Origin of the sequence: Streptomyces sp. NPDC049887 (assembly GCF_040656535.1) — a bacterium.
Lineage (GTDB): Bacteria > Actinomycetota > Actinomycetes > Streptomycetales > Streptomycetaceae > Streptomyces.
In genome coordinates this window covers 57,054-112,766 of sequence record NZ_JBFAMM010000010.1, presented here as the reverse complement: position 1 = coordinate 112,766, position 55,713 = coordinate 57,054, and the positions used below count along the sequence as shown (strand labels likewise).

General features: G+C 72.0%; 52 protein-coding genes (1 of these 52 cut by a window edge). 29 read left to right on the top strand and 23 right to left on the bottom strand.

Annotation, left to right across the window (positions count from 1 at the left end):
• Positions 1-111: 111 nt before the first annotated feature.
• Complete coding sequence (locus tag AB0J10_RS15005; RefSeq protein ID WP_363061565.1) at positions 112-435, bottom strand: hypothetical protein; 324 nt, start codon at positions 433-435, stop codon at positions 112-114.
• A gap of 218 nt (positions 436-653) precedes the next feature.
• Between AB0J10_RS15005 and AB0J10_RS15000 the strand changes: the two genes are divergently transcribed.
• Positions 654-1,649 carry a helix-turn-helix transcriptional regulator gene (locus AB0J10_RS15000; RefSeq protein ID WP_363061563.1) on the top strand — a complete coding sequence of 332 codons (996 nt, stop codon included), beginning with the start codon at positions 654-656 and terminating at the stop codon, positions 1,647-1,649.
• An 87-nt stretch (positions 1,650-1,736) separates the two neighbouring features.
• On the opposite strand, the gene AB0J10_RS14995 is transcribed toward AB0J10_RS15000, so the two are convergent.
• Positions 1,737-2,717 (bottom strand): UDP-glucuronic acid decarboxylase family protein, encoded by a 981-nt coding sequence (locus AB0J10_RS14995; protein ID WP_363061561.1) that lies wholly within the window; start codon positions 2,715-2,717, stop codon positions 1,737-1,739.
• 347 nt (positions 2,718-3,064) lie between these two features.
• Between AB0J10_RS14995 and AB0J10_RS14990 the strand changes: the two genes are divergently transcribed.
• From AB0J10_RS14990 to AB0J10_RS14960, 7 genes are all read left to right on the top strand, one after another.
• Positions 3,065-3,820, top strand: a complete 756-nt coding sequence (locus AB0J10_RS14990; RefSeq protein WP_363061559.1) for an ArpA protein — start codon at positions 3,065-3,067, stop codon at positions 3,818-3,820.
• Between the two features lie 44 nt (positions 3,821-3,864).
• Positions 3,865-4,854 carry a glycosyltransferase family 2 protein gene (locus AB0J10_RS14985; RefSeq protein ID WP_363061557.1) on the top strand — a complete coding sequence of 330 codons (990 nt, stop codon included), beginning with the start codon at positions 3,865-3,867 and terminating at the stop codon, positions 4,852-4,854.
• On the top strand, positions 4,851-6,122 hold the full coding sequence (locus AB0J10_RS14980) for an ATP-grasp domain-containing protein (RefSeq protein ID WP_363061555.1): 1,272 nt from the start codon (positions 4,851-4,853) through the stop codon (positions 6,120-6,122). Before AB0J10_RS14985 ends, AB0J10_RS14980 begins: the two co-directional genes overlap by 4 nt.
• Complete coding sequence (locus AB0J10_RS14975) at positions 6,119-6,787, top strand: hypothetical protein (RefSeq protein WP_363061553.1); 669 nt, start codon at positions 6,119-6,121, stop codon at positions 6,785-6,787. Before AB0J10_RS14980 ends, AB0J10_RS14975 begins: the two co-directional genes overlap by 4 nt.
• A gap of 30 nt (positions 6,788-6,817) precedes the next feature.
• Complete coding sequence (locus AB0J10_RS14970; protein ID WP_363061551.1) at positions 6,818-8,125, top strand: phenylacetate--CoA ligase family protein; 1,308 nt, start codon at positions 6,818-6,820, stop codon at positions 8,123-8,125.
• Positions 8,122-9,507 carry a hypothetical protein gene (locus AB0J10_RS14965; protein WP_363061549.1) on the top strand — a complete coding sequence of 462 codons (1,386 nt, stop codon included), beginning with the start codon at positions 8,122-8,124 and terminating at the stop codon, positions 9,505-9,507. Before AB0J10_RS14970 ends, AB0J10_RS14965 begins: the two co-directional genes overlap by 4 nt.
• 84 nt (positions 9,508-9,591) lie before the next feature.
• The gene (locus AB0J10_RS14960; RefSeq protein ID WP_363061547.1) at positions 9,592-10,632 is read left to right on the top strand and encodes an NAD-dependent epimerase/dehydratase family protein; all 1,041 of its coding nucleotides are present in this window, start codon (positions 9,592-9,594) and stop codon (positions 10,630-10,632) included.
• Positions 10,633-10,851: 219 nt separating this feature from the next.
• On the opposite strand, the gene AB0J10_RS14955 is transcribed toward AB0J10_RS14960, so the two are convergent.
• The 6 genes from AB0J10_RS14955 to AB0J10_RS14930 form a co-directional block, all read right to left on the bottom strand.
• Entirely contained in the window at positions 10,852-12,159 is a 1,308-nt protein-coding gene (locus AB0J10_RS14955) for a phenylacetate--CoA ligase family protein (RefSeq protein WP_363061545.1), read from the bottom strand.
• Entirely contained in the window at positions 12,156-12,893 is a 738-nt protein-coding gene (locus AB0J10_RS14950) for a hypothetical protein (protein ID WP_363061543.1), read from the bottom strand. Before AB0J10_RS14950 ends, AB0J10_RS14955 begins: the two co-directional genes overlap by 4 nt.
• Position 12,894: 1 nt before the next feature.
• A complete protein-coding gene (locus tag AB0J10_RS14945; protein WP_363061541.1) occupies positions 12,895-13,257 on the bottom strand; it encodes an SgcJ/EcaC family oxidoreductase in 363 nt (120 codons plus the stop codon).
• 103 nt (positions 13,258-13,360) lie between these two features.
• Positions 13,361-14,353 (bottom strand): hypothetical protein, encoded by a 993-nt coding sequence (locus AB0J10_RS14940; RefSeq protein ID WP_363061539.1) that lies wholly within the window; start codon positions 14,351-14,353, stop codon positions 13,361-13,363.
• The gene (locus AB0J10_RS14935) at positions 14,343-15,980 is read right to left on the bottom strand and encodes a lysine--tRNA ligase (RefSeq protein WP_363061537.1); all 1,638 of its coding nucleotides are present in this window, start codon (positions 15,978-15,980) and stop codon (positions 14,343-14,345) included. Before AB0J10_RS14935 ends, AB0J10_RS14940 begins: the two co-directional genes overlap by 11 nt.
• 114 nt (positions 15,981-16,094) lie before the next feature.
• Positions 16,095-16,703, bottom strand: a complete 609-nt coding sequence (locus AB0J10_RS14930) for a response regulator transcription factor (RefSeq protein ID WP_363061535.1) — start codon at positions 16,701-16,703, stop codon at positions 16,095-16,097.
• A 190-nt stretch (positions 16,704-16,893) separates the two neighbouring features.
• On the opposite strand from AB0J10_RS14930, the gene AB0J10_RS14925 reads away from it, so the two are divergent.
• Together AB0J10_RS14925 and AB0J10_RS14920 are read left to right on the top strand one after the other, a co-directional pair.
• Positions 16,894-17,652 (top strand): histidine kinase, encoded by a 759-nt coding sequence (locus tag AB0J10_RS14925; RefSeq protein WP_363061533.1) that lies wholly within the window; start codon positions 16,894-16,896, stop codon positions 17,650-17,652.
• Positions 17,653-17,838: 186 nt separating this feature from the next.
• Positions 17,839-21,048 carry a BTAD domain-containing putative transcriptional regulator gene (locus tag AB0J10_RS14920; RefSeq protein WP_363061531.1) on the top strand — a complete coding sequence of 1,070 codons (3,210 nt, stop codon included), beginning with the start codon at positions 17,839-17,841 and terminating at the stop codon, positions 21,046-21,048.
• 210 nt (positions 21,049-21,258) lie between these two features.
• On the opposite strand, the gene AB0J10_RS14915 is transcribed toward AB0J10_RS14920, so the two are convergent.
• Together AB0J10_RS14915 and AB0J10_RS14910 are read right to left on the bottom strand one after the other, a co-directional pair.
• Positions 21,259-22,944, bottom strand: coding sequence for a bifunctional 3'-5' exonuclease/DNA polymerase (locus AB0J10_RS14915; protein ID WP_363061529.1), 1,686 nt, complete (start codon positions 22,942-22,944; stop codon positions 21,259-21,261).
• Between the two features lie 273 nt (positions 22,945-23,217).
• Entirely contained in the window at positions 23,218-23,775 is a 558-nt protein-coding gene (locus AB0J10_RS14910; protein ID WP_363061527.1) for a sugar O-acetyltransferase, read from the bottom strand.
• Between the two features lie 238 nt (positions 23,776-24,013).
• Here AB0J10_RS14910 and AB0J10_RS14905 point away from each other — a divergent pair, with 238 nt between their 5' ends.
• Entirely contained in the window at positions 24,014-25,156 is a 1,143-nt protein-coding gene (locus AB0J10_RS14905) for a DUF2786 domain-containing protein (protein ID WP_363061767.1), read from the top strand.
• Between the two features lie 569 nt (positions 25,157-25,725).
• Entirely contained in the window at positions 25,726-25,965 is a 240-nt protein-coding gene (locus AB0J10_RS14900) for a DUF397 domain-containing protein (protein ID WP_363061525.1), read from the top strand.
• Between the two features lie 161 nt (positions 25,966-26,126).
• On the opposite strand, the gene AB0J10_RS14895 is transcribed toward AB0J10_RS14900, so the two are convergent.
• Positions 26,127-26,612: an ATP-binding protein gene (locus tag AB0J10_RS14895; RefSeq protein WP_363061523.1), complete on the bottom strand. Its 486-nt coding sequence runs from the start codon at positions 26,610-26,612 to the stop codon at positions 26,127-26,129.
• A gap of 372 nt (positions 26,613-26,984) precedes the next feature.
• Between AB0J10_RS14895 and AB0J10_RS14890 the strand changes: the two genes are divergently transcribed.
• From AB0J10_RS14890 to AB0J10_RS14870, 5 genes are all read left to right on the top strand, one after another.
• Entirely contained in the window at positions 26,985-27,818 is an 834-nt protein-coding gene (locus tag AB0J10_RS14890) for a helix-turn-helix transcriptional regulator (RefSeq protein ID WP_363061765.1), read from the top strand.
• Positions 27,819-27,896: 78 nt separating this feature from the next.
• Positions 27,897-29,357: an aldehyde dehydrogenase family protein gene (locus tag AB0J10_RS14885; RefSeq protein ID WP_363061521.1), complete on the top strand. Its 1,461-nt coding sequence runs from the start codon at positions 27,897-27,899 to the stop codon at positions 29,355-29,357.
• A gap of 216 nt (positions 29,358-29,573) precedes the next feature.
• On the top strand, positions 29,574-30,137 hold the full coding sequence (locus AB0J10_RS14880; RefSeq protein WP_363061520.1) for a DinB family protein: 564 nt from the start codon (positions 29,574-29,576) through the stop codon (positions 30,135-30,137).
• A gap of 56 nt (positions 30,138-30,193) precedes the next feature.
• Positions 30,194-30,415 carry a hypothetical protein gene (locus AB0J10_RS14875; protein WP_269729080.1) on the top strand — a complete coding sequence of 74 codons (222 nt, stop codon included), beginning with the start codon at positions 30,194-30,196 and terminating at the stop codon, positions 30,413-30,415.
• Positions 30,416-30,544: 129 nt separating this feature from the next.
• Positions 30,545-31,186, top strand: a complete 642-nt coding sequence (locus AB0J10_RS14870) for a PadR family transcriptional regulator (RefSeq protein ID WP_363061517.1) — start codon at positions 30,545-30,547, stop codon at positions 31,184-31,186.
• Positions 31,187-31,230: 44 nt separating this feature from the next.
• On the opposite strand, the gene AB0J10_RS14865 is transcribed toward AB0J10_RS14870, so the two are convergent.
• From AB0J10_RS14865 to AB0J10_RS14855, 3 genes are all read right to left on the bottom strand, one after another.
• Positions 31,231-32,655 carry a glutamate decarboxylase gene (locus AB0J10_RS14865; RefSeq protein WP_363061516.1) on the bottom strand — a complete coding sequence of 475 codons (1,425 nt, stop codon included), beginning with the start codon at positions 32,653-32,655 and terminating at the stop codon, positions 31,231-31,233.
• A 14-nt stretch (positions 32,656-32,669) separates the two neighbouring features.
• On the bottom strand, positions 32,670-33,899 hold the full coding sequence (locus AB0J10_RS14860) for an ion channel protein (RefSeq protein WP_363061763.1): 1,230 nt from the start codon (positions 33,897-33,899) through the stop codon (positions 32,670-32,672).
• A 110-nt stretch (positions 33,900-34,009) separates the two neighbouring features.
• Positions 34,010-34,375 (bottom strand): YbjQ family protein, encoded by a 366-nt coding sequence (locus AB0J10_RS14855; RefSeq protein WP_363061515.1) that lies wholly within the window; start codon positions 34,373-34,375, stop codon positions 34,010-34,012.
• Between the two features lie 126 nt (positions 34,376-34,501).
• On the opposite strand from AB0J10_RS14855, the gene AB0J10_RS14850 reads away from it, so the two are divergent.
• On the top strand, positions 34,502-35,191 hold the full coding sequence (locus AB0J10_RS14850) for a VTT domain-containing protein (protein WP_363061513.1): 690 nt from the start codon (positions 34,502-34,504) through the stop codon (positions 35,189-35,191).
• A gap of 115 nt (positions 35,192-35,306) precedes the next feature.
• Here AB0J10_RS14850 and AB0J10_RS14845 read toward each other — a convergent pair whose 3' ends face one another.
• Both AB0J10_RS14845 and AB0J10_RS14840 read right to left on the bottom strand, forming a co-directional pair.
• Positions 35,307-36,956 (bottom strand): threonine/serine exporter family protein, encoded by a 1,650-nt coding sequence (locus AB0J10_RS14845; RefSeq protein ID WP_363061511.1) that lies wholly within the window; start codon positions 36,954-36,956, stop codon positions 35,307-35,309.
• 107 nt (positions 36,957-37,063) lie between these two features.
• A complete protein-coding gene (locus tag AB0J10_RS14840) occupies positions 37,064-37,558 on the bottom strand; it encodes an inorganic diphosphatase (protein WP_017949744.1) in 495 nt (164 codons plus the stop codon).
• 102 nt (positions 37,559-37,660) lie between these two features.
• On the opposite strand from AB0J10_RS14840, the gene dacB reads away from it, so the two are divergent.
• From dacB to folE, 6 genes are all read left to right on the top strand, one after another.
• Positions 37,661-39,064 (top strand): D-alanyl-D-alanine carboxypeptidase/D-alanyl-D-alanine-endopeptidase, encoded by a 1,404-nt coding sequence (gene dacB / locus AB0J10_RS14835; RefSeq protein WP_363061508.1) that lies wholly within the window; start codon positions 37,661-37,663, stop codon positions 39,062-39,064.
• Between the two features lie 120 nt (positions 39,065-39,184).
• Positions 39,185-40,312, top strand: coding sequence for a zinc-dependent metalloprotease (locus AB0J10_RS14830; protein ID WP_363061506.1), 1,128 nt, complete (start codon positions 39,185-39,187; stop codon positions 40,310-40,312).
• A 189-nt stretch (positions 40,313-40,501) separates the two neighbouring features.
• A complete protein-coding gene (tilS, locus tag AB0J10_RS14825; protein ID WP_363061504.1) occupies positions 40,502-41,554 on the top strand; it encodes a tRNA lysidine(34) synthetase TilS in 1,053 nt (350 codons plus the stop codon).
• A gap of 63 nt (positions 41,555-41,617) precedes the next feature.
• The gene (gene hpt / locus AB0J10_RS14820) at positions 41,618-42,157 is read left to right on the top strand and encodes a hypoxanthine phosphoribosyltransferase (protein ID WP_283298352.1); all 540 of its coding nucleotides are present in this window, start codon (positions 41,618-41,620) and stop codon (positions 42,155-42,157) included.
• Between the two features lie 181 nt (positions 42,158-42,338).
• The gene (gene ftsH / locus AB0J10_RS14815) at positions 42,339-44,363 is read left to right on the top strand and encodes an ATP-dependent zinc metalloprotease FtsH (RefSeq protein WP_363061502.1); all 2,025 of its coding nucleotides are present in this window, start codon (positions 42,339-42,341) and stop codon (positions 44,361-44,363) included.
• 117 nt (positions 44,364-44,480) lie between these two features.
• Positions 44,481-45,086 carry a GTP cyclohydrolase I FolE gene (gene folE / locus AB0J10_RS14810; protein WP_363061500.1) on the top strand — a complete coding sequence of 202 codons (606 nt, stop codon included), beginning with the start codon at positions 44,481-44,483 and terminating at the stop codon, positions 45,084-45,086.
• Positions 45,087-45,215: 129 nt separating this feature from the next.
• On the opposite strand, the gene AB0J10_RS14805 is transcribed toward folE, so the two are convergent.
• The 6 genes from AB0J10_RS14805 to AB0J10_RS14780 all read right to left on the bottom strand — a co-directional run bounded on the left by AB0J10_RS14805 (position 45,216) and on the right by AB0J10_RS14780 (position 50,305).
• Complete coding sequence (locus AB0J10_RS14805; RefSeq protein ID WP_269729070.1) at positions 45,216-45,701, bottom strand: DUF3180 domain-containing protein; 486 nt, start codon at positions 45,699-45,701, stop codon at positions 45,216-45,218.
• 54 nt (positions 45,702-45,755) lie between these two features.
• A complete protein-coding gene (gene folK, locus AB0J10_RS14800) occupies positions 45,756-46,343 on the bottom strand; it encodes a 2-amino-4-hydroxy-6-hydroxymethyldihydropteridine diphosphokinase (protein WP_363061497.1) in 588 nt (195 codons plus the stop codon).
• Positions 46,340-46,699 carry a dihydroneopterin aldolase gene (folB, locus tag AB0J10_RS14795; protein WP_283298302.1) on the bottom strand — a complete coding sequence of 120 codons (360 nt, stop codon included), beginning with the start codon at positions 46,697-46,699 and terminating at the stop codon, positions 46,340-46,342. The genes folK and folB overlap by 4 nt, the downstream gene beginning before the upstream one ends.
• A gap of 192 nt (positions 46,700-46,891) precedes the next feature.
• Complete coding sequence (locus AB0J10_RS14790) at positions 46,892-47,353, bottom strand: nuclear transport factor 2 family protein (RefSeq protein WP_363061495.1); 462 nt, start codon at positions 47,351-47,353, stop codon at positions 46,892-46,894.
• Positions 47,350-48,210, bottom strand: a complete 861-nt coding sequence (gene folP, locus AB0J10_RS14785; protein ID WP_363061493.1) for a dihydropteroate synthase — start codon at positions 48,208-48,210, stop codon at positions 47,350-47,352. The genes AB0J10_RS14790 and folP overlap by 4 nt, the downstream gene beginning before the upstream one ends.
• Positions 48,211-48,466: 256 nt before the next feature.
• Positions 48,467-50,305 carry a phosphatidylglycerol lysyltransferase domain-containing protein gene (locus tag AB0J10_RS14780; protein ID WP_363061490.1) on the bottom strand — a complete coding sequence of 613 codons (1,839 nt, stop codon included), beginning with the start codon at positions 50,303-50,305 and terminating at the stop codon, positions 48,467-48,469.
• Between the two features lie 146 nt (positions 50,306-50,451).
• Between AB0J10_RS14780 and AB0J10_RS14775 the strand changes: the two genes are divergently transcribed.
• Complete coding sequence (locus tag AB0J10_RS14775) at positions 50,452-51,564, top strand: alpha/beta hydrolase-fold protein (protein WP_363061488.1); 1,113 nt, start codon at positions 50,452-50,454, stop codon at positions 51,562-51,564.
• A gap of 37 nt (positions 51,565-51,601) precedes the next feature.
• Here the strand turns inward: AB0J10_RS14775 and AB0J10_RS14770 are convergent, their stop codons facing one another.
• Entirely contained in the window at positions 51,602-52,747 is a 1,146-nt protein-coding gene (locus AB0J10_RS14770) for a betaine/proline/choline family ABC transporter ATP-binding protein (protein WP_363061486.1), read from the bottom strand.
• Positions 52,748-52,899: 152 nt separating this feature from the next.
• Here AB0J10_RS14770 and AB0J10_RS14765 point away from each other — a divergent pair, with 152 nt between their 5' ends.
• The 4 genes from AB0J10_RS14765 to AB0J10_RS14750 all read left to right on the top strand — a co-directional run.
• Positions 52,900-53,592 (top strand): ABC transporter permease, encoded by a 693-nt coding sequence (locus AB0J10_RS14765; protein ID WP_363061484.1) that lies wholly within the window; start codon positions 52,900-52,902, stop codon positions 53,590-53,592.
• Entirely contained in the window at positions 53,592-54,260 is a 669-nt protein-coding gene (locus AB0J10_RS14760; protein ID WP_363061482.1) for an ABC transporter permease, read from the top strand. The genes AB0J10_RS14765 and AB0J10_RS14760 overlap by 1 nt, the downstream gene beginning before the upstream one ends.
• 28 nt (positions 54,261-54,288) lie before the next feature.
• Positions 54,289-55,263, top strand: coding sequence for an ABC transporter substrate-binding protein (locus AB0J10_RS14755; RefSeq protein ID WP_363061480.1), 975 nt, complete (start codon positions 54,289-54,291; stop codon positions 55,261-55,263).
• A 320-nt stretch (positions 55,264-55,583) separates the two neighbouring features.
• Positions 55,584-55,713: the beginning of a hypothetical protein gene (locus tag AB0J10_RS14750; RefSeq protein WP_363061478.1), read on the top strand. 944 nt of this gene lie beyond the right edge of the window; the window shows 130 of its 1,074 coding nt (coding positions 1-130); the start codon lies at positions 55,584-55,586; the stop codon falls past the right edge of the window.

The following is a 55,713-nucleotide window of genomic DNA, read 5'->3' as shown; positions in this document are numbered from 1 at the left end:
GCCCGGACGCGCCTTCGGAGCGGGGCTTCGGCCGACCACGGCGCCCGCCCGGGAGAGGGCACCGGACCGGGGCCGAGGCTCCCGCCCCGCACCACGGCCGGCCGGCCGTGGTCAGCCCTCCAGACCGAGCAGTTCCACCAGCAGGGTCAGCGGCATCGCCGAGAGCCTTCTGAACCGCAGGCCGCCGGTATTGCAGCGTCTCAGCACCGTGTCGGCGGCCCGTTCCGACTCGGTCAGAGTGAGATGGGAGAGGAAGAGCACGACATCGAGGGGCGGAGCCGTGTCCCGGGGCGGTGCCGCGGCGGACGGCGGCGCCGGCTGTACGTAGATGTGCTCCACCCCGTCGCCCGGACGAGCCGCCTGCGACAGCAGGGCCCGCACGTCGGCCGGGGAGAGGTGGGCGGGGGATTCCAGCCGGGCGTCTACGAGGTACACGGCCACCCCGCCGCACCGGCCCGGGCATTCTCCCCGGACGCGGCGGCGCCCGCGTGCCCGGGACCCGCACCGGGAGTAACAACCGTGTCCCCGGGGCCGCAAACGCTGCCGTCCTGTTTCGGCCATCGCGTAGAGTGTGCGGCCGCATCCACGTCCGTGACCACGGGCGCGGAAGTGATGCGCGGTGCGACCCACCGCCGCCCTGGGGGAGGGGAACCATGCTCGGTCGATTGGGGATCGGCCCGGACGAGGAAGCGGTCTACCGCGTCATGCTCAAGGGCGGTCCGGGGGCTGTTTCCGGCCTCGCGGAGACACTGGGATGGCCCGAGGAGCGTGCGCGATCGGCCTTGGACCGGCTGGCCGCCCTGTCGCTCGTGCGGCCTTCGCCGGACGGCGGCACGGGCCGTCCCGTCGACCCGGAGCTGGGTCTGACGTCGCTGCTCGCCAGTCAGGAGACCGAACTCCTGGAGCGGGAGCGCCAGATCAGGGCGAGCCGGATCGCGGTGGCCGGGATGCTCGCCGACATCCGTGCCAGCGGGGGGCAGGACGTCACGGAGGTGCAGAAGCTGCGGACCATGGAACAGATCCAGTCCAAGATCGAGCATCTGGCCCGTACCTGTACCGGCGAGATAGCGGCGTTCGTCCCGGGCGGGGGCCAGAGCGAGGAGCATCTGGAGGCCGCCCGGCCGCTGGACACCTCGACCAGCGACCGGGGGGTCCGCCTTCGGTACATCTTCCTCAACAGCTGTCGCAACTCCCCTGCGACCAGGGAGTACGTGGCCTGGCTCGGGGAGCGTGGGGGCCTGGTGCGCACGGTGCCCCGGCTGCCGCTGCGCATGCTCATCTACGACCGCACCAGGGCGATCGTGCCGATGGACCCGGCCGCGGCGGACATGGGGGCGCTGGTGCTGGAGGGCACCGGGGCGCTGACCGCGCTGCTGGCGCTCTTCGAGCAGACCTGGCAGCAGGCGAAGCCGCTCGGGGAGAGCGCGGCCGACGCCGCGGCCGCTACCGGCGACTCCCTGACCGCGCCGGAGCGGGCCGTGCTCGATCTGCTCACGGAGGGGCTGACGGACGAGGCCGTCGCCCGGCAACTGGGCGTGTCCGTGCGGACGATACGGCGCGTCACGGCCGATCTGATGCAGCGACTCGGGGCGCGCAGCCGCTTCGAGGCGGGCGTCCTCGCCACCAGCAAGGGCTGGGTGAGTGTATGACCGCCGGCTCCTCACGGCCGCCGACACCCGACGCACCATGCCCGCCCCCGATCCGGTCGCTCCTGGGCCGAACGGTGCCAGGAGGTTCTACATTTCCTCTGCACCGGCGAGTTGCAGGTTCTCCAGAGGGGCCGCCGACCGGGTGCGGAACCAGTCGATCGTCGCGGTCAGTCCGCGTTCCGTCGTGAACCGAGCCGTCCAGCCGAGCTCTTCGCGCGCCTTGGCGGTGTCGGGCCTGCGGACCGACGGGTCGTCCGTGGGGCGCGGCACGTGCACGATGCCGGAGGTGGACCCGGTCAGTTCCCGGATCCACTCGGCGAGCCGGAGGACCGTGATCTCCTCCTGGTTGCCGAGGTTGACGGGGCCCGCCAGGTCCGACTCCGTCATCCGCACGATGCCGTCGACGAGGTCGGGCACGTAGCACAGAGAGCGCGTCTGCGAGCCGTCGCCGGCCACGGTGATCGGCTGCCCGGCGAGTGCCTGCCGGATGAAGGTCGGCACCGCCCGCCCGTCGTGGGCGCGCATCCTCGGCCCGTACGTGTTGAAGATCCGGACGATGCCCGTGTCGACGCCGTGGGTGCGGCGGTACGCCATCGTGATCGCCTCGGCGTACCGCTTGGCCTCGTCGTACACCGAGCGCGGCCCGACCGGGTTGACGTTGCCCCAGTAGGTCTCCGGCTGGGGATGCACCAGCGGATCCCCGTACGTCTCCGAGGTCGAGGCCAGGACGAACCGGGCGCCCTTCTCGCGGGCCAGGTCCAGCAGGTGCCGGGTGCCCTCGGAGCCCACCCGCAGGGTCTCCAGGGGAAGTTCGAGGTAGTCGACCGGCGAGGCAGGGGAGGCCAGGTTCAGTACGGCGTCGACCGGGCCCTCGATCGCCGGCGGTCCCGCCGTGACGTCGGCCTCGACCAGCCGGAACGCGTCGCCGACGAGATGAGCCACGTTCTCGGGGGATCCGGTGACGAAATTGTCGACGCAGAAGACCTGCCAGCCGTCCGCGAGCAGCCGTTCGCACAGATGCGAGCCAAGAAACCCCGCACCGCCGGCCACCACCGCTGTTCTCGTCATCGTTGTTTTCCTCCCCGGAATCGCACGGCACATCCGTGGCGGAGTCCAATGAGTCCCCCGCTTCTTTTGGGATTTGACCGCAACGGGTCGGCTCCTGCAAGCGTGTGTATTTCACGGCGGTGTGACCCCGTGAGTTCCTCATGGGGCATGTGAGATCTTCATGTCCGGCCGGGGGGTGGCTTCTTCACCCGCAACCGATGAGGCCGGCACTACCGGACCGCGGAGCAGGGTCGGAGAATCGAGGAGTCGACAGCGGAGAACTGGGCCGGCGCATCGCCGCGCGATTCCGGGAATTCCGCAGCTTCCAGCCGACTCCTATCCGACTCCTATTCGAGGGGAAGTCCACCGTGTCGCAGAACACCATCACCGCCGCGAATGTGGAAGAGCTGATCGCGAAGAACATCGCGGACCGGTTCGCCGACGACCACGAGGTGCGCGGCCTCTCCCAGCACTTCCGCCGCGAGGGCTACGTCAAGCTGCCCGGCCTGGTCTCCCCGGAGGTCTTCGCCGCGGTGGCCCAGGAGACCCACGAGCTGATCGACACCCACCAGAAGCGCATCGACATCCGCCTCAAGGAGACCGGTGACTCCCCGCGCTACATGTCCACCGTCGGCCAGAAGGCCATCGCGACGGACGGCTCCCTGATCCCGGCCGTCTACGAGTCGTCCGCGCTCAAGGACTTCCTGTCCCGCCTGGCCAAGGAGGAGGTCATGGGCTGCCCGTGGGACGAGGAGAAGTACATCATCACCCGCCAGCACCAGAAGGGGGACACCCACGGCTGGCACTGGGGCGACTTCAGCTTCACCGTCATCTGGCTGATCGAGGCCCCGTCGCTGGAGTACGGCGGCATGCTGCAGTGCGTCCCGCACACCGACTGGAACAAGGACGACCCGCGCGTCGAGGAGTACCTGCAGAAGCACCCGATCCGCAGCTACGGCCACGCCAAGGGCGACCTGTACTTCCTGCGTTCGGACACCACGCTGCACCGCACGGTCCCGCTGAACGCCGACAAGACCCGCATCATCCTCAACACCTGCTGGGCCAGCCGCGCGGACCAGGGGAAGGCGACCACGCACGAGACCATGAACGCGATGTTCGACTGACCCGGACCGGGCGCGAACAGAAAAGGCGACGGACGATGATCAGGATGCCTGCCACGCTTTCGATCACCGCGATGGTGCCCTGTTTCAACGAGGAGGAATGTATAGAGCAGGCATACCTGAGCATCAAGGAGGAGGTGTACCGGTACGGGGATGCCGAAATCCTCTTCGTCGACGACGGAAGCACCGACGGAACCCTCGGCATCATCAAGCGGATCGCCCGCGACGATCCGCGCGTCAGATACATATCGTTCGCCCGCAACTTCGGACTCGAATCCGCATTCACCGCCGGCTTCTCGTACGCGTCGAAGGAATGGACCGTACAACTCGACGCCGATCTGCAGTCCCCGCCCGCCGAACTCCACAAGCTGGCGCGGCGGGCCGTGGAAGGGGACTACGACGCGGTGTTCGCGGTCCGGACCGGCCGGCAGGACCCCTGGTACCGCCGGCTGGGCACGGTCGGCCACCAGGCCATCGCCACCCGGATCCTCGGCATCGAACTGCCGGTCCACGCCTCGGTGTTCCGGGTGGTGCGCACCTCGGTGGCCCGGAAGGTCGCCGAATGCAGGGTCAGCACCCCCTACTTCATCGCGACGCTGCCGCTGATCGGCGCACGGTACACCACGGTGGAGACGGCGCACTCGCCGCGCGCGGCGGGACGCGCCAAGTGGTCGCTGGGGAAGCTGTTCCGGCACGCCGCCGACCTCTTCGTCGGCTTCTCCTACCGGCCGCTCGCCCTGATCTACCTCGCGGCGCTGGGCGCCGCGGCGGCGGCCGTGGCGCTGACCGCCGCCGGCAGCGGTGTCCAGGCGCTGGCGCTGGCGTCGGTCCTGCTCCACGCGGCGGGGCTGGGCGCCCTCGCCCTGCTCGCCCGCTACATGGTGCGGATCATGCGGGGCGGCGCCGGACTGCCCCGCTACCAGATCCGTGAGGCCAACGTGCCCGTCCGGCCGCAGGACGACCTCTACGCCCACCGAAGCGAGTCCACCGGCCGGGCGGCGCCCGCGCCGCTGCTCCAGACAGGGAACCTGCCATGAAGAAGCCTCACATCCTCGTGCTGGGCGGAGGCGAGGACCAACTGCCCGCCTACCACGAGGCGCGCCGCCTCGGCTACGGAGTCGTCGGTGTCGACCAGCGCCCGGACGCCCTGGGCGCCTCCGCCGCCGATCTGTTCCTGTGCATGACGACCCGCGACCCGGAGCGGATCGCCGCCATGGTCGGCCACCTCGACATCGCGGCGGTGATCTCGCCGGCGAGCGACGCCGCCCAGGAGTCGGTGGCCGAGCTGAGCAGGCTGCTGAGGACCCCGCACCAGCCCGCACCGGACGCGGTCCGGGCCTCGGTCGACAAGGGGTACTTCCACGAGGTGCTGGAGCGGCTCGGGCTGCCCACGTACGCCTACATCCAGTCCGCGGACCCGGAGGAGCTGCGGCTCGCCGCAGCGGCGCTGCCGCTGCCCCTGATCGTGAAACCGAGCGACTCCTCCGGCAGCAAGGGCGTCCAGGTCGTCGCCGACCAGGCAGCCCTGCCGGAGGCCGTCGCCGAGGCCCGGAAGTTCTCCTTCTCGGGCGAGGTGATCGTCGAGGAGTTGTTGCCGGGCCGGCACCTCTCCGCAGAGGCGTTCCTCCGCGGCGCCAAGCTGGCGACGATCGCGGTCACCGAGCGAAGCACCACCGGCGCACCCCACATGATCACGACCGGTCACACGGTCCCGGCCGAACTGGCGCCGGCCACCGAGATCGCCCTGCGCTCCATGGTCATGGACATCTGCGGGGCGCTCGGGCACACGGACGGACCGGTCAACTTCGACTTCGTGGTGGACCGCACCGAGGAGATCCGCTTCATCGAGATGGGTGCCCGGCTCGGCGGCAACGGAATGCCGCTGCTCGTCCGGCACGCGCACGGAATCGACACCTATGAGGCCGCGCTCCGACTCGCCCTGGGCCTGCCCTTCGAACTGCAGGCCCGCCACGACAAGAAGACGGCGCTGCAGATCCTGACCACCGACACCGACGGCGTCCTGCGCACCGTGGAGGGGGCCGACGAGGTCCGCGCCCTGCCGCAGACCGCCGAGCTGCGGCTCTTCGCGGGCCCCGGCAGCCGGGTACGGCGCTACACCCAGGCCGGCCACAAGCTCGGCTACCTGCTGCTGGTCGCCGACAGCTACGGCGAGCTCAGGGAGGCACAGGCCAGGGCGAAGTCCCTGCTCCACTTCCGTGTGGAGCCGGACGCGCCCCGCAATCCCGCAGCCGCAGCGGCGGACGCGGCCCCCATCCGCACCGAACTGCTTACGGAGAAGCGTTGACCACGCTCCGGCGCCACGCGCCCTTCCTGATACTGACCGCGCTCAGCCTCGTCCTCGCCGGCGTCGTGTGGTTCGCGATGCCGCACGACCGCGAGGTCAAGAGCCTGGCCATCATGCTCTTCAAGCTGCTGCCCTTCGTCTTCGCCGCCGAGGCGATCGCCCAGCTCGACCCGGAGTGGGCCAAGAAGATCCGACTGCACCTCCTGGTGCCGCTGTGCTTCCTGCTCTACTTCGTCTACTTCGTGCCGAAGATCTTCTTCTATGCGGAGAACCACCCCGAGCTGTACTACTACGTCCTGACGCTGACGCCGTTCCTGATCCTGACCTTCGCCTTCTGCTTCCGGATCGGCGGTGGTGCGGCCCACCTGGTGCGCCGGCTCGCCTACGCGATGCTCCTGCTGATGCTCTCGGGCCTGGAGGACCTCGCCTACCTCACTGTCAACGACCACACCGACCCGCAGTGGCAGACCATCCCCGAGGTGTGGACCTGGGCCTCCCACATGACGGTCCGGCTGGGTCACCCGGCGAGCAAGTACGAGGCGTTCGCGCTGATCATCACGCACGTCGTGCTCGCCCTGTTCGTGCTGCTCGCGCCGACCCGCTGGTTCAGCGCCCTCGGCCGGTTCCTGCCGGGCCGCTCCGACGTGTCCCGCACCGCCGCCTGACGGCCGCGTCGCCGAAGGGGAGAAGACGAGATGTTCCTCCGAGAGGCCTGGTACGTGCCCGTCACGTTCGCCCGGCAGTACGGTTCCCGGCGCTCGCTGCGCCGGCGCCAGCTCGCGCAGCTGAACCGGATGCTGGCGCACGCCCGGGCACGGGTCCCGTACTACCGGGACAGCCCCGACTACCCGACCGGCCCGCTGCGCTCCCTCGCCGAGGTGGCGGAGCTGCCGGTCGTCGACAAGGAGGTCCTGCGGGGCCGGCCTCTGGAGGAACTCCTCGCGGACGGGGTGGCGCCGGGCCGCGTGCCCACCTTCCGCACCAGCGGGTCCACCGGACGGCGGGTCACCGTCGTCCACGACCAGCACAGCCACGACTACCACATGGCCTCGTGCGTACGCCGGTTCCTGGCGACCGGGCGCTATCTGCCGACCGACCGGCTCTCGCACATCAGACCGTTCGCCCCGCCTTCGCGCGGCTTCCAGAAGGCCGGGCTGTTCCGCCGCCATGTGCTGCTCACCGACCGGCCGATGGACGAGATCAAGGCCGAACTGCTGGGAGCGAGACCGCAGGTGATCATCGGGTACCCGGTGCATCTGCGGGCCCTGCTGCGAGCGCTGGACCCGGCCGAACTCGCCGCGCTGCGGGCCACGCTGAAGCTGGTGATGACCGAGTCCGAACTGCTCGTGCCGGAGCACCGCGCGCTGCTGGAGCGCGGGTTCCGCGCACCCGTGCACGACGAGTACTCGGCCTTCGAAGTGCTCAACATCGCGTACGAGTGCGCGCACCAGCGCGCCCATCTCGCCGAGGACCGGCTGCTCGTGGAGATCCTCGGACCGGACGGAAGGCCCCTGCCAGACGGCTCCGAGGGGCGGGTGGTGGTGACCGCGTTCATGGAGCGCGCGATGCCGCTGATCCGCTACGACCTCGGCGACGTCGGCCGGATCGACACCGGCCCCTGCCCGTGCGGCCGCCGCTTCAGGACCCTGCGGCTGACCGCGGGCCGCGTCAACGACGCGGTGCTGCTGCCCACCGGCCGCCAGCTCTACCCGGACACCTTCCTGCATCTGGCCGCGACCTTCCCCTGCATCGCGGAGTGCAGCGTCGTACAGGACCGCCGGGGTTCGGTCCGGCTGAACGTGGTCCCGTCCGGGCCGCTGTCCGCCGCCGAATGGGACGAACTGACCGCAGGGGTAAGGGACCGGCTGCGCACCGTGGCCGGCTGCGACTTCCCCCTGGAGGTCGTCCGGACCGACAGCGTCGAGATCACGGCGGGCGGCAAGGGCCGCTTCGTCACCTCCGAGGCGGTGCTCCCCCGGCCGGCCCGCACCGCACCGGCATGACGGCGCAGTCCGGCGGGCCGGGCCGGCGCCCCACCGCCCGGTCACTGACCTCCCTGCTCGCCGGACGCACCGCCTTCCGGCTGGCGCTGCTCGGGGCCAACGCGGCGCTGCTGGCGAGCTGGGGGGAGAGGGCGTACGAGCCCTACGCCGCGGCCATGGGCACGGCGCAGGTCCTCACGACCCTCACGACGCTCGGTATCGAGAAGTCCGCCCTGAAACTCGTGCCCAGGGCCCGGCGCACCGGGCCCCAGCTCATCACCGTCCTGCTGGTGTCCGCCCTGCTGCTCGCCGGGGCGGCCGTGCTCTGGCTCGGCTGCGCGGCGCTGTTCGTACCGGCCGGGGACACGGGCATGCTGAGACTGCTCGCGGGTCTCTACGCAGCGCTCCTCGGGCTCAACACCGTGCTGGTCGGGCTCTGCCGGGCCCTTGACCGGAACCGTGCGGACGTCCTGAACTTCGCGGCTCTCTCGCTGGTCATCACGACCGGGGCCGGGGGAGCGAGCTTCCTCGGCTGGGGGCCCACGGCCTTCACCGGCTGGATCCTCGGCGGCACCGCCCTGCTCAACCTGGCCCAGCTTCCTGCCCTTCACCGGGCCGCCGGCCGACCGGTGCGCGGCGGGATCACCCGGCCCGTGGTGTCCACCTCCGTACTGATGGCCTGCGGCGACATCGCGGCCGCCGGAACGGTCAGCCTGCTCTTCGCGATGCTCGGCGCCTCCCGGCACCACGAGCAGACCGGCCATCTGTACCTGATGGTCCTCGCCTCGTCCGTGCTGCTGAACGGCTTCGGCTATCTGATGAGGCTCTTCCAGCCGCATGTGTCCCTGACCCTCCGGTCGGTGGCCCCTGCCTCCCTGGACCGCCGGGTCGTACGGCGTCTGCTGCCCGTCGCGGCCGTGGGAGCGGTGTGGACCGCCGGGGCACTGTGCCTGGCGCGGTCGGCCGAGCAGGCGGCGCTCGTCCCTCCGCCGGTCGCGGTCCTGCTGCTGTACGTGCTGTGCGTACCGCTGTTCTTCACCGTCGGCAGCCTCAACTACCTGCTGGAGAACGCGACCTCGCGCACGCTGCGGGCCACCGCGGTCAGCGCGCTGGGCGGACTGCTCTGCGCCGTTCTGCTCGGCCTGGTCCTCGTGCCGGCGCTGGGCGCGCTCGGCGCGGTGGCCGCGCTCTCCTCCGGCGAGGTGGCGCACGCCGTGCTCGCCCGCCTGCTGCTCAACAGCCCTCACCACGGCCGCACACCGGCCGCGGGCGCACCACCGGAGCGCACCACCGGGCCCACCGCGCCGGCCCCGCCGCCGGCCGACCTCGGGGCCCGCGATGAACGAACGTCCGCCCCGCCCCCGGGGGAACGCCCCCTGGCGCGACATCGCCCCCGCCGCTGATCTCCGCCCACGCCGGGACGCCGGCTCACCCACGTCCGCGGCCCAAGCCGCCGCGGCCAACCACGCCAAGGAAATGGAACCGGCATGAATCTCGCCTCTCCCGCCCCCGTCTCCCTCGTCACCGGAGGCGCCGGCTTCATCGGCTCCCACGTCGCACGCGAGCTGCTCGCCGCCGGCCACCGGGTGGTCGTCCTCGACGACCTCAGCGGCGGTGTGCGCGGCAACGTCCCCGAGGGGGTGGAGTTCCGGCACGGCAGCGTCTGCGACCCCGAGGTCGTCGACGCCGTCTTCGCCGCCCACCGCGTCGACTACGTCTTCCACCTCGCCGCGTACGCCGCCGAGGGACTGAGCCACTTCATCAAGCGCTTCAACTACATGAACAACGTGGTCGGCAGCGTCAACCTGATCAACGCTGCCGTCAACGCGGGCACGGTCAAGTGCTTTGTGTTCACCTCGTCCATCGCGGTCTACGGCGCCAACCAGCTGCCGATGAGCGAGGACCTGGTGCCCGCCCCCGAGGACCCCTACGGCATCGCGAAGTTCTCCGTCGAGCAGGAACTCCGGGTCACCCACGAGATGTTCGGCATGCCGTACATCGTCTTCCGGCCGCACAACGTCTACGGCGAGTACCAGAACATCGGCGACCGCTACCGCAACGTCATCGGCATCTTCATGAACCAGGCACTGCGCGGCGAGCCCTTCACGGTCTTCGGCGACGGCGAGCAGACCCGCGCCTTCAGCTACATCAAGGACGTGGCGCCCTCCATCGCCCGCTCGGTGGAGGTGCCCGAGGCGTACAACGAGGTCTTCAACGTCGGCGGGGACCACGTCTACAGCGTCAACCGCATCGCGGCCGCCGTCTGCGACGCCATGGGCGTGGAGCTGCGCGTCAGCCACCTGCCGGAGCGCAACGAGGTGCGCGACGCCTATGCCACCCACGAGAAGGCCCGCAAGGTCCTGGGCACCGGCGGGCAGCCCGTCGGCCTCGAGGAGGGCATCGGCCGCATGGCGGCGTGGGTCAGGGAGGTCGGCCCGCAGGAGCCCTCGGTGTTCTCCGGCATCGAGGTGGTGCGCAACCTGCCGCCGTCCTGGCGGGCAGCGCTGGAGGAGCGGCGCGCCATCTGAGGCGGGCGGCGCCGCCCTCCCGTCCCTGCGCCGAACCCGCGGTACGGCGCGACCTGCGGGACGGCCCGGAAGGGGAGGACGACGGGGGAGGAGGGACGGCTCGTGGCGCCGGTCGCGGGCCCGGAGCCGCCCTTGCCCGCGCACCGCAGCCGCTACGGCCCGAACGGACCGCTCGACGGGGACGCGGGCGCGCTGGTGCGTGGCCGGTTCCTCGTCCGCTCAGCGCCCGGCCGCCGCCGGCAGGACCTTCACGATCCTGATCTTTCCATTGGGCTCCGGTGCGATGGAGGGCACCCGCTCGACCGTCACGTCGAAGCCGGGAACCGCCTCCCGAACCGCCGCCCCGATCCGATCCGTGACCGAGCCGCCGGCCCCCGGGGCGAGGACCACCCGTACGGTCACCTGCGCCGGCCGTTCCTGGACGAGCTGCATCCGGGAGACCTCGGCGAAGTCCTGCACCCGGTACGTGAGGAAGTCGGCGTAGAACTCCCGCCCGTCGTGGGTGCGGAAGCGGTCCTGGCTGCGACCCTGCACCCGTAGCACCACGGGAGTCCGCCGTCCGCAGCCGCAGTCGGCGGGCCCGACGGTCACCCGGTCGCCGAGCCGGTAGCGGATCAGCGGCATGGCCTCGCTGCGCAGCCGGGTCACGAGGATCTCGCCCTCCGCCTCCCGAGTTCCGTCGGCCGGTACGACGGAACCGTCCTCCTGCTCCAGTTCGACCACGACGTCCGCGGCCCTCAGGTGCAGCGAGCCGCGCCGGCAGCTACGGGCGATCGTGAACACCTCGACGGACGCGTACACCTCGTGGCAGCGCGCCCCCAGATGACCGAGGACCCGCGCCCGCGCGGTCGGCGTCAGGCGCTCCCCGCCGAACAGCACCCGCCGGGCGCCCCGGTAGCGCACCCCGCGCCGCTCCAGCTCCTCCACCACGGAGGCGATCACATGGGGGAAGCCGACCAGGAAGGTCGGCCGGGCCGCCAGGAACGCCTCGACCTGTTCGTCCAGAGTCCTGCTGGTGTCGATGTGGAAGGTGCGGAGCAGACCGAACCGCTCCAGCGGGTGCCGCAGGAACGGATTGACGCGGAAGTAGGCCATCCGGTCCCACGGGCGCAGCCCGGTGGCCAGCATGTCGTACAGGTATGACGCCCGCAGATAGCCCAGGTCGCGCTCGGAGTTGCGGATGGTGACCGGGATTCCGGAGGAGCCGCTGGTGGTGCCCGCCTTGGTGTTCGCGGTGGTGAAACCGGCCGCGAGCAGCTCCTCGGGCGCCCGGCCGTGGAACTCGGCGCGATCCAGCGTCGGCAGCGAGGGAAGGTCCTCCGGACCCCGGAAGGCGGCCGCGGTCTCGGGCGCGATCAGCTCCCGGTAACGCGGCACGTTCGTCCGTGCGTGCCGCACCAGCTCCACCAGCAGTCGCCGCCGTTCGGCGTCGAGACGGGCCGGGTCGGCCCGCTCCAGCCGGTGGGCCCGTACCAGGTTGCGCAGCACGGGCACGAGCCGCATGACGGGTGAGACGGCCGGGTTCACGGTGTTCTCCCCAGGACGGGTGCGCCGTGCAGGCCGCAGTGCCCGGGTACGAAGGACTCTGCGCCCTCCGGCCGGACGTGGACGAGCGTGGGCCGACGCCTGCGCAGCAGCGTCAGCACCGTCGTCCCCTCGAGCAGCCGCGCGTGGACCCGGGACGGGTTGAGGTGCAGCTCCCCGCAGCCGCCGGGGACGCCCCCGAGATGGCCGAGCCACGGCTCGTACCAGATCGAACCGGCCGCCGGGCGGGTGCGGGCGGCCGCCGCGAGGGTGACGCGCTCCACGGTCACCGCACCCTGCGCGGTGCCGGCGAGCTGCCCGGCGTCGCCGATCACGAGCGCGTCCCCGTCCGGCACCGGGTCTGCTGCGCCGTACCGTCCGGCGGAGTACCGGTCGGCGTCCGCGGTGTCCGCGAGCAGGACCCGCCAGTCGGCGCCGTACGCCCGCACGGGGTCGCGCAGAGCGGGGGAGATCTCGTACACCGCCCTGCCGCCGGTCCGGTGTCCCGCGAGCCGCAGCGCCTCGTGCAGTTCGGCGATGTGCTCGCCGGCCGGCCGGCCGGGGTCGCGCCGCGCGAGCAGCGCCGAGCCGAGCGGCATCAGCAGGTGGCGCCGCAGCTCGGCCTCGTCGCGGGTGAGCGGCGGCAGGGTCCCGGTCGCCGCGTACCGCTCCCGGTAGTGCGGAACGGTGGTGACGGCACGGCGCACGGTGCGCGCATAGCGCTGTCGGCCGCGCATCTCAGCAGAGGGTGTTCTGGTCGTGGACGAGCAGCCAGTTCCCGTCGGTGCGGGCGAAGACCAGGCTGAGCAGATAGCGCAGCGCGTAGGGCCTGCCGTCCTGGTCCAGGTCCCGGTAGTCGACGGTGAGCACCGCGACCGCCGTGTCCTGGTGCACCACGGTACGGGTCGTCTCGGTCTCCATCGTCCAGTCGGGGTCCCCGAACCAGCCCTTGTGGAAGGCGCGGACGGCGTCGGAGCCCTCCACCGTACTCCCGTTCGGCAGGATGACCGTCGCCTCGTCGTGGACGGTGGCCATGTAGGCGTCCAGGTCGCGGGAGCGGATGGCCGCGAGGTGCTGGTCGAGCGCGGTGCTGAAGTCCATGGGGTCTGCTTTCGGTGGTCGGTGGTCGGTGGTCGGTGGTGGATCTTCGGTGGTGCCGGGTCCGTGGTGAGAGGTCGCGCCGGAAGGCCGGCACGCAGGGGCGTCAGAAGGGGACGGCCACCGCGTGGCGCGGTACCGCCGTGGCGCCGAAGGACTCCTTCAGCTGCCGCATGCCCGGGCCGAGCCCGACGGCGGGCACCCCGGTGGCGATCATCCGGCCGATCTCCCGCAGATACAGGTCGAGATAGAGGTCCCGGCCGCCGTCCGAGCCTGTCACCGTGGTCACCCAGCCGCCGGGCACGTCCAGGACCAGGTCGAAGGAGACCGGCCGGCCGGAGCTCTTCTCGCTGTGGACGAAGTACGAGGCGCCGGACGACTGGTTGAGCCGGTCGAAGTAGGCCGGCAGCAGCGGCACGACACCGCCCGGTCGGTTCGCGTGCTTCATCCGGGTCAGCTGGTCCAGCCGGCTGGCGCGCACCGGGTCGATCGACGGGACCGCCGTCTCCACGACGAGGTCCGGGTCGGCGCCGACCCGCTCGTGGAGCGCCGACAACCGGCGCCGACGGCCTCGCGGCAGCCCGGCGAAGTACGCGTCCATGCTCTCCCAGCCGTTGTGCAGAACGGAGTTGGGGGCGGTGGCTCGCTTCGGCCGCAACGGGCCGTCGAGGTGGGCGAATTCGTGCACCTCGACGTCGAGGTGCACGACCCCCAGGCAGCGCGGGCCCAGCCGGCGGCGCACCGCTCGCTCGAAGGCGCGCGTGGCGGCCCGGCGACCGGCGGCGTCCAGGCCGGGGGCGTAGAGCCGTCCCGCGCTGAAGCTGTTGGGCAGATGGACCTGGAACCAGCCCGGTACGGCGGCCCGGCCGGGCCGCCGGAACCGCTTGGCGACCGGACGCACCCCGAGCCGGCCGCAGAAGGCGGCGACCGGTTCGCCCCGTTCGCGGACCAGCCCGGCGAAGAGCGGCCTCCGGCTCCCCCAGCCTGCCGCCTCCAGCAGGTCCGCCCCCCACAGCACGCAGGCGCGGCGGTCCCGGACGAACGCGTCCCAGCCGTCGGGTGCCGGCCCGCCGCCGGGTGTGTAGATCTCAGCTCGCACGGCTCAGGTCCTCCTGACGGGCGCGGTCGGATCCGGCGGACACCCGGTCGCGCAGGGGGCGTTCACCGCGTTCGCGGTAGGCCGCCAGCGCCTCGGCGAGCGCGGAGGGGCCGACGGCGTCGGCGAGGGTGTCCAGACGGGGTCCGTGATGCGTGCCGAACAACGCCCCGTAGATCTCCCGGAAGTCGTCCCGGGTGCGCCCCGCCCGCGGCGCACCGGTTCCGGTGTGCGCCCTCAGCTGTTCGATGAGCAGGTCGACCGCCGGACCGGCCGGCATGTCGACGGCCGCGCCCCAGTAGCGCTCCCGGCCGTACGCCGTGAGCCAGGCGAGCGCGTGGCCGATCCGCTCGTCGAGAAGGGCCGGTTCGGCGCCCGGGTGCAGGGCGGCGAGGTGCCGCCGCGCCGGCCCGGCCGCGCCGCCGTGCGCGTAAAGGGCCCCCACGACCGAGCGCATCCGGGGCAGCGCGCCGTACCCGTCGGGCTTCTCGTCGGTCAGCAGCTCCCACAGGGTCCGGGCCCGTTCGTCCCGGGGTACGGCCCGGACGAACCGGTCGAACTCGTCGTACGCGCCCAGGAACGCGCCCGGTCCGAAAGCCAGCCGCAGATCCGACAGGCAGTTGCGGCGGGCGTACAGCCACAGCACCAGCGGGGCGGGGTGGACGGCGAGCAGGTCGCGGACGTACGGGCCACCGCCGAGCGAGCCGGATATCTTGGCGCCTCCCAGCTCGCCGCGGACCAGTCCGTACGGGACGATGACCGGCTGCGGGGAGCCGAGATAGCCGTCGTACACGGGCCGGGTCCGGTCCATGGTGCTCCCGGCGCTGCAGTGGTCCTGGCCCGCCGGTTCGCAGTCGATGCGTTCGTGTGCGACGCGCAGCGTCCAGTCCAGTGCCCAGGACGGCTTGACGTCCGCCGGGTCGCAAGCGGTCAGTTCGGCTCCGCACGACAGGCACCGGTAGCGCGCGGCACGCCCGTCCAGGCGGTGGATCTCGGTGGTGTTGCGGCCGCACTGCAGGCAGTAGACGGCGAAGAGGTCCCGGCTGTCGTCCCTGCCGAGCAGTTGCGCGAGCCGGCCCGCGTCGCGCTGGTAGCGGCGCTGGATCTCCCGGTACTCACCGGCCCGGTAGCGCTCGTACTGGTAGTGCGTCTCCCAGTCGCTGCCCGGCGGTGTCCGTCCGTCGTCGTCGGCCTCCGCGGGCAGGATGCCCACCGTCCGGAGCTCGGCGAGATAGGTGCGGCAGATGCGGGCGGCGCGCTCCCGGCGCTCGGCGAGCGGCAGCCCCCCGCACCCCGCGAGCTCGGGGTCCCGGGCGGCCTGGCTCTCCCGTACCGGGTCGTAGTCGTCGAAGCTGAGCAGGATCGCGGAGCGGCGGCCCATCCGGCCGAGGGCCCGGTGCACCAGGTGGGCGCACACGGTGTCGCGGAAGTTCCCGACGTGGAAGTAGCCGGTCGGAGACATGCTGGTCTGGATCAGGATGCGGTGGTGCGGGGGATGGCGGTCGGCGAGCCGGCGCGCGTAGTCCAGGGCCCAGTGCGGCACGGTGCGGTCCTGCGCGTGCAGCCCGCCGGGGCGGGCCCCGCCCCGCGTCGCCGGGTCCTGCTTCCGCGCACGTCGTCTCCTTGGCATGGCTGGAGTACAGCGTGCGCTCCGATAAACGCCCTATACGCCGCGGCGCCCTTCCCGCACGGCCGCGGCGGTCTTCGGACGCACGGGCGAGCGGCCCTCGCGCGGGAAGGTCGGTCAGGGCAGCCACCCGTTCTCCTTCGCGGTGCGCAGGGCGTCGATGCGGTTGCGCGCGCCGAGCTTGTTCACGATCGTCGTGAGGTAGTTGCGGACCGTCCCCACGGACAGGTTGGTCGCGGTGGCGATCTGCGCGGTCTCCGCCCCGGCCGCGACGAGACCCAGCACCTCGACCTCCCGCCTGGTGAGCGGGTTGTCGCCGATCTCCCATGCGGACATGGCCAGTTCGGGATCGATGACCCGGCGCCCCGCACCCACCCTGCGCACCCCGTCGACGAGTTCCTCCGGCGAGGCGTGCTTCGGCAGGAAGCCGCTCACCTGTGCGTCCAGCGCCCGCCACAGCTGCCCGGGCAGCGCGACGCCCGTGAGGATCAGCGTCCGGCAGCCGGGGACCTGGTCCCGCAGTCGGGCGGCGGCGGTGATGCCGTCCATCCCGGGCATGTCGATGTCGAGCACCGCGGTGTCCGCCTCCGTCCGGATCACCGCCGGTACCACCTCGCTGCCGCTCGCGACCTGTGCGACCACCTCCATGTCCGGCTCCAGCTCCAGGAGCGCGGCCAGCGCCACCCGGATCACGTGCATGTCCTCGGCCAGCACGATCCTCTGCATGGGTCCCCCCCGTTGTCCGTCTGGGCCCCGCCCCTGCGGCCCGGCGTGGCGGTTCTCCGGACGAGGGGCCCTTTTCCGACTCCGGCGCCCTGTGTACCACCGGGAAGGGCGCCACCAGCGGGGCTCGTATAGCCGAGTGATAGCGGCGCCGGTGACGCTCTCCGGGGACCAGACGCGGAATGGGGGCGACATGGCGCGGACACTGCCCGCACCGTCCGAGCAGGGGACGGCCGGCGCCGGCACCGCGGGGGCCGAGTCCGCGGTCATGGCCGACGCCGACCGGCGCCGTGTCGTCGTACGGGAGCGGCTGCGCTTCGCCCGCGATCTGCACGACCTGCTCGGTCCCCGGCTGCTGGCGATCACGCTCCAGTGCGAGCTGGCGCTGCGTCTGATGGACCGCACACCGGACTCGGCCCGGAGCCGACTGGCCGAGGCACTCTCCGGGATGCGTGAGATCCAGGAGGAGGCCCGGCGGGTGGCGCACGGTTACCACTGCCTGTCCCTCGACTCGGAGATCGAGTCCGTCCGGGACCTGCTCGAGTCGGCCGGCGTCCGCACCGAGGCGGAACCGGTGGCCGCGCCGCTGCCCGCACCCCTCCAGACGGTCCTGGCCACGACCTTGCGGGAGGCGGCCGCCAACGTGCTGAGGCACAGCCGCGCCCTCAACTGCCGGGTGGAGGTGGGCACACCGCCGGGCGAGGTGCTGCTGACCGTGACGAACGACGGGGTCGTCACCCAGGGCCGGCCGGTCCCTCCCGCCCCGGCCGGGACGGTGGGCGGCCCTCCCGCCCCGGTTCCGGGCCAGGGCCTGGGTCTGCGCAGCCTCGCCGAACGGATCGCGGCCGCCGGCGGCCGGCTGACCCACGGCCCGTATCCTGCCGGGCACTACACGCTGGAGGCCCGCTTCCCGATCGTCGCCCCCTCGCCGGACGGTTCGCGGGCGGCATGACGAAAGCCCCGGTCATCGCAGGTGACCGAGGCTCTCTCTGTCTTCGGATCCGGAGTGGCGGTGACACTCCCCCGAGTGTGGCCGTCCACGCCGAGCACCGTCCCACCGGATCCGACGAGGAGATACAACCAGCCTCCACCAACACATCGCTAACATGGGGCCAACGGTCAGCGCAGGAGGAAGGCAATGCGGTTCGGCCTGCTCGGTCCGCTGACCGTGCACGACGCCGCGGGTGAGATCCGCACGACGGGTGGCGCGAAACTCCGCGCGCTGCTCGGCACCCTGCTGCTGCGCGCCAACCGGGTCGTACCCACGGACGCGCTGCTCGACGCCCTGTGGGGCGACGATCCTCCCGCCTCGGCCCGGGCCTCGTTGCACAACCACGTGGCCAGGCTGCGTCGGCTGCTCGCCGAGGAGGACAGACTGCGGGCGGTGGCGCCCGGCTATGTGCTGCGCGTGGAAGCCGGTGAACTCGACGTCGACACCTTCGAGAGTCACATCGGGACGGCGCGTGCGGCCTACGTCCGCGCCGTCACCCGGACCGCATTCGCAGCCGGCCCCGCCGTCCCGCACGAGGACTCCGGCGGCCCTCCCCAGGCCGGTCCGGTCCCGGGCCCCGTGGGATCCGGCGCACCGGGCGGCGCGGACGGCGCACTTGAGGACTGGCAGACCGTCGTCGACAGCTCCCGCGCGGCACTCGACCTCTGGCGCGGGGACCCGCTGACCGGGATGTACGACCCCGGAGAGGGCACCCCCGCGACGGTGCGGCGGCTGCGCGAGTCCTGGCTGCTGCTCCTGGAGTGGCGCTACGAAGCGTTCCTCCAGCTGGGCCGGCCCGACGGACTCGGTCCCGAACTCGCCGCGCTGACCGCGCAGTACCCCCTGCGCGAGGCCTTCCACCGACAGCTGATGCTGGTACTGCACCGGACGGGACGGCAGGCCGAGGCGCTGGCCGCTTACCAGTCGCTGCGCCGCAGGCTCGTCGGTGGACTCGGGATAGAACCCGGCCCCGCGGTCCAGCAGGCGCACCGGGAGATCCTCCAGGACCCGTGGGCCCCGGGCGGCGCCAGGCCCGCCCCGCCGGCCTCACCCCTACCGCCCGCCCCGCGCGTCCAGCCGGCCTCACCCCTGCCGCCGGATGTGCCGGTGCCGTCCACGGACCCGATCGAGGCCGGTGACCGCCCGCCCGCCGGCTCCCATCCGGACGGTGAGCCCGTGGCGTACCCCGGGCCCTCCCCGCGGCCCGCCCAGCTCCCGCCCGCCCCCGCGCACTTCACCGGCCGCCGGGCGCTCGTCGCCGACCTGCGCGCCGTGCTCACCGGCACCGGCCGCGACCGCCCGGCCGTGGCCGTCCTCAGCGGCATGGCCGGGGTGGGAAAGAGCGCCCTCGCCCTCCACGTCGCGCACAGCCTCCGGGAGGAGTTCCCCGACGGGCAGCTCCATCTCCACCTCCACGGTGCGACCCCGGGCATGACCCCCCTGGCACCGTGCCAGGCGCTCACCGCGCTCCTGCGCGACCTCGGCGTCCCGCCGCGCGCCGTTCCGGACCGCCACGACGCGGCGGCCGCCCTGCTGCGCTCCACTCTGGCCCCGACCCGCACCCTGCTGGTCCTCGACGACGCGGCGTCGGCCGCACAGGTGCGTCCGCTGCTGCCGGCCGGCGCGGGCTGCGCCGTCGTCGTCACCAGCCGCTCCCCGCTGACGGCCCTCGACGGCGCTGCGCGTTTCGCGCTCACCCCGCTGAGCGTGCCGGAGAGCGCCGCACTGCTGCGCGCCGTCTCGGGCCGGGAGGGCACCGGGGCGGACGGTACCGGCCAGGCACCGGCGGACGGCCCCGACGACATGGACCGGCTCGCCGAGTTGTGCGGCCGCCTGCCGCTCGCCCTGCGCATCGCGGCGGCGCGGCTCGCCGCCCGCCGTGCCCTCACCCCCGCGGCCCTCGCCGGGCTCCTCACCGCGCAGGCCGGCCGGCTGGACCACCTGGAGTACGACGACCTCAGCGTCCGCCGCTCCCTGTCCGTGGCGCACGAGGCCCTCGACCCGGATGCGGCGCTCGCACTGCGCCGGCTGGGCGCCGTCGACATACCCGAGTACGACGCGGCCCTCGTCGCGCAGCTGATGGCGGCCGACGGCGCCGGACCTCCCCTGGACGAGCGGCGCGCGGTGGCCGCCCTGGAACGGCTCGTCGACGTGGCGTTGCTGGACGAGGTCGCCTACGGGCGTTTCGTGCCCCACGATCTGGTCCGGGACTTCGCGCACGAACTCGCCGTGCGCCTGGACGGCGAGGAGGGGCGCGCGGCTGTCGTCGAGCGGGCACTGCGGTGGTTCGGGGAGTCGGCCCGCCAGGCGGGCCTGGCGCTCGTCCCGGCCCATCTGGCCGGCAACCGCGTCCCGCCCCCGATCGGCGAGGTCCCCCCTTTCCCGGGCGAGGCGGAGGCCCTGGCCTGGGGAGACCGCGAACTGCCCGGACTGGTGGCCCTCGCCCAGACGTACGCGCCGAGGTCGCGCACCGCCCTGCGCGTCATCCGGGCCGCCTTCCCCTATCTCCAGCGACGCGGGCGCCTCCAGGAACTCGGTCTGCTCAACGAGGCCGCGCTGGACGCCGCCCGGTCCGCCGGCGACGGGGAGGCGGAGGCGCACGCGCTCACCGATCTCGCCGCGGTCCACTTCATGCTCGGGCGGAGCGAGCGCTCGCTGGCGCTCAACGACGAGGCCATCGGCCTGTGGCGGGGGCTCGGCGAGGACAGCTGGGTGCAGCGCGGCCTCGCCAACCGCGGCATGCTGCTGGAACGCCTCGAACGGTACGAGGAGGCCGCCGAGGCCCTCGAGGAGTCACTCGCCTGCGCCCGGCGCCTCGGCGACGACTACGGCGAGGGGATCATCCTCAGCCATCTGGGCAACCTCCACGAGCACACCGACGCCGCGCACGCCATCGCCTGCCACGAGCGCAGCCTCGCCGTCGGCGTGCGGCTCGGCAGCCCGCTGCTGCGGCACACGGCCCACTGCAACATCGGGTACGCCCGTCTCACCCTCGGACAACCCGGTGTCGCCCTGCGTCATTTCGAGGAGTGCCTGGCCATCATCGGCGAGGGCGACGAGGGAGACTGGCAGAGCCAGTCCCAGTCGCGCATCGGACTCGTGCGGGCCCTGCGCGCACTCGGCCGCGGTCCGGCCGCCGCACGTGAGTGCGCCCTCGTCCTGGAGCGGGCGGTCTCCCGCGCCGACGGTTTCACCGAGGGACTGGCCCGCCATGAGCACGGACTGCTGCTGCGTGCCGAGGGCCGCACCGGTGAGGCGCTCGACGAGTGGCGGCGCGCACACGCGTGCCTCGACGGCACAGACGCCAAGGTGCTCCCAGAACTGCGCGAGCTCCTGGGCGGGCCGGCCGGGACCTGAGAGCCGTCGAAGACCCACGCCGGATGCCGGATGCGCGGCGGGCGCAGGCGGGCCGGATGTCGTACGGACCGGATGCCGGATGCGCGTCAGGCCGCCAGGGCGGTCGGGACCGGAGGGCCGTCGGAGCGGGCCGGCCGGGACGGCCGTCGCGTGGGGCGCGGCCGCGGGCGGTCACGCGCGCGAGGTACGGGAGCGCAGCCGGACGGGAGGTCACTTCGCGTCCGAATAGCGCTCCACCACCGCCGTCGTGAAGGGGAACCGCACCGGCGTCTCGCCGAAGGCGGTCCGCCCGGCCAGCTCACCGGCGGCGCGGATCGCCCGCACCACCTCCTCGGCCTCCTCTGCCGGGCAGTGCACGATCACTTCGTCGTGCTGGAAGAAGACGAGTTCGGCGCGCATGTCCGCGGTGGCCCTGCGCAGTGCGGCGAGGAGCAGCAGCGCCCAGTCCGCGGCACTACCCTGGACGACGAAGTTGCGGGTGAACCGGCCGCGGGCCCGGGCGTCCGTCGAGGCGTGACCCGGGGCGAACTCGTGCTCTGCGGGCGCCTCGTCGCCGCCGTCCTGGGGAATGCCGGCCTCGTCGTTCTCCCGGGCGCCGGCGGCCGGCGGACTGGTGCGTCCCAGCCAGGTGCGGACGAGACGACCCTCCTCGCCCGCGCGGGCCGCGTCGTCCACATAGGCCACCGCACGGGGGAAGCGGCGGCGCAGCGCCGCGAGGTTCTTCAGCCCGTCGCCGCTGGTCTGGCCGTAGACGGCGCCGAGCAGCGCGAGTTTGGCGTGGTCGCGGTCCCCGGAGAACGCCCGGTCCGACAGCCGGGTGTACAGGTCGTCGTCGTGTCCCGCCACCTCCATCAGCCCCGGGTCGCGGGAGATCGCGGCGAGTACCCGGGGCTCCATCTGGTCGGCGTCGGCGACGACGAGCCGCCAGCCCTCGTCCGCGACCACGGCGCGCCGGATCACCTTGGGGATCTGCAACGCACCGCCCCCGTTGGTGGTCCAGCGGCCCGACACGGTGCCGCCGGGCAGGTACTCCGGCCGGAACCGCCCGTCCCGTACCCAGTCCTGCAGCCAGCCCCATCCGTGGGCCGTCCAGATCCGGTACAGCTTCTTGTACGCGATCAGCGGCCGTACGGCCGGATGGTCGATCTCCTCCAGTTCCCAGCGCCGGGTCGACCGCACCTTGATCCCGGCCCGGCCGAACGCCTTGACGACGTCCGCCGGCAGATCGGGACGCACCCGGTGCCCGAACGCCGACGAGACCTCGTCGGCCAGCTCCGCGAGGCGGCGCGGCTCGCCCCCGCCCGCGTACCGCTCGCCCAGCAACTCGTGCAGCACGTCCCGGTGGACGTCCGCCCGCCAGGGCAGACCCGACCTGTTCATCTCCGCGGCCACCAGCATTCCCGCCGACTCGGCCGCTGTCAGCAGCCGCATCCGGCCGGGGTGCTCGGCGGCCTCGTGTCTTCGCTGCTGTTCGGCGTAGACCTGCAGCAGCCCCTCGAACGGCACGGCCACGGGCTCCGGTTCGAACAGCGACGACTGTGAGCCGGGCACGGCGGTGCGGGGCGGCGGATCGTCCGGGACGGGGGTGTGGCGCAGGCGGGCCCACGCGGCGGCCGCCGAGCGCGGTTCGCCGTGCCGTCCCTCGTGCCCGAGCAGGAGCAGCTCGGCGTCCTCGATGTCGTAGCACCGCTCGACGCCCACGCCTGCCGCGAGCAGCCGCGGATAGACCTCGGCGGTGGACCGCCACACCCACCTTCCGACCTCCGGCCTGCTCCGCACGGCCGCGACGAGGTCGGCCTCCCGGCGCACCTCTCCGGCGGGCAGCCCGTCCGGGCCGAGCGGCACGAGCACCGCTCCGCCGTCCTCGGCCGGGGCCAGGGCCCACCGTTCGTTCATGGTGGCGAGTCTGGCACTCACGACTGACAACGCCCCGTCCGCGCGGGCCGGCGGGGCCGCGTGGTCGCCGAGGTCCGTGACGAGGGCGCCGCGCCCGGTGGCGGGCGAGGGGGGATGGCCCGAGTGCGCGAAGAAAGGGACCGGAGGAGGGATCGCGGAAGGGCGGCCGCGCATGCCGGGTCCCACGCGCAGGGCCCCGTGACCGGTTGCGGGCACAACCCCGCACGCCGCGCCCTGCACCCCGCGCGCCGTGCCCCGTGATCCGCCCCGCCGTCACGCCCGGGTGCGGATCACCTTCGCCGGGTTGCCCGCCGCCAGCACCCCGGCGGGAAGATCCCTGGTGACGACGGCACCGGCCCCGACCACGGTGTCGTCGCCGATCGTCACACCGGGGCAGACGATGACGCCCCCGCCGAGCCAGACGTTGTCCCCGATCGCGATCGGCTCCCCCTTCTCCCAGCCCTCGCGGCGGCGTTCCGCGTCCAGTTCATGGGAGGGCGTGAGCAGCTGGACATTCGGGCCGAACTGGCAGTGGGCGCCGATCGTGATGGGCGCGACGTCGAGGAACGCGGCCCCGAAGTTGACGAACGTGCCCTCGCCGATGCCGATCCGGTAGCCGAAGTCGCACTGGAACGGGGGCCGGATCCGGACCCCGGGGCCGACGGAGCCGAGGAGTTCGGCGAGGATCGCCTCCCGCTCGGGCGGCGCCGCACCGCCGCCGGCGTTGTAGGCCGCGCAGAGCGCGAAGCGCCGTTCGCCGTCGGCGGCGAGCTCGGGGTCGTCGGGGAGGTACCAGTCCCCTGCCAGCATGCGCTGCTTGTTCTCACCCATGCGCCTCACCGTACGACCCGGCGGCCGGCGCGCACCGGAGCGGTTCGGCCGTCACGGCGGTCTGCGCGAACGCGGAGGCCGGGGCGCCGGGCGCCGTCCACGGCCGGCCCCCGGGGCACCGGTGGCGGCGCGGGCGATCGGCTGAGCGGGGACGCGGCAGCCCCGCCCCGGTGACGAGGGCCGTCCCGGACGGGGCGACGGGGGAGGGTCTCGCGTAGGCTCGATCGGCGTGGATGTGGTGGAGCGTGCGCTCGGCGGGGCGCTTTACGCCGACGACGACGACGCGCTCGACACCGGCGCCTCGCTGCTGGCCGCGGCGCCGCCCGAGGTCGAGGCGGAACTGGTCCGGCGCGGCGAGGAGTTCGTGCGCCGGGCCTGGGAGCGCGGCTGGCAGCCGGCGGACGTCGTGCGGATCGTCCGCCGTGACCTCGACGAACGCCATGCGGAGCTGGCCGCCGGCCTGATCGCGGGGGAGATCCGGCGGTACGGGGAAGACCTGCCGCCGCGCTGGCGTGCCCAGCTCGACGAACTTCCCGGCGGCGGGCGCGAGCGGCGCCCCGCGGACCGATTCTCGTACGCGACCGCCGTGCTGCGGCTCTACCGGCTCCTCGTGCGGCTGCCGTCGATCGAGCCGGTGGGGCCGGTGCCGGGGGCGCCCGTCCACCGGCGGTCCGCGGCTCCGCACGGCGAGCCGCGGACGCTCACCCGGATCCGCGCCCTCCTGGCGAAGGCGGAGGCCACCGGCTACCCGGAGGAGGCGGAGGCGCTGACCGCGAAGGCGCAGGAGCTGATGGCGCGCCACAGCATCGACGAGGCGGTGCTCGCGGCCCGCACCCACCGCGCGGACGTGCCGGTCGCCTGCCGCATCGGAGTCGACGCGCCGTACGAGACGGCCAAGGCGATCCTGCTGGACGCCGTGGCCTCGGCGAACCGCTGCCGCGCCGTCTGGAACAGCGGCCTCGGCTTCTCGACGGTCGTCGGCTTCGACGCCGACCTGGAGGCGGTGGAGTTGCTGTACACCTCGCTGCTGGTGCAGGGAACGACGGCGATGACGCGCGCGGAGGCGTCGCAGCGGGCGGGCGGCCGCAGGCGGACGAAGACGTTCCGGCAGTCGTTCCTGCTGGCCTACGCGAACCGCATCGGCGACCGGCTGGCACGTGCGACGTCTCACGTGGCGGAGGACACGGTCGGGGGCGACCTGCTCCCGGTTCTCGCCGCCCGCGACGTCGCCGTCACCGACCACGCGGAGCGCCTCTTCCCGGACACGGTCCGCACCCGCGTCCGCGGCGCCACGGACGCGGCGGGATGGCACGACGGCACCGCGGCGGCCGACGACGCCCGCCTGCGCCCCCGCGACCACCGGGGCGAACTCCCGCGGTAGCGCCGCGTCCGTCGGGCCCGACTTCCGCGGTGGCACCCTGCCTGCCGGGCCGACTTCCGCGGTATCGCCGCGCCCCCGGGGCTTGCCCCGTCGTGACGCCCGGCAGGGCGAATGCCGTTGCCGAATCGACCGAGCAGGCCGACTCCCGGGTCGATCCGGCGCCTTACGGTCCCTCCCCCGGCCCGGAGGGCGGGGGAGGTCCCGGTGCGCCGGACGGCCGGTCCTCGACCGCCACGGTCTGCACCAGGGAGGAGCGGGGGACGGAACGCCGCGAACCGGATGGTCGCCGGGATCGTGGAGCCGGAAGGGCGCGGCAAGCGTCTCTTTCTCGTGCACGAAGGATTCGATCCCGGACGACCCGGCGCGGACGGGAACGGGAAAGATCACGGGCGGCGGGCCGTGTACGGGCGCGTGCCGGCGGCATCGGGGGAGGCCCCGGGCGAGGTGCGGCCCGGCGGTAATCGCGGCACCACCCCGTGTGCACGTGCATCTGCTCATGCATCTGCATGTGAACACAGCTATGATCCGAGACAGTTGACACCTGCACCTTGTAACTCGGGGAGCGTCCTGTGCACGACGTGTACAACGGCATGGCGGCCACAGAGCTTCACGGGGTCGTCTGGCAGAAGAGCAGGCACAGCAACTCCCAGGGATCGTGCGTGGAGTTCGCGAAACTGCCCGGCGGGAACGTCGCGGTGCGCAACTCGCGCTTCCCGGAGGGGCCGGCGCTCGTCTACACGCCGGCCGAGATCGAGGCCATGCTGCTGGGGGTGAAGGCCGGCGAGTTCGACCACCTCGCCGGCCCCTGACGGGACCGTGCCCCCGTGCCGCGGGGTCCCGTGTGCCGGGGCCCGGCCCGGGCGCAGCGGAGCCCGGCAGGTCGCGGCCGCCGGCGGACGGTCATGCGGTGGCGGCCGGGCGCCTCGTCGCGTGGTGGCGGCCGGGGAGGCGGGGCGGCGCCTCGGGTGCCTCACTCCTGCGGCAGCCGGAACAGCGCCCAGACGACCTTTCCGGTGAGTGGCCCCGCCAGCGGGTGCCAGCCCCAGCTGTCGCTGAAGGAGTCGACGAGGAAGAGCCCCCGGCCGCATTCGGCGGAGTCCTCCGCCTCGCCGGCCACCGGACTCTCCTCGCTGGGGTCGCGCACGGCGCACACCAGCCGGCCCGTCCAGCGCATCAGATGCAGCCGTACGGGGGGCTCCTGGCCGCGGGGGACGTCCGCGGGCAGGGCGTGCCGCAGCGCGTTGGTGACGAGTTCGGACACGACGAGCGCGACGTCGTCGAAGCGCTCGTCCAGTTCCCACCGGGTCAGCGTCCTGTTGGTGAACTTCCGGGCGCCGCGCACCGCTTCGTAGCGGGCGGGCAGTGCGCACGAGGCGGAGCTGGACACGGCCGCGGGGTCGATCGGCGGAAGGCCCTGCCGTAACGGCTCGAGCATGGTCGATCCATTCGTTCCCATGCGAGGCACTCCCGGGAATCGCCCTGTGGCGCTACAACACGAACGAGCACGTACGAGTACGCAGGTGCGCGGGGTCCATGGTTCCGAATGCCCACAACAGATGCAAGGGCAGATGCACGTGCACGCGCCCGACCTGTCCCTACCCGTGCCGGTTCACTCTCATATCTTCCGCGCGCTTCCGAGCGCCCTTATCGGACGGCTTCCTCTTTCCGTAATCGAATGAGTACGGGGTGAAGCGTTTTGGTGGCAGAATCCGGGGCTCGGGGTTCGGGGGCGCTCCGGGAACCGATGGCGATGGGGAGGGTTGGAGACGTGACCGCAGTGGAGTCGTGGGGCTACCCCCGGGCCGATGGCCCCGGTGGAGGGTCAGTGGTGCGCCGCATCCTGCTGGGCTCGCAGTTGAGGCGCCTTCGGGAATCGCGCGGCATCACCCGTGAGGCGGCGGGCTACTCGATCCGTGCGTCCGAATCCAAGATCAGCCGCATGGAGTTGGGTCGGGTGAGCTTCAAGGCCAGGGACGTCGAGGACCTCCTCACGCTCTACGGCGTCACGGACGAGGCGGAGCGCGCGTCCCTGCTCGGGCTCGCCAAGGAGGCCAACGTGGCCGGCTGGTGGCACAGCTTCGGCGATGTGCTGCCCGGCTGGTTCCAGACGTACGTCGGCCTGGAGGGCGCCGCCTCGCTCATCCGGATCTACGAGGTCCAGTTCGTCCACGGGCTGCTGCAGACCGAGGCGTACGCCCACGCCGTCGTCGAGCGTGGCATGCCCGGCGCGCCGGCCGCCGAGATCGACCGGCGGGTCGCACTGCGCCTGGAACGCCAGAAGGCGCTCGTCTCCGAGCGCGCGCCCCGCTTCCACGCCGTCCTGGACGAGGCGGCACTGCGCCGCCCGTACGGGGACCGCTCCGTGATGCAGGGCCAGCTGCGGCATCTCATCGAGGTCTCGGAACAGCCGAACATCACGCTCCAGGTCATGCCGTTCGGCTTCGGCGGCCACGCGGGCGAGTCCGGGGCCTTCACCATGCTGCGCTTCCCGGAGTCGGACCTCTCGGACATCGTCTACCTCGAGCAGCTGACGAGCGCGCTGTACCTCGACAAGCGCGAGGAGGTCGCCCAGTACGAGCGGGTGATGGAGCGCCTGCAGGAGGACAGCCCCGATCCGGACGAGAGCCGGGACCTTCTCCGAGGTCTGCTCCAACTCACGTGACCGGCAAGTAGGATGACGCAACATCAGTCCGACTGGTAACTGCACACGCCCCTGCTCCCGCGGCCGGTAAGGGATCCGATGTCCTCCTTCTTCAGTGACCTGGCACTCCAGTACATAGACGGCGAATGGCGCCCGGGCAGCGGTTCCTGGGACATCATCGACTTCAATCCGTACAGCGAGGAGAAGCTCGCCTCGATCACCGTCGCCACGGCCGGCGAGGTCGACCAGGCGTACCGTGCCGCGGAGCGCGCGCAGAAGGAGTGGGCGGCCACCAACCCGTACGCGCGCCGGTCGGTCTTCGAGCGGGCCCTGAGGATCATCGAGGACCGCGAGGAGGAGATGGCCGAGGCCATCGTCGCCGAACTGGGCGGCACACGGCTGAAGGCGGCCTTCGAACTGCACCTCGCCAAGGAGTTCCTGCGCGAGGCGGTCCAGCTGTCGCTGCGCCCGGAGGGCCGCATCCTGCCCTCCCCGGTGGACGGCAAGGAGAACCGGGTCTACCGGCTGCCGGTCGGTGTCGTGGGTGTGATCAGTCCGTTCAACTTCCCGTTCCTGCTGTCGGTCAAGTCGGTCGCCCCGGCGCTCGCGCTGGGGAACGCCGTCGTCCTCAAGCCGCACCAGAACACCCCGATCTGCGGCGGCTCCCTGGTCGCCAAGGTCTTCGAGGACGCGGGCCTGCCCGCCGGACTGCTGAACGTGGTCATCACGGACATCGCGGAGATCGGCGACGCGCTGATAGAGCACCCCGTGCCCAAGGTCATCTCCTTCACCGGCTCCGACCGGGTGGGCCGGCACGTGGCCACCGTCTGCGCGGCCAACTTCAAGCACGCCGTGCTCGAACTGGGCGGCAACAGCGCCTTCATCGTGCTCGACGACGCCGACATCGACTACGCCGTCGACGCCGCGGTCTTCAGCCGGTACGTCCACCAGGGCCAGGTCTGCATGGCGGCCAACCGCATCCTGGTGGACCGCAGCGTGGAGAAGGAGTTCACCGAGAAGCTCGTCGCCAAGGTGCAGACCCTGAAGGTGGGCGACCCGGCCGATCCCGAGACCCACATCGGCCCCCTGATCAACTCCGGGCAGGCCGAGGCCGTGTCCAGCCTGGTCGAGCAGTCCATCGAGGCCGGCGCGACGGCGCTGCTGCGCGGCCGGACGGAGGGCAACGTGGTCTCACCGTCCGTGCTCACGGGCCTTCCGGCCGACTCGCCCGTGCTGTCCCAGGAGATCTTCGGCCCGGTGGTGCTGCTCGTCCCGTTCGAGGGCGACGAGGAGGCGGTCCGGATCGCCAACGACACCCCGTACGGTCTCAGCGGCGCCGTGCACACCGGTGACATCGAGCGCGGGGTGGCGCTGGCCCAGCGGATCCACACCGGGATGATCCACATCAACGACTCGACCGTGCACGACGAGCCGATCGTGCCGTTCGGCGGCGAGAAGTCGTCCGGCCTCGGGCGACTGAACGGCGAGGCGATGGTCGAGGTCTTCACCACCCAGAAGTGGATCTCGGTGCAGCGGGGCCGTTCGGTCTTCCCCTTCTGAGGCACTCCGGTCGGGGCGCTTCCCCGCTTCTGAGGCCCCTCCCCCTTTCCCGGGTCCCGCCCGGGTGCCCCTTCCGGCCATGGAGGCCGGGGCGCGGCGGTGGAATCTTCCGCAGTCCCGGCCTCAAGGACAGAAGCTGACCTGAATGCTCCGTAGCGTGAGGGTGTCAGGGGGCGCGAACGGCGGCCCACCCGTCCCGATCCGAAGGCGGACACCATGGTCACTCACGTTCCCGCGGAGGCCCACGGCGATGAGCGCGGAGCCCTGCTGAACTTCGTCGAGGCCCAGCGCGGCGCGATCCGCAGGTCAGTGCTCGGGCTGACCGAGGAGCAGGCGGCGAGTCGTCCCAGCGCGAGCGAACTGACGCTCTCCGGCCTGCTCAAGCATGTCGCCGAGTGCGAGCTCTCCTGGCTGCGCATGGCACAGCGGAGGCCGAACGAGCGGCAGCGCGACGAGAAGTCGTGGAGCGACGGCTTCCGCCTCCTCGACGGCGAGACCGTCGCAGGGACACTGGAGTTCTGGGACGGCGTGGCGAAGGAGACCGAGGAGTTCATCCGCTCGGTGCCCAGCCTGGACGACACCTTCCCGCTGCCGGACGCGCCGTGGTTCCCCAAGGAGGGCAGGGTGTCGATGCGCTGGATGATGCTGCATCTGGTCGAGGAGATCGGCCGGCACGCGGGCCATGCGGACATCGTCCGCGAGTCGCTGGACGGCAAGGGCGCGTTCGACCTCGTCGCGCTGGAGAGCGACCGGATCCCGGGCGCGCAGCCGGGCGCGTGAAGACGGGGCGGCGCGCCCCTCGTGCGGGAGGCGGGTCCGTGCCACACCCTTGAACCATGAGCGACGCACCAGGAGTGGCCCCGATCGTCGTCCTGCCGGTCCAGCCGGGTGATCCACCGTTCCGGGTGGTGGAGATCGAGGGCCGGACGGTCGGGATCGCGCACGACATGGTCGACGTGATCAGCATGGCGCACGAGTCCGGTCGGCACCGCGTGGATCTGGACGACCCCGCGCTGGTGCGCTGGGTCGGCGGCGACAAGTACCGGTGGAGGCTCTGAGGGCCGCGCCCCATGGGCCTGCCCCGGGCGCGTAGCCTGGTGCCGCATCGGGCAGCAGCGTTCGCCCTTGTCGCCGGGCGGACCCTGCCCGGCGGGGCACTAGTCAAAGTTGAATAGGAAGGTGCGCGCATGTCGGCGATCCGGCTTCTGGTCCTCGGGGCGGTGCGCCAGCACGGGCGGGCGCACGGCTACCAGGTCCGCAACGACCTGGAGTTCTGGGGCGCCCACGAATGGTCGAACGCCAAGCCGGGGTCGATCTACCACGCGCTCAAGCAGATGGCGAAGCAGGGACTGCTGCACGCCCACGAGATCGCGCCCTCCACGGCCGGCGGTCCGCCGCGCACCGAGTACGAGCTCACCGAGAGCGGCACCGAGGAGTACTTCTCGCTCTTGCGGGAGGCGCTGACCTCCCACGACCAGAAGATGGACGTCCTCTCGGCCGGCATCGGCTTCATCGTGGACCTGGACCGGCGGGAGGCCGTGGAACTGCTGCGGGAGCGGGTGCGTTCCCTGGAGGGGTGGCGCTCGTCGGTCACCGAGTACTACACGCCCGAGGCGGGGCCCGAATCCCTGGGCCACATCGGCGAGATCATGAATTTCTGGGTCCACTCGGCGAATGCCGGCGCGGAGTGGACGCGCGGGCTGATCGAGCGGATCGAGAGCGGGGCGTACACGTTCGCAGGCGAGGGCGAGCCCTTCGTCGCCGTTCTCGCGGAGGGGCAGGAGAACCCCTATGCGACGGGCGTGCCCCACGAGGGGGACCTCGTGTGAGGGGCGCCGGGGGCGCGGCGGAGCGTCGCGCCCCCGGTCGTGCCTCAGTGGTGGAAGCCGGTGGCGGCCGCCTTGTCCTTGCTCTGCGGCGCGCTCTGGGCCCGCAGTTCCGGCATGACCCGCCGCAGGTCCTCCACCAGCAGCTCGGCGAGGTCCGCCGAGAAGCCGTTGCGGCAGACGAAGCGCAGCACCGAGAGATCCTCCCGGTTGGGCGGGAAGGTGTAGGCCGGCACCAGCCAGCCGTTCTCCCGCAGCCGCCGTGAGACGTCGAACACGTCGAAGTTCCTGATCTCCGGGTTCGTCGTCACTGCGAACACCGGCAACTGGTCCCCGCGGGTGAGCAGCCGGAAGTCGCCCATGCTGTCGATCTTCTCGGCCAGGGTCCGCGCCACGTCCCGGGCCGACTGCTGGACCGCCCGGTAGCCGTCCCTGCCGAGCCGGATGAAGGTGTAGTACTGCGCCACCACCTGGGCCCCGGGCCGGGAGAAGTTGAGCGCGAAGGTCGGCATGTCGCCGCCCAGGTAGTTCACCCGGAAGACCAACTCGTCGGGCAGGTTGTCCGGGGAGCGCCACAGCGCCCAGCCGACCCCCGGGTACACCAGTCCGTACTTGTGTCCCGAGGTGTTGATCGAGGCCACTCTCGGCAGCCTGAAGTCCCAGGCCAGGTCCTCGTCCAGGAAGGGGGCGACCATCGCGCCGGAGGCCCCGTCGACATGCACCGGAATGTCCAGGCCGGTGCGCTCCTGGAGGGCGTCCAGTGCCGAGCAGACCTCCTGGACCGGCTCGTACGACCCGTCGAACGTGGACCCCAGGACGGCGACCACGCCGATGGTGTTCTCGTCGCAGAGGTCGGCCGCCGCCTGCGGGTCGAGGTGGTAGCGGTCGCCCTCCATCGGGACCAGCCGGGGCTCCACCTCCCAGAAGTTGCAGAACTTGTCCCAGCAGACCTGCACGTTGACGCCCATGACCAGGTTGGGCCGGGCGCCGGCGCCGGGGTACCGGTCCCGGTTGCGGTGCGCCCACCGCCGCTTCAGCGCCATCCCCGCGAGCATGCACGCCTCGCTCGAACCGGTCGTGGAGCAGCCCACCGTGGCCTCCGGGTCCGGGGCGTGCCAGAGGTCGGCGAGCATCGCCACGCACCGCCGCTCCAGTTCGGCGGTCCGCGGGTACTCGTCCTTGTCGATCATGTTCTTGTCCCGGCACTCGGCCATCAGCCTCCCGGCCTCCGGCTCCATCCACGTCGTCACGAACGTGGCCAGGTTGAGCCGTGAGTTTCCGTCCAGCATCAGCTCGTCGTGCACGAACTGGTAGGCCGCCGATGGTGCCATCGGCCCGTCGGGCAGCCGGTGCTGAGGCGGCGCCAGGACCATCGATCCCAGGGGATCGGCCTCCCCGTAGAACGGGTTGAGGGACAGCCTGCGCCGTTCCTCGCTCGCCTCGGGACGCATGCCGACCTTGTGCAGTGCCATGTCCGAATCGCCTTTCAGCGCAGTGGGGTGCCGTCGTCGTGGAGTTGCATCTGGGGGCGCCCGGTCACCAGCAGCCAGGCCGGCAGCAGGGCGACGCACAGCAGCGGGAGCACATGGGCGTCGGCGGCCAGCACGGCCGCGGTGAACAGGCTGAGCCAGCCCTGCCGGGTGATCGCCAGCAGTACCCCGAGGACGGCGCACACCACCGCGACCGTGGTGTGCACCTCGGGCACGAGTGCGCTCACGCCGAGCCCCAGGGCGACGCCCACGAAGATGCTGGGGAAGATCCGGCCGCCCCGGAAGCCGCAGGTGGCCGCGATGGTGAGGGCGGCGAGCTTGACGACGGTCATCAGCGCGAACTGTCCCGAGGACCAGCCCGACGGGTCCGCCGCCAGTACTCTCACCTCCTCCAGGCCCTTGAAGAGGGTCAGTTGCCCGCCCAGGGCCCCGAGGAGCCCCAGCACCAGCCCGCCCGCGGTGATCGCCGCCACCGGGTGCCCGAGCTTCCGGAAGGCGGCGTGCGTGTACGGGAACACGCGGACGGCCGCCATCCCCACCAGCGCGCCGAGCGAGGAGACCGCGAGCGCGGCCGGCACGTCTCCCCAGCGGGATCCACTCAGCGCGGGGAGGTCGAGGTCGAAGGTGGGATGGGCGATCAGGACGGTGGTCAGCGATCCGGCGCCGCCCGCGATCAGCGGGGCGAACAGCTTGTCCCACAGCGCGCCGGGCGCGGGGCGGGAGGCCAGGGACTCGGTGAGGATCAGCGCAGCCGCCACGGGGGTTCCGAAGAGCGCTCCGACCGTCCCGGCCGCCGCCAGAGCGGCCCAGAGTTCCGCGCCGGACCCCCGCACGGCCCTGCCGCCCAGCCAGGCGGCGAGTGCGATGTTGGCCGCCGTGATCGGGTTCTCCGGGCCCAGGCTGACCCCGCCCGCGAGTCCGAGCACGGCCGTCAGCAGCAGGCTCGGCACCACCGAGGGGGGCATCGGGGGGTCTACGAGCCCGGTCGTGGCGGGGTCGGGTCCGGCGTGCCCGGGCACTCTCCACACCACGAGCCCGACCGCGAGGCCCGTCCCGGTGAGCACGGCGATCGTCCACGGCGCCGAATGGCGGCCGACGCCGATCGCGTCGGGCAGTGATGCCCAGAGGACGCCCTTGAGCAGCTGCGAGAGCTCGGTGAGGCCGAGGAGCAGCAGACTCGAGGCGACGCCGACGATGACCGCGGGGACGATCAGTGGCAGCAGCACCCGGGCCGGGGTCGCCACCGGGGCGTGGGCGGTCGTCGTCACGGGCCTCACGATAACGGCAGAAAACGCCCATACTGTGCGTCATTCGGGGCCGTGCCGCGGATGCGCCGTCAGACGCGCGTGATCACCGCAGCGGTGCCGTACGCGCACACCTCCGTGCCGACGTCCGCCGCCTCCGAGACGTCGAACCGGAACATCAGCACCGCGTTCGCGCCCCGTGACCGCGCCTGCTCGACCAGCCGCTCCATCGCCTGGTTGCGGGTCTGAACCAGGGTCTTGGTGAGACCCTTCAGCTCCCCGCCGATCATCGACTTCAGTCCGGCACCGATCTGGCTGCCGAGGTGCCGCGACCGCACGGTGAGGCCGAAGACCTCGCCGATCACCTGCTCCACCCGGAAGCCCGGGACGTCGTTCGTCGTGACGACCAACACATCGGCCTGCGGGCCCTGGCCCCCGCCGAAATCCTCGATTCCCATGGGCACAGCTTCACGGCCGTCCGTCCCCCTCGCATCCGGAGGGGCACTGGAACCGGCCCCCGAAAGAATGCGTTGATAGTTTTGGGCGCCACGCCCCTCGACTCACACCACAGGAGCCCGGACCTCGTGAACACCCTTGCGCTCGGACCGAGCTGGCTGGACCCGGACTATCTGATCACCACGTTCGGGCTGATCGGCGTACTCGTCATCGTGTTCGCCGAGTCCGGTCTGCTGATCGGGTTCTTCCTGCCCGGAGACTCCCTGCTGTTCACCACCGGCCTGCTGGTGACGACCGACGTCATCAAGCAGCCGCTGTGGGTGGTGTGCACGCTCATCGTGCTCGCCGCGATCATCGGCGACCAGGTGGGCTATCTCTTCGGCCGCAAGGTCGGCCCCGCGCTCTTCAAGCGCCCGGACTCCAGGTTCTTCAAGCAGGAGAACGTGGAGAAGGCGCACGAGTTCTTCGAGAAGTACGGCCCGAAGTCCCTGGTCCTGGCCCGCTTCGTGCCGATCGTCCGGACGTTCACGCCGATCATCGCCGGCGTGAGCCGGATGAACTACCGCTCGTTCGTCACGTTCAACATCATCGGCGGTGTGCTCTGGGGCGCCGGCGTGACGCTGCTCGGTGCCGCGCTCGGCAAGGTCGAGTTCGTGCACGAGAACATCGAGGCCATCCTCATCGCCATCGTGCTCGTCTCGGTCCTGCCGATCGCGATCGAGTTCATGCGCGCACGCTCCAGGAACAAGAGGGAGGCCGCGGCCGAGGGCCCGGCGGAGGACGGGACGGCCGCGCGCGGCCGCCACGCCAAGCGCTGAGAACCGCTCGACGCGACGCCCCGGCCGGTGGAAGGGCCGGGGCGTCGTCGTGCGGGGGCAGGGCGCTCCCCGGCGCCCCGGATCGGCAGGGCGGTGCCCCGGGAAGCCGCGCCTCTCAGAAGCCGCGCGTCCGCTTGGCCGCGCGGCGCCGGCCCGCGGCCGCCGGGCTGCGCAGGAACATCCGGGCGATCTCGCCGCCCAGGTTCACGCCGATCGCGATGGCCAGGGCCAGCGCGGCGGCCCTCGCCAGAGAGGCGAAGCCCGCGTCGATGTTGTTCTGCGCGATGTGCAGCACGCCGAAGTACATGGCGCTACCCGGCAGCAGCGGGCCGATCGCGGCGGTCACGTACGGCAGCGACGACGTGTGCTGGAAGCGGGCCAGCAACTGCCCGAACAGGCCCACCAGACCGGCGCCCACCGCAGTCGCCAGCACGGCCGAGCCGTCGGCCGTCACCGCGATCGCCGCGTAGATCACCCATGCCACGCCGCCGTTGAGCGCCGCGACGAGCACGGTGGAACGGTCCTGCTGGAGCAGCACGGCGAAGACCAGGCTCAGCACCATCGAGGCCAGGATCTGCGTCACCGGCCGTTCGACGCTGACCAGCGCCCCCTCCGGACTGAGGTTCGCCTCGAACTGCACGCCCACGTACAGGACCGTGAGCACGCCGACGACGATCGCCACGAAGAAGTAGGCGACCTCCAGCAGCCGGGCCGACGCCGTGATGTAGAAGCCGGTCAGGCCGTCCTGGACCGCCGCCACCAGGGCCCGCCCCGGGATCAGCGCGAAGAGGCCACCGGTGATGACCGCGGAGGGCCTCAGATCGGCGTGCAGGGCGCTCAGCGCCACACCGATCGCCGCGGGCGGCATCGCCGCCACCACGAACTGGTAGAACTCCGGCAGTCCGCGGCCCGCGCACAGCCACGCCAGCCGGTCGCCCAGCATCGCGCCGACCGCCGCCGCGACGAACACCAGCGCGCCACCACCCACCAGCACGGAGGCCGAGCCCGCCAGGACGCCCGCGGCGAGGGTCAGGACCCAGCCGGAGTAGGGGTGCCGGTTCCGGCGGATCTCGGCGAGGCGCCGGTAGGCCTCGTCGAGCCTGACCTCGTGGTCGTCGCCGCTGATGTCCGCGACCAGCTGGTACACGGCGGTCAGTCGGGTGTAGTCGGTGCCCCGGCGGCGCACGGTCCGGTTCGCCGTCACCGGGTCGTCGACGAGCGACGGCTGGTAGGTGATCGACAGCAGTGTGAACGTCACCGTCGGCTCGACGTTGTCGAGGCCGTACGCGCTCGTGATGGCGAGCATCGCGGCCTCGACGTCCTCCGCGCCCTCGCCTCCCGCGAGCAGCAGCTCGCCGATGCGCAGCGTCAGGTCGAGCACGCGCGGCACCGCCGGCCCCGACTCGTCGTGCCGCTGCACCGGCTCCGGCATCGGCCGCTCGCTCACCGGGATCCGCAGCATCGTGCGCATCCGGTCCTGCCACGGCACGTCCTTGGACAGCTGGAGCACCGGGAAGCCGTGGGCGGGGGTGTAGGCGGGCGGGGACGCCTTCGCGCGGTAGGTCGCCGGCGGTGCGAACGCAGAGCCCTCGGGATCGGCCGGGGTCTCCGTCGTCAGCCCCTCGGGGACGGCGAACTCGGAGGAGGGATGGTCCTCCTCCGGCGGTCCAGGCTGATCGACACCCTCCGGCGGCATGAATGCGCTGCGTGCCTCGTCGGACTGCGGCTTCCGGTCCTCGACAGGACCTTCCGGCTCCGCCACCACGCTCTACCTGCTCCTCCCGCTCGCGTACCGCGTGTGCGCGCCCAGTATGCGACGGGCGGCGCACCCCTCGTGGGGTGCACCGCCCGGCCCGGTGTACGGGGATTGCGTCAGTGCGCGCCGCCCTGCGCCTCGAGGCGCTTGAAGGATGCCTCGATCTCGGCCTCGGCCTCGGCGCGGCCGACCCAGTTGGCGCCCTCGACGGACTTGCCGGGCTCCAGGTCCTTGTAGACCTCGAAGAAGTGCTGGATCTCCAGGCGGTCGAACTCCGACACGTGGTGGATGTCCCGCAGGTGCTCCACGCGCGGGTCGGACGCCGGGACGCACAGCAGCTTGTCGTCGCCGCCGGCCTCGTCCGTCATCCGGAACATGCCGATGGCGCGGCACTTGATCAGGCAGCCCGGGAAGGTCGGCTCGTCCAGGATGACCAGGGCGTCGAGCGGGTCGCCGTCCTCGCCCAGGGTGTTCTCGACGAAGCCGTAGTCGGCCGGGTAGCTGGTCGAGGTGAAGAGGCGACGGTCCAGACGGATCCGGCCGGTCTCGTGGTCCACCTCGTACTTGTTCCGCGACCCCTTCGGGATCTCGATGGTGACGTCGAACTCCACGGGTGGCACTCCTCCATGATCAACACATAAGTAGGTGACGCGGCTGTCCGCAGTGATTAAGTGTCCCCTACGCAGGTGTGTGATCGCGAAAGGGGCTGGTCAATGGTGCCCGACCGAGGAACGTGGCAGCTCACGGCGGGTGCGGCCGTGGTCGGCCTGGCCTTCGCGGCCGCAGCGGTGACCGCGGCCGGCCCCTGGGACAACGGTCAGCGTAGGGCCGAGCGAGAGCACGCCGCCGCTCTGGGCCGCACAGGTGGCGCAGATCACCAGGTCACGGGACGTGGCGCGGCGGAAGCCCCCGGCCCCGCGCCTGCGCCGAGCGCCCCCGGCGTGCTTTCCGCTGTGAGCGCCCCCCAGGTGCCGTCCGCCGCGCCCGCCGCCCTGGCCGGGGTCCTCGGCCCCCTGCTCGACGACCCCGGGCTCGGCCCGCTCCGCACCGCCTCCGTCGTGGACGCCACCACCGGCAGGCAGCTGTACGGCCGGAGCGCGGGCACGGCCATGACCCCGGCCTCCACGATCAAGATCGCCACCGCCGCTGCCGTGCTGTCCGCCACCGGCCCCGCGCACCGCATCCCCACCAAGGTCGTCGCCGCCCCCGACTTCCGCGCGGTCACCCTGGTCGGCGGCGGGGACCCCACGCTCGACACGGCCCGGCTGGGGGCCCTCGCCGACGGGACCGCCAAGGCCCTGCGCGACCGAGGCGTCACCACGGTCCGCCTCTCCTACGACAACTCGCTCTACGAGGGGCCGGTGATCCACCCCATCGGCGCCGGGAACGACAACATCGCCCCCGTCACCGCCCTGATGATCAACGAGGGGCGCCTCGACGACTCCACGGCGGGCAGCGCACGACGCAGTGACGATCCGGCCGGCGACGCCGCCCGCGCCTTCGTCGGACTCCTCAGCGAACGCGGTGTGAACACCGCCTCGGGCCCCGTCCCGGGCCGGGCCCCCGCCGCGGGACCCGCCCTCGCCACCACCTACTCGGCGCCGGTCCCGGCGCTCGTCGAGCGGATGCTGACCAACAGCGACAACGACATCGCCGAGGCACTGGCCCGCCAGACCGCGCTCGCCACGCGCCGACCCGCGAGCTTCGCCGGGGCGGAGGCCGCGGTGACCGACCGGCTCAAGCGGCTGAAGCTGCCCATGACCGGCGCGCGCTTCGCCGACGGCAGCGGACTGAACCGAGCCGACAAGGTCTCGGCCGCACTCCTCACCACGCTGCTGGTCCGGGCCGCCGACCCCGCCCACCCCGAGCTCCGCCCCGTGCTCACGGGCCTTCCGGTCGCGGGATTCACGGGCACGCTGAGCGGCCGCGCGGCCGCCGGGTCCGCCGGCCTCGTGCGCGCCAAGACCGGCACGCTCAGGGGCGTGGACACCCTCGCCGGCACGGCGCTGTCCGCCGACGGCAGACTGCTCGCCTTCGCCTTCCTCGCCGGTGACACACCGTCCGCGGGCGCCGCCCGTCCCGCCCTCGACCGCCTCGCGGCGGCCCTCCTGCCCTGACGGACCCGCCCCTTCCGGGCCGGCGGCCCGCAGCGCAGCACCGGCCTCCGGGGCCCGCCCCCGGGTCGCGGAGGTGCCGACACCTCACCGTGTGCCGGGGTGACAACGTACGGTTGACGCATGACGAGCATCGGTGGTGCCGAGATGGTCGACTGGAACCTCGCGGTCGCGACCGCGATCCGCCTCGTCCGGCCGGGGCCGGACATCACCCGGGAGGAGGCCCGTGCCGTCGTCGCCGAACTGCGCCGGCACGCCAAGGCCTCCGAGGAGCACGTCCGCGCCTTCACCCGCATGATCCCCGACGGACACGAGCCCGAGGACACCCCGGTCCTCGTCGTCGACCGGCCGGGCTGGGTCAGGGCCAATGTCGCGGGCTTCCGCGAGCTGCTCAAGCCCCTGCTCGACAAGATGCAGGAGCGCCGCGCCGGCACCGCGAGCGGAGCCGTGCTCGGCGCCGTCGGCGGCAAGGTGACCGGCGTCGAGCTGGGCATGCTGCTGTCGTTCCTGGCCTCCCGGGTCCTGGGCCAGTACGAGACCTTCGCCCCGCCCACGCGCGAGCTGCCCGGGGCGCCGGGCAGCGGCGGAAGGCTGCTCCTCGTCGCCCCCAACATCGTCCACGTCGAACGCGAACTCGACGTCGCCCCGCACGACTTCCGGCTGTGGGTCAGTCTCCACGAGGAGACCCACCGCACCCAGTTCACCGCCGTGCCCTGGCTGCGCGACCACCTCGAGGGCGAGATCCAGTCGTTCCTCGCCGAGACCGACGTGGATCCCATGACCGTGCTGGAGCGGCTGCGCGAGGCCGCCCAGACGCTCGCCGGCGGCCGCCCCGAGGGCGAGGAGGACGAGGGCCGCTCACTGGTCGAGATCGTCCAGAGTCCCGAGCAGCGCGAGATCCTCGGCCGGCTCACCGCCGTGATGTCCCTGCTCGAGGGCCATGCGGACTTCGTCATGGACGGCGTGGGGCCCCAGGTCGTGCCGTCCGTGGGCGAGATCCGCGAGAAGTTCCAGCAGCGCCGTGCCCGGGGTGCCTCCCGCCTCGACCTCGCACTGCGCAAGCTCCTCGGCCTGGACGCCAAGCTGCGCCAGTACCGGGACGGCGAGCGGTTCGTACGAGCCGTCGTCGAGGAGGTCGGAACGGACGGCTTCAACCGCGTCTGGACCTCGCCGAACACCCTGCCCACCAAGGCGGAGATCGCCGCGCCGGCGGACTGGATCGCCAGGGTGCACCGGAGGGCCGAACCCTGACCCCCTGCGGCCGGCGGCAGACGGCTGCCCCCGTAATCACCCGTCCGAGGGACCGTAGGCGATGGGTAGGCGTGCAATGCTCGGGGAACGGCACGGTTCTGTCACCATCGAGGCACTCTGAGTGACCGAATTTCCCGGCTCCCACCCTCCTCACGGAGGCACCCCCCGACTTCACGAAGGGCACCGGACATGGGTCCGCATCCTGCGGTCGCGGCGATACGCCTGGCGGTCCGCCGCGTACTCCACGACGTACTCAACGAACTGAACGACATCCCGAGCGCCGCACCCTCCTCCTGCGGGCGCTCCACGGCACCTCCGGGCCCGGACGACCGCCCCGTCGTGCTGGTCGCCTGCTCAGGCGGCGCCGACTCCATGGCGCTCGCCTCCGCCCTCGCCTTCGAGGCCCCCAAACTGGCCGTCCGCGCCGGCGCCGTCACCATCGACCACGGTCTGCAGGCAGGCTCCGACCTCTGTGCCGCCGAGGTCGCCGGCCGACTCACCGCCATGGGCCTCGACCCCGTCGAGTCCGTCGCCGTGACCGTCGGACGCGCCGGCGGCCCCGAGGCCGCCGCCCGTGACGCCCGCTACGCCGCCCTCGACGAGGCCGCGGAGCGCCACGGCGCCGCCGCGGTGCTCCTCGGGCACACCCGCGACGACCAGGCGGAGACCGTCCTCCTCGGCCTCGCCCGGGGCTCCGGCATCCGCTCGCTCTCCGGCATGGCGGCCGTCTCCGGTGCCCGCCGTCGCTACCGGCGCCCCTTCCTGGAGCTCGACCGCCAGACCGCGCGCAAGGCGTGCCTCGTCCAGCACCTGCCCGTCTGGGACGACCCGATGAACGCCGACCCCGCCTACACCCGCTCCCGGCTGCGCCACGAGGGCCTGCCCGCACTGGAGAAGGCGCTCGGCAAGGGCGTCGTGGAGGCGCTGGCGCGCACCGCCCGGCTCTCCCGCGACGACGCCGACGCCCTGGACGCCTGGGCGGCCAGGGCCGACGAGACCGTCCGCGACGACGCTGGGCTCCTCGAATGCGCGAAGCTCTACGCACTGCCCCCGGCCGTCCGCCGCCGAGTCCTCCGGCGCGCCCTGGTGGCAGCAGGTTCACCTGCGGGTTCGCTCTTCGCCCGGCACGTCGAGGAGGTCGAGCGGCTCATCGTGGGATGGCGTGGTCAGAAGCCGCTGAACCTGCCCGGCCGGGTCGAGGCGCGCCGCCAGGGTGGCAGACTGGTCATTCGGCAGAGCTGAGCCGGCAGCGGGCCGGGCGCCGGGACGCCGAGACAGAAAGCGACGCGGGTGAACGAGAAGGACATGGGCGCCGATCTCAAATCGGTACTCATCACCAAGGAAGAGATCGACGCGAAGCTGGCCGAGCTGGCCGCGAAGATCGATGCGGAGTACGCGGGCAAGGACCTGCTCATCGTCGGGGTCCTCAAGGGCGCCGTGATGGTGATGGCGGACCTGGCGCGTGCGCTGTCCACCCCCGTCACCATGGACTGGATGGCGGTGTCCTCGTACGGCGCGGGCACCCAGTCCTCCGGAGTGGTCCGCATCCTCAAGGACCTGGACACCGACATCAAGGGCAGGCACGTCCTGATCGTCGAGGACATCATCGACTCCGGGCTGACCCTGTCCTGGCTGCTGTCGAACCTCGGTTCCCGCGAGCCGGCCTCGCTCGAGGTCTGCACGCTGCTCCGCAAGCCGGACGCCGCGAAGGTCGCGATCGACGTGAAGTGGATCGGGTTCGACATCCCGAACGAGTTCGTCGTCGGATACGGCCTCGACTACGCCGAGAAGTACCGCAACCTCCCGTTCGTGGGTACCCTCGCGCCCCACGTGTACGGGGGCTGAGGCGCGGACGCGCCCCGGGAACCCCGGCCGCCTTCCCGCCGTTGGAGCATGGGAAGGCGGTCCCGGGTGACAATGCTGGGGTACCGTCCGAAGAACAGTCTTTTACTCAGTCTCACAGCAGCAGTCTCAGAGCAGCACTCACCTACGGGCAGGAGGGACGGGGCGGCACCGCTCCGTATGGATGGACGTGAAGCGATACTTCCGTGGGCCGGTCATGTGGATCGTGCTGGCCGTCCTCGCCGTGGTCGTGCTGATGCAGGTCGTCGGCTCGTCGGGCGGCTACAAGACGGTGGACACCGCGAAGGTTGTCCAGGCGATCACCAAGAACCAGGTCGAGCAGGCCAAGCTGACCACCGGCGACGAGCAGATCATCAAGATCGAGCTGAAGGACGGCCAGAAGGTCGACGGCAGCGACAAGGTCCAGGCGAGCTACATCGGCGACCAGGGCGTCGAGCTGGCCACGACCCTGCAGCAGAAGTACGACGCGGGTGAGATCGAGAAGGGCTACACGGTCTCGCCCGAGCGGCAGAGCCCGTTCCTCTCGGTGCTCCTCTCGCTGCTGCCCTTCGTGCTCATCGTGGTCGTCTTCCTGTTCCTGATGAACCAGATGCAGGGCGGCGGCTCCCGGGTCATGAACTTCGGGAAGTCCAAGGCCAAGCTCATCACCAAGGACACGCCGAAGACCACGTTCTCCGACGTGGCCGGATCGGACGAGGCCGTCGAGGAGCTCCATGAGATCAAGGAGTTCCTGCAGGAACCGGCGAAGTTCCAGGCCGTCGGTGCCAAGATCCCGAAGGGCGTGCTGCTGTACGGCCCGCCCGGGACGGGCAAGACGCTGCTCGCGCGCGCCGTCGCCGGCGAGGCGGGCGTGCCGTTCTACTCGATCTCCGGTTCCGACTTCGTCGAGATGTTCGTCGGTGTCGGTGCCTCCCGGGTCCGCGACCTCTTCGAGCAGGCCAAGGCGAACGCCCCGGCGATCGTGTTCGTCGACGAGATCGACGCGGTGGGTCGCCACCGCGGCGCCGGCCTCGGCGGCGGCCACGACGAGCGCGAGCAGACCCTCAACCAGCTCCTCGTCGAGATGGACGGCTTCGATGTGAAGGGCGGCGTGATCCTGATCGCCGCCACCAACCGGCCGGACATCCTCGACCCGGCGCTGCTCCGCCCGGGCCGCTTCGACCGGCAGATCGCCGTCGACCGCCCGGACATGCAGGGCCGTCTGGAGATCCTCAAGGTCCACCAGAAGGGCAAGCCGGTCGCCCCGGACGTCGACCTCTCGGCCGTCGCCCGCCGCACCCCCGGCTTCACCGGTGCCGATCTGTCGAACGTGCTGAACGAGGCCGCCCTGCTGACGGCCCGCAGTGACAAGAAGCTGATCGACAACCACTTCCTGGACGAGGCGATCGACCGCGTCGTCGCGGGCCCGCAGAAGCGGACCCGGATCATGTCCGACAAGGAGAAGAAGATCACCGCGTACCACGAGGGCGGACACGCCCTGGTCGCGGCGGCCTCCCCGAACTCCGACCCGGTCCACAAGATCACGATCCTGTCCCGCGGCAGGGCCCTCGGCTACACGATGGTGCTCCCGGACGAGGACAAGTACTCGACCACGCGCAACGAGATGCTCGACCAGCTGGCGTACATGCTGGGTGGCCGCGCGGCCGAGGAGCTCGTCTTCCACGACCCGACCACGGGCGCGGCGAACGACATCGAGAAGGCCACGGCCACGGCCCGCGCCATGGTCACGCAGTACGGCATGACCGAGCGTCTCGGCGCGATCAAGTTCGGCGGCGACAACACGGAGCCGTTCCTGGGCCGTGAGATGGCACACCAGCGCGACTACTCGGAAGAGGTCGCCGCGCTGGTCGACGAGGAGGTCAAGAAGCTCATCGAGGCCGCGCACAACGAGGCCTGGGAGATCCTGGTCGAGAACCGCGACGTCCTCGACAACCTCGTCCTCGCGCTGCTGGAGAAGGAGACCCTCGGCAAGGAGGAGATCGCCGAGATCTTCGCCCCGATCGTGAAGCGCCCGGCCCGTCCGGCGTGGACCGGTTCCTCCCGCCGCACGCCTTCCACCCGTCCGCCGGTGCTGTCGCCGAAGGAGCTCGCGCTCACCAACGGAGCCAACGGGACCTCCGCCCCGACGGTGACCGACGTCACCAAGGCCCCCAAGGAAGCGGTCAAGGATGAGCGTCCGGACGCCTGACCAGGCGTGATGCATCGGCGATGACCGCCGGACCGGAATGAACGCCGCACTTCCCAGGTTCTAGCCTGGGAAGTGCGGCGTTTTCGCGCCACGGCAGAGCACAGGAACGAGGCACAGATGACCGACCCGGTGACGCTGGACGGCGAGGGCACGATCGGCGAGTTCGACGAGAAGCGCGCCGAGAACGCCGTACGCGAGCTCCTCATCGCAGTCGGAGAGGACCCGGACCGCGAGGGTCTCAAGGAGACCCCGGGGCGGGTGGCGCGGGCGTACAAGGAGATATTCGCGGGACTGTGGCAGCAGCCGGAGGACGTGCTCACCACCACGTTCGACCTCGGCCACGACGAGATGGTCCTGGTCAAGGACATCGAGCTGGTGAGCTGCTGCGAGCATCACCTGGTGCCGTTCCGGGGTGTGGCCCACGTCGGCTACATCCCGTCGACCACGGGCAAGATCACCGGCCTTTCCAAGCTCGCCCGCCTCGTCGACGTCTTCGCCCGCCGCCCCCAGGTGCAGGAGCGCCTGACCACGCAGATCGCCGACTCCCTGATGGAGATCCTGGAGCCGCGCGGGGTGATCGTGGTCATCGAGTGCGAGCACATGTGCATGTCGATGCGCGGCATCCGCAAGCCCGGGGCCAAGACGATCACCTCGGCGGTTCGCGGCCAGCTTCGCGACGTCGCCACCCGCAACGAGGCGATGAGCCTGATCATGGCGCGCTGAGTCCGTCCTCAGCCGCAGGGCCGCGGGCGGCTCGCCGTCCGCCCCGGCCGGTGCGCGGGCGCCGTGCGCACGCCATGACGACGAAGCACCCCCGACTTGCCGGGGGTGCTTCGTCGTCAGCAGGCCGGATCAGCGAGCCGGTACCTGGCCGGTGCCGTCGTCCTCGTCCTCCGGGAGCTTGCAGACCCGCTCCAGGAAGAGCCCCGCAGCGATCACCGCGATGCCCGCCAGGACCGCGAAGCCCGCGTAGATCGCCTGGTCGCGCCGGGCCGGGACGTCCAGAGAGCCGAGCAGGAAGACGCCCACGCCGCCGTACACCCCGCTGACGAGCGCCGCCACCAGGGCGCTCGCCTGACCGAAGACGACCGCGCGGGCGGCCATCAGCGGCTCGACGCCCTTCGCTCCGGGCCGGCGCTCCCGCTGGGCCCGCAGCCGGGCGCGCAGCGACAGCGCGGTCGCCAGGAGGATCGCGGCGATCGCCGCCAGCACGATCGGCGCGGCCAGCGGGACGCTCGGCAGCGTGCCCACCGAGTCCCACAGCCGGGCGCCGCCCCACGACAGCACTCCGGCCACCACGAACAGCCCGGCCAGTACCCCAAGCCGTAGTTGCTTCACCGCGCGCCCCTGTGTCCTTCGTCTTGGTGCCGGAGACCCTGAAGAGCGTAACGACTACTCGGGCAGGCGGAGTTCCAGGTCCGCACGGGGAGCGACACCCGTCCGGCCCACGCCGGCCAGCAGCTCCGCGATCCCGCCCAGGCCCGGCAGCTGGGCCTCGGGCTCCACGTCGTGCCACGGGGCGAGGACGAAGGCCCGCTCGTGCGCACGCGGGTGCGGGAGGGTGAGGAGCGGATCGTCCGAGACCACGTCCGCGTACGCCACGATGTCGACGTCGATCGTGCGCGGGCCCCAGCGCTCCTCGCGCACCCGGTCGAAGGCCTCCTCGATCGCCTGGCCGCGCTCCAGCAGGGAGCCGGGCGGCAGCGTGGTCTTCACGAGCACCACCGCGTTGAAGTACGACGGCTGTGTGCCCGGCTCGACGCCCCACGGCTCCGTCTCGTACACGGGGGAGACGGCCTTGACCCGGATGCCGGGGGTGTCCTCCAGCAGATCGATGGCGCCCTGGATCGTCTCCAGCCGGTTGCCGAGGTTGGAGCCGAGCGCGATCACCGCCCGTTTGGGGTTGGACAGGGTGATGTCGGCCGCGTCGACCTGCTCGACGACGGCGGTGGGCACGGGCTGCACGGTGGGGTCGCTCATGCACGGCTCCGGGTGATCGTGATGGTGACATCGTCGAACGGGACGGTGATCGGGGCGTCCGGCTTGTGCACGACGACCTCGACCTCCTGGACGCCCGCGTGCTTGAGGCACCGCTGGGCGATGCGCTCCGCCAGCGTCTCGATCAGGTCCACGGGCTCCCCCTGGACCACATCGACGACCTCCTCCGCCACCACTCCGTAGTGCACGGTCTTCGCCAGGTCGTCGTCGGCCGCCGCGGGACGGGTGTCGAGGCCGAGCACCAGGTCCACGATGAAGGTCTGACCCTCCTCGCGCTCCCGGGGGAAGACGCCGTGGTGCCCGCGGGCCCTCAGGCCGCGCAGCGCGACACGATCCACGCGAATCACTCCTGCTGTCGTAGTCCGGCGCGCACACGGCCGCGTGCGGGCGGCAGCAGTGCACGGATTCGAATCTACCTGCGGGCTCGGACACGACCTGCCCACGGGGCCGTGGACGGAACCGTCACCGGCTGGTGGCGGCGCCTACCCCGCAGCCGCGGAAACGAACCTCCCACGAGCGGGTTTACCCACTCACGGGGTGGATTCGCCGTTCTCCTCGTCGTCCGATTCCGCCAGAACGGGCGAACCGTGATGTGACCAGATTCTCCACCCGTCGGGTGTGCGGCGGAACACATTGGTGGCCACGACCAGCTGGCCGACGAGGGGGCCGAGCTCGCCGGCCTCCTCCGCGGGGCCGCCGCTGAGGATGTTCTCGGTGCAGGTGACGACGGCGGTGTCGCCGGACACGCTGACCCGCACGTCGGTGAGGAAGAACTGGATGTACTCGGTGTTCGCCATGATCAGGGCGTACGAGCGCAGCACCTCGCCCCGCCCCGAGAGGACCGGCCAGCCCGGGTGCACGCAGGAGATGTCCTCGGCCTCTCCGCCGTCCAGCCAGAGGCCGGAGATCTCCTCGAAGTCGCCCCGTTCCATGGCCTCGTAGAAGGCGGTGTTCGCCGCTTCCACGTTCTCGACGTCGGTACGCGGGGTCACCGGGCTCCCTCGACCGCCCGCGCGACCCGAACGGCGTCCGCCGTGGCCCGCACCTCGTGGACCCGGACCGCCCAGGCGCCCTCGTGGGCGGCGATCGCGGAGACCGCGGCGGTGGCGGCGTCCCGCTCGCGTGCGGGCGGCGGGGGCGCGGCGCCGTGGGCCAGGACGTGGCCGAGGAACCGCTTGCGGGAGGCCGCGACGAGCAGCGGCCGGCCCAGGGCGCGCAGCTCGGGCAGGTGTGCGACGAGCGCGAGGTCGTGCGCGGCCTGCTTGGCGAAGCCGAGGCCCGGGTCGACGATGATCCGTTCGGTGGCGACACCGCGCGAGACCACGGCGTCGATCCGCTCGCGCAGTTCCGCGGCGACCTCGGCGACGACGTCCCCGTACACGGCCCGGTTGTTCATGTCCTCGCTGAAGCCGCGCCAGTGCATGACCACGAAGGGCACCTCCGCGGCGGCGACGGCCGGGATCATCTGCGGGTCGGCGAGCCCCCCGGAGACGTCGTTGACGAGGACGGCGCCGGCCGCGACCGCCTGGGCGGCCACCGACGCGCGCATGGTGTCGACGGAGACGGTGACGCCCTCACCGGCCAGGCCCCGCACGACGGGGAGCACCCGCCGCAGCTCCTCCTCCTCGTCGACGCGGGAGGCGCCGGGGCGGGTGGACTCACCGCCGACGTCCACCAGGTCGGCGCCCTCCGCGACGAGGTCGAGGCCGTGCTTGACGGCGGCCGTGGTGTCGAACCAGCGGCCCCCGTCGGAGAAGGAGTCGGGGGTCACGTTGACGACCCCCATGACCGCACAGCGGTCCCACTCCGGCAGGCCCGTGACCGTGCCCCGTCCGCGCAACGTACTCATACGACCAGCCTAGTGCCGCACCCGGGCCGGGTTTGCCCGTCGAGCAGCGGCGTCCGGTCCGTGGGGTTCCCCCGGCCCTCCGGTCGAGGGGAAGGACCGCCGGGCGCCGGATCGGCCTCGCGGCGGGCCTGTCCGGTCGATCGGCGGCGCGGCGAGTCGCCGTGCCGGGCGTCGCGACGGGGCGAACGGTGGCCGATGAGCGGCACTGGGCCCGGACGCGGCCCGTCCGTGCCGTCGCCCCTCCGGTGCGGTCCCGCTACGCCGCGCGCATCTCGTGCTCGCCGGTGGTGGCCGGGCGGATGTGGGCGCAGGGACGGGGTGAGCGGGCCGTACGGCGGCGGAACGGGCGCGGCACGGCCAGCGTCACGAAGCCCTCCGCCTGCATGGCGGCGAATCCGATCCGGGGCAGGTCGCGGGTCTTGCGGAAGACCACGAAGCGCGGCTCCCAGCGCGGCCGGAACTTGGCGTTGAACTTGTACAGCGACTCGATCTGGAACCAGCGGGAGAGGAAGACCAGCAGCCCCCGCCAGACCCGCAGGACCGGTCCCGCGCCCAGCTGCTCACCACGGGCGAGCGCCGAGCGGAACATCGCGAAGTTCAGCGAGACCCGGGCGATGCCGAGCCTCGGGGAGGCCTGCAGGGCGGCGACGATCAGCAGCTCGTTCATGCCGGGATCGGCCGACCGGTCGCGGCGCATCAGGTCCAGGGACATGCCGTCCGCACCCCACGGAACGAAGTGGAGTACGGCCTTCAGGTCGCCGTACGGCCCCGGCTCGCCGTCGTCGGCCTTGTGCGCGGTGGCGATCACGCTGTTGCCGTCCGAGGGGTCGCCGATCCTGCCGAGGGCCATGGAGAAGCCGCGCTCGGTGTCGGTGCCGCGCCAGTCGTCCGCGGCCCGGCGTATCCGCTCCAGCTCGCCGTCGGAGAGGTCACGCACGCGGCGGACGCGGGTCTCGTAGCCGTTGCGCTCGATGCGCTTCACCATCTGGCGCACGTTCCGCATGGCGCGCCCGGTGAGCGAGAAATCCGGGACGTCCACCACCGCCTCGTCGCCGAGTTCCAGGGCGTCGAGGCCGGTCTCGCGGGTCCACACCTGGCCGCCGGTCTCCGAACACCCCATGACGGCCGGGGTCCAGGAGTGGGCCTTGGCCTCGTCCATGAAGCGCTCGATGGCGCCCGGCCATGCCTCGACGTCGCCGATCGGGTCGCCGCTGGCGAGCATGACGCCGGAGACGACGCGGTAGGTGACGGCCGCCTTGCCGCTGGGGGAGAAGACGACGCCCTTGTCGCGACGGAGCGCGAAGTGGCCGAGGGAGTCGCGGCCGCCGTGCTTGTCCAGCAGCTCGCGGAGCCTGGTCTCGTCGTCCGCTGTGAGGGTGGCGGCCGGGTGCTCGGGGCGGAAGGCCAGGTAGATCGTGGTCACGGCGGTGATCAGGCCGAGCGCGCCGAGCGAGTAGCCGACGGTCCAGTCGACGCCGCTCTCGTACCCGACCGGCCCTTCGAAGCCGAACAGTCCGAACAGGACGTGCTCGAGACGGTCGGTGAGGCTGGGGCTGCCGATGACCTTGCCCGGGTGGGCGCTGACGACGACCAGGCCGAGGCCGATCGAACCGGCGCCCATCAGGACGAAGTTGGCCAGCGCCTTCCACCGGCTGCGCGGGTCGGGCAGGGCGGCGAACTCGCCCCGGTGGCGCACCAGGAGGGCCAGCAGCGCCAGCGACAGCAGGACCCCGATGACCGAGTGGCGGTAGACGAACTGGGCGACTGCGCCGGCGGGCAGCAGGATCACCGCGGCCCGCCAGGCGCGGCGCTTGTGCCGCTTGAGCCCGTGCGCGAGGAGAAGCAGCAGGACGCCGGCGCTGAGCGACAGCGCGGCGGCGAACGGGCCCAGGGCGCCGGGGAGTACCTCGGCGAGGGCGTGCATCCGGCTGTGCCGGAAGCGCGGGAACACTCCGGCGGCGATGTCGATCAGGCCGATGAAGGTGCAGGCCGTGCCGACCAGCGCAGGAACGGATTCGGCGCGCGGGCCGCGGAGGATCCGGCGTACGCGTTCCGGAACCAAGCCCGACTTATCCCCATCTATGGTGACAGACATCGCTTCCTGAGGCTCTCGGGAGAGATCGTGGAATCCGCGGCCGCAGAACATTCGGCCCGGACAATTTGCGCTCTCTAGGACGGCACTTCCGGGCGGCGGGTTCATTGACTCTCAGGAAATTCTCACGGAAGAAGCTCGATCGCCTCATGGGTCTCACCAGTAACAAGGTTCTGGCGCTGGCCGTTCTGGCCGCCGTGGCTCTCTTCGCCGCGACGATCTGGCTGTGGCCACGGCTCTCCCGCCGAAGCCGGCGCGCGGTCCTCGGCCGGGTGGGGATGCTGCTGGCGACCCAGGTCGCGCTCTTCGCCGCGGTGGGCCTGGCGGCGAACAAGTCCTTCCTCTTCTACGGCTCCTGGGCCGATCTCCTCGGCCAGGAGCAGGAGATGGGCGTGGTCGTGGACCACTCGGCGAGCAGCAGGACGGTGAAGGTGGTCGGCAAGCAGAAGCTGGACGTCCCGGGGAGCGCGCGACCGGAGACGGGCGGTCAGATCCAGAAGGTCGTGATCGTGGGCGAGAGGTCGGGGATCGACAGCCCGGCGTACGTGTACCTGCCCCCCGAGTACTTCCAGCCCGCCCATGCGAAGAGGACCTTTCCCGTGAGCGTCGTGCTGACCGGCTACCCGGGCACCGCGGAGAACCTGCTCAAGGGCCTCAAGTACCCGAGAACGGCGTTCATGCAGGCCCGCGAGGGACGCATGCAGCCGATGATCCTGGTGATGCTCCGGCCGACGGTGGCGCCACCGAGGGACACCGAGTGCGTCGACGTCCCGGACGGGCCGCAGACGGAGACGTTCTTCGCCAAGGACGTGCCGGCGGCCGTGTCGGAGACCTACCGGGTCGGAACAAACCCCCGCAACTGGGGCATCATGGGCAACTCGACGGGTGGGTACTGCGCGCTGAAGATAGCGCTCCACCACCCCGAGCGGTTCGCGGCCGGAGCCGGACTCTCCGCGTACTACAAGGCCGCGGAGGATCCGACGACCGGCGACCTCTTCCACGGGAACCAGCACGAGCGCAAGCGCGCGAACCTGTTGTGGAGCCTGGACCACCGGCCGCAGGGCGCCTCCTCGTTCCTGGTGACCACGTCCGAGCAGGGCGAGGGGAACCTCGAGGGGACGCGGGACTTCATCGGGAAGGTGAAGGCGCCCGCCCGCGTCTCGTCGATCACGTTGGACAGCGGCGGGCACAACTTCAACACCTGGCGCCGTGAGATCCCGCCGGCGCTGGTGTGGATGAGCGGTCGGCTCACGGCGGCGTGACGCACGGCCCCCGCGCCTGAGCCCGGCCCCGGGCGGTTCAGCCGGACGGCACCGTGTCGATGTCCACCGTGGTGCGCGGTACGTCCTGGGCGTCCGCGTCGATGGAGCGGCGCAGGGCCTCGTGCAGGCGTCCCGGGGTCAGCACCCCGAGGAAACGTCCCTTCTCCTCCTCGTCGACGACCGCGATCCACCCCGCGTCGTGCTGCAGCATCGTGGAGAACGCCTGCTTCAGGGAGGCGCCGACGGGCAGCCAGGCGTCCATGCGGCGCGCGTGCTCCCGTACGGTGCCGGTGCGGCCGGCGTGCTCGGCGGAGATCCAGCCGTGCAGATCGCCACCGGGGTCCAGGACGACCGCCCAGGGCGCGTCCAGTGTGCGGGGCAGCGGGTCGTCGAGACGGACCACGGGCGGCTGCTCGAGATCGCCCTCCTCGACGGGGGTGACGGACAGCCGCTTGAGGCCCCGGTCGGCGCCGACGAAATCCGCCACGTACCGGTTCGCCGGTGCCCCCAGTACGGCGGCCGGGGCGCCGAACTGCTCGATCCGGCCCTGGCCGTAGACGGCGATGCGGTCGCCGAGCCGGACGGCCTCCTCGATGTCATGGGTGACGAAGAGCACCGTCTTGCGGACGGCGGCCTGCAGCTTGAGGAACTCGCTCTGCAGACGCTCCCGCACCACCGGGTCGACGGCGCCGAACGGCTCGTCCATCAGCAGCACCGGCGGATCGGCCGCCAGGGCCCGGGCCACGCCCACGCGCTGGCGCTGGCCGCCCGAGAGCTGCTCGGGGTAGCGGTCGCCGTACACGCGGGGGTCGAGGCCGACGAGATCGAGGAGTTCGGCGGCGCGTTCACGGCCCTTCGCGCGCTTCCAGCCGAGGAGGTGGGGCACGGTCGCGGTGTTCTCCAGGACCGTCTTGTGCGGGAAGAGGCCCACCTGCTGGATGACATAGCCGATCCGGCGCCGCAGTTGGACGGGATCGATGGTGGATATGTCCTCACCGTCCAGGAATATCCGGCCCTCGGTCGGCTCGATGAGGCGGTTGACCATCTTCATGGTGGTCGTCTTGCCGCAGCCGGACGGTCCCACGAGCGTGACCAGTTCACCCGCGGCGACCTCGAAGGAGAGGTCGTCCACCGCGGTGGTGCCGTCCGGGTAGCGCTTGGTCACCTGCTCGAATCGGATCATGGTTCCCCATTGTGACGGGTGACGGCGGGCCTTGTGTGAAGGCGGTGTCGCCGGAAGGCGAAGCGCCTCGGCGATTGTCGGTGACGGGGGTTAGGGTCGGATTCCGTTCGGCAACCGGTCGAACAGGCCGGACGCGAGGACGGGGGTGGACCATGGCGGGCCGAGGCTGCCTGGTCACGAACGACTGGATCTGCGGCGAGTACCTGCGCTCCCGCAGCCAGGAGTTGATCGACGCGACGGTGCAGCATGTCGGGATCACGGCCGCCTCGGTCGCGATCGGACTCGCCGTCTCCTTCCCGCTGGCGCTCCTGGCGCGCAGCCGGCCCCGGTTCGCCGGCCCCGTCCTCGGGCTGACGACCGTGCTCTACACCATCCCGTCGCTGGCCATGTTCTCGCTGCTGCTGCCCTTCTTCGGCCTCTCGGCGGCCCTGGTGGTCACGGGCCTGGTGCTGTACTCGCTGACGATCCTGGTGCGGAACACGGTGGCGGGGCTGGAGGCGGTTCCCGCGGAGGCCCGGGAGGCCGCCCGGGGCATGGGCTACGGCCCGGCCAGGCTGCTCTGGGAGGTCGAGCTCCCCTTGGCCCTGCCCGCACTGATGGCGGGCCTGCGGATCGCGACGGTCTCGACGGTCGCTCTCACCACCGTCGGCTCGATCGTCGGCCGCGGCGGCCTCGGCAATCTCATCGAGGACGCGCTGCCCAGCTTCTTCAAGGCGCAGGTGCTGACCGCGTCCGTGCTCTGCGTACTCCTCGCGATCACCGCGGACCTGCTGCTGCTCGGCGTGCAGAGGCTGCTCACGCCCTGGACCCGAATACGCGCCGCGGGGACGCGGGGGGCCCACTGATGGACGTACTGGCCAGGACCTGGACATGGCTCGGCACCGGTGCCAACTGGTCGGGGGAGGGCGGAGCCTGGCACCGGCTGGGCGAGCATCTGTACGTCAGCGGCGTCGCCATGGCCCTGGCCTGTGCCGTCGCCCTGCCCGTCGCACTGTTTCTGGGACATGTCGGCCGTGGTGGCGCGCTGGCCGTGAACCTGTCGAACGCCGGCCGGGCCGTGCCCGTCTTCGCGGTGCTCGCGCTGTTCATGGTCACACCGCTGCGCAGCGCCGGATACGTCCCGACGATCATCGCCCTGGTGCTGTTCGCCGTGCCGCCCCTGCTCACCAACGCCTATGTGGGCATGCGGCAGGTCGACCGGGCGGTCGTCGAGGCCGCGCGAGGCATGGGCATGTCCGGCGGGCAACTCTTCGTCCGGGTCGAGCTGCCCCTTGCGTATCCGATGGTCATGACCGGGCTGCGGTCCGCAGCGGTCCAGGTCGTCGCCACCGCGACGATCGCGGCGATGGTCGGACAGGGCGGCCTCGGCCGCATCATCACGGCCGGTTTCAACACGTACGACACTCCGCAAGTGGTCGCGGGCGCCCTGCTCGTGGCCCTGCTCGCCCTCCTCGTGGAGGCCGTGCTCGTGGCGCTGGACCGATTGTTCAGTCCGCTCCGGAAGACCGTGTGACCACTCACTCCCTTGGATGGTGAACCTCATGAGCAAGACCTCGCGCCTCGCGGGAGCGGTACTGGGCACCGTGGCCCTGCTGGGCCCGCTCGCGGCCTGCGGCGGTGACAGCCTGGAGCAGGAGAAGGGCGGCTCCGGAGCGTCGGACGGCGCGGTCGGTGGCAGGGGCGCCCTCGTCGTGGGGGCGGCGGCCTTCACCGAGTCGAAGGTGCTCGCCGAGCTCTACGCCCAGGTGCTGCGCGACGCCGGATACGACGCCTCCGTCACCACGGTGAAGAACCGCGAGCTGTACGAACCGTCCCTGGAGAAGGGCGAAATCGACGTCGTACCGGAATACGCGGCCACGATCGCCGAATTCCTCAACGCCAAGGCGAACGGCCCGAAGGCACCCGAGGAGAAGCCCGTCGCGTCGAGCGACGTCGCCGCCACCGTGGCCGCTCTGGAGAAGCTCGCGACCCCTCGCGGGCTGAAGGTGCTGCCCCCCGGGGACGCGGTCGACCAGAACGCGTTCGCGGTGAGCAGGGAATTCGCCGAGAAGAACAAGCTCAAGTCCCTTTCCGATCTCGGCAGGTCGAAGATCAAGGTCAAGATCGCGGCCGGTGACGAGTGCGAGGTGCGCCCGTTCTGCGCGCCGGGTCTGAAGAAGACGTACGGAATCGACGTGGCGGGTGTCGACCCGAAGGGCGTCGGCACCCCGCAGGCCAAGCAGGCGGTCAAGGACGGTGAGGACCAGCTGGTCCTCACCACCACGACCGACGCCACGCTGGAGAGCTTCGGGCTGGTGCTGCTGGAGGACGACAAGAAGCTCCAGAACGCCGACAACGTGCTGCCCCTCGTCAACGCGAAGGACGCCGGATCGCAGGAGATAGCCGACGCGCTCGGCAGACTCACCCGCGCGCTGACGACCGAGGACCTGGTCGAGCTGAACCGGAAGGTGGACGCCGAGCGGGCCAGGCCGCAGGACGTGGCGAAGGAGTACCTGACGTCCAAGGGCCTGCTGTGAGGGCCGTCCGCGCAATCCCCGGGGGACCGGCGTGCGGCGTCGGACGCGGTGCGTCGCACGGCCCGGAGTCGCCGTCACCGCGGGGTTGTTCGGGCGGTTCGGCAACGCGGTGAGGTGCCGTGGCTGTCGTCGTGCGCCTGCCGGGGATTGCGTGACAGCCAATGGCCGCGGGCGACGGGCGTCCGAAGGAGCGCAGCGAGCCGGGCACGGGGCGTGGAAGAAGAGGTAAGCACGGCACGTCGAAAGCGAGATGTTCCCGATGCGAAGAGATTGCCGGGCTGACCCCCCAATCGTCACCTACGCACGGTAAATTTCAGGCCATGCCACGTGGACGCCACCGCCATTCCCCACCTCTGCACAGGCTCCTGCCGCCCTCCGCGGTCGCCGGAGCTTCGGTCCTTTGTGCTTTGGGCGCCTGGCTGCTCTCCGATCCGGTCCTGCTCCGCACCC

Bases quoted from the DNA above. Each gene is read 5' to 3' on its own strand.
- ftsH (WP_363061502.1), top strand. From the start codon at position 42,339: ATGGACGTGAAGCGATACTTCCGTGGGCCGGTCATGTGGATCGTGCTG.
- AB0J10_RS14960 (WP_363061547.1), top strand. From the start codon at position 9,592: ATGAATCTCGCCTCTCCCGCCCCCGTCTCCCTCGTCACCGGAGGCGCC.
- folP (WP_363061493.1), bottom strand. From the start codon at position 48,210: ATGAGTACGTTGCGCGGACGGGGCACGGTCACGGGCCTGCCGGAGTGG.
- folE (WP_363061500.1), top strand. From the start codon at position 44,481: ATGACCGACCCGGTGACGCTGGACGGCGAGGGCACGATCGGCGAGTTC.
- AB0J10_RS15000 (WP_363061563.1), top strand. From the start codon at position 654: ATGCTCGGTCGATTGGGGATCGGCCCGGACGAGGAAGCGGTCTACCGC.
- AB0J10_RS14870 (WP_363061517.1), top strand. From the start codon at position 30,545: ATGTCGGCGATCCGGCTTCTGGTCCTCGGGGCGGTGCGCCAGCACGGG.
- AB0J10_RS14775 (WP_363061488.1), top strand. From the start codon at position 50,452: ATGGGTCTCACCAGTAACAAGGTTCTGGCGCTGGCCGTTCTGGCCGCC.
- AB0J10_RS14945 (WP_363061541.1), bottom strand. From the start codon at position 13,257: ATGGACTTCAGCACCGCGCTCGACCAGCACCTCGCGGCCATCCGCTCC.
- AB0J10_RS14980 (WP_363061555.1), top strand. From the start codon at position 4,851: ATGAAGAAGCCTCACATCCTCGTGCTGGGCGGAGGCGAGGACCAACTG.
- AB0J10_RS14780 (WP_363061490.1), bottom strand. From the start codon at position 50,305: ATGTCTGTCACCATAGATGGGGATAAGTCGGGCTTGGTTCCGGAACGC.
- tilS (WP_363061504.1), top strand. From the start codon at position 40,502: ATGGGTCCGCATCCTGCGGTCGCGGCGATACGCCTGGCGGTCCGCCGC.
- hpt (WP_283298352.1), top strand. From the start codon at position 41,618: ATGGGCGCCGATCTCAAATCGGTACTCATCACCAAGGAAGAGATCGAC.
- AB0J10_RS14965 (WP_363061549.1), top strand. From the start codon at position 8,122: ATGACGGCGCAGTCCGGCGGGCCGGGCCGGCGCCCCACCGCCCGGTCA.
- AB0J10_RS14985 (WP_363061557.1), top strand. From the start codon at position 3,865: ATGCCTGCCACGCTTTCGATCACCGCGATGGTGCCCTGTTTCAACGAG.
- AB0J10_RS14760 (WP_363061482.1), top strand. From the start codon at position 53,592: ATGGACGTACTGGCCAGGACCTGGACATGGCTCGGCACCGGTGCCAAC.
- AB0J10_RS14925 (WP_363061533.1), top strand. From the start codon at position 16,894: ATGGCGCGGACACTGCCCGCACCGTCCGAGCAGGGGACGGCCGGCGCC.
- AB0J10_RS14910 (WP_363061527.1), bottom strand. From the start codon at position 23,775: ATGGGTGAGAACAAGCAGCGCATGCTGGCAGGGGACTGGTACCTCCCC.
- AB0J10_RS14995 (WP_363061561.1), bottom strand. From the start codon at position 2,717: ATGACGAGAACAGCGGTGGTGGCCGGCGGTGCGGGGTTTCTTGGCTCG.
- AB0J10_RS14915 (WP_363061529.1), bottom strand. From the start codon at position 22,944: ATGAACGAACGGTGGGCCCTGGCCCCGGCCGAGGACGGCGGAGCGGTG.
- dacB (WP_363061508.1), top strand. From the start codon at position 37,661: ATGGTGCCCGACCGAGGAACGTGGCAGCTCACGGCGGGTGCGGCCGTG.
- AB0J10_RS14855 (WP_363061515.1), bottom strand. From the start codon at position 34,375: ATGGGAATCGAGGATTTCGGCGGGGGCCAGGGCCCGCAGGCCGATGTG.
- AB0J10_RS14755 (WP_363061480.1), top strand. From the start codon at position 54,289: ATGAGCAAGACCTCGCGCCTCGCGGGAGCGGTACTGGGCACCGTGGCC.
- AB0J10_RS14830 (WP_363061506.1), top strand. From the start codon at position 39,185: ATGACGAGCATCGGTGGTGCCGAGATGGTCGACTGGAACCTCGCGGTC.
- AB0J10_RS14875 (WP_269729080.1), top strand. From the start codon at position 30,194: ATGAGCGACGCACCAGGAGTGGCCCCGATCGTCGTCCTGCCGGTCCAG.
- AB0J10_RS14885 (WP_363061521.1), top strand. From the start codon at position 27,897: ATGTCCTCCTTCTTCAGTGACCTGGCACTCCAGTACATAGACGGCGAA.
- AB0J10_RS14935 (WP_363061537.1), bottom strand. From the start codon at position 15,980: ATGCCAAGGAGACGACGTGCGCGGAAGCAGGACCCGGCGACGCGGGGC.
- AB0J10_RS14930 (WP_363061535.1), bottom strand. From the start codon at position 16,703: ATGCAGAGGATCGTGCTGGCCGAGGACATGCACGTGATCCGGGTGGCG.
- AB0J10_RS14770 (WP_363061486.1), bottom strand. From the start codon at position 52,747: ATGATCCGATTCGAGCAGGTGACCAAGCGCTACCCGGACGGCACCACC.
- AB0J10_RS14920 (WP_363061531.1), top strand. From the start codon at position 17,839: ATGCGGTTCGGCCTGCTCGGTCCGCTGACCGTGCACGACGCCGCGGGT.
- AB0J10_RS14765 (WP_363061484.1), top strand. From the start codon at position 52,900: ATGGCGGGCCGAGGCTGCCTGGTCACGAACGACTGGATCTGCGGCGAG.
- AB0J10_RS14865 (WP_363061516.1), bottom strand. From the start codon at position 32,655: ATGGCACTGCACAAGGTCGGCATGCGTCCCGAGGCGAGCGAGGAACGG.
- AB0J10_RS14970 (WP_363061551.1), top strand. From the start codon at position 6,818: ATGTTCCTCCGAGAGGCCTGGTACGTGCCCGTCACGTTCGCCCGGCAG.
- AB0J10_RS14950 (WP_363061543.1), bottom strand. From the start codon at position 12,893: ATGCGCGGCCGACAGCGCTATGCGCGCACCGTGCGCCGTGCCGTCACC.
- AB0J10_RS14895 (WP_363061523.1), bottom strand. From the start codon at position 26,612: ATGGGAACGAATGGATCGACCATGCTCGAGCCGTTACGGCAGGGCCTT.
- folK (WP_363061497.1), bottom strand. From the start codon at position 46,343: ATGAGCGACCCCACCGTGCAGCCCGTGCCCACCGCCGTCGTCGAGCAG.
- AB0J10_RS14880 (WP_363061520.1), top strand. From the start codon at position 29,574: ATGGTCACTCACGTTCCCGCGGAGGCCCACGGCGATGAGCGCGGAGCC.